At 32.4% G+C, this 57,671-nt stretch carries 56 protein-coding genes and 4 pseudogenes (2 of these 60 running past the window's edge); 12 read left to right on the forward strand and 48 right to left on the reverse strand.

Annotated elements, in window-relative coordinates:
• The 11 genes and pseudogenes from SB773_RS08745 to yqeK form a co-directional block, all read right to left on the reverse strand.
• Positions 1-411: the 5' end (the start) of a serine hydrolase domain-containing protein gene (locus SB773_RS08745; RefSeq protein ID WP_410589543.1), read on the reverse strand. Its footprint begins 1,050 nt before the window's first position; 411 of the gene's 1,461 nt are visible here — the first part of the coding sequence; its start codon is at positions 409-411; its stop codon lies beyond the left edge, outside the window.
• Position 412: 1 nt separating this feature from the next.
• Complete coding sequence (locus tag SB773_RS08750) at positions 413-928, reverse strand: DUF1129 domain-containing protein (RefSeq protein WP_410589545.1); 516 nt, start codon at positions 926-928, stop codon at positions 413-415.
• Positions 925-1,266 (reverse strand): PadR family transcriptional regulator, encoded by a 342-nt coding sequence (locus tag SB773_RS08755; RefSeq protein WP_410589547.1) that lies wholly within the window; start codon positions 1,264-1,266, stop codon positions 925-927. Before SB773_RS08755 ends, SB773_RS08750 begins: the two co-directional genes overlap by 4 nt.
• 444 nt (positions 1,267-1,710) lie before the next feature.
• A complete protein-coding gene (locus SB773_RS08760) occupies positions 1,711-4,881 on the reverse strand; it encodes an ATP-binding cassette domain-containing protein (protein ID WP_410589549.1) in 3,171 nt (1,056 codons plus the stop codon).
• 79 nt (positions 4,882-4,960) lie between these two features.
• Positions 4,961-5,440, reverse strand: a complete 480-nt coding sequence (locus SB773_RS08765; protein WP_410589551.1) for an SRPBCC family protein — start codon at positions 5,438-5,440, stop codon at positions 4,961-4,963.
• Positions 5,441-5,881: 441 nt separating this feature from the next.
• On the reverse strand, positions 5,882-6,445 hold the full coding sequence (locus tag SB773_RS08770; protein WP_410589553.1) for a class I SAM-dependent methyltransferase: 564 nt from the start codon (positions 6,443-6,445) through the stop codon (positions 5,882-5,884).
• A gap of 192 nt (positions 6,446-6,637) precedes the next feature.
• Entirely contained in the window at positions 6,638-7,486 is an 849-nt protein-coding gene (locus SB773_RS08775; RefSeq protein ID WP_215577110.1) for a GNAT family N-acetyltransferase, read from the reverse strand.
• A gap of 27 nt (positions 7,487-7,513) precedes the next feature.
• Positions 7,514-8,254: pseudogene (locus tag SB773_RS08780) on the reverse strand (class I SAM-dependent methyltransferase).
• Positions 8,255-8,302: 48 nt separating this feature from the next.
• Positions 8,303-9,013 carry a 5'-methylthioadenosine/S-adenosylhomocysteine nucleosidase gene (gene mtnN / locus SB773_RS08785; protein ID WP_215577108.1) on the reverse strand — a complete coding sequence of 237 codons (711 nt, stop codon included), beginning with the start codon at positions 9,011-9,013 and terminating at the stop codon, positions 8,303-8,305.
• A gap of 24 nt (positions 9,014-9,037) precedes the next feature.
• Positions 9,038-9,712, reverse strand: a complete 675-nt coding sequence (locus SB773_RS08790) for a DUF3885 domain-containing protein (RefSeq protein ID WP_410589556.1) — start codon at positions 9,710-9,712, stop codon at positions 9,038-9,040.
• A gap of 13 nt (positions 9,713-9,725) precedes the next feature.
• Positions 9,726-10,334, reverse strand: a complete 609-nt coding sequence (gene yqeK, locus SB773_RS08795) for a bis(5'-nucleosyl)-tetraphosphatase (symmetrical) YqeK (protein WP_113735013.1) — start codon at positions 10,332-10,334, stop codon at positions 9,726-9,728.
• A gap of 197 nt (positions 10,335-10,531) precedes the next feature.
• On the opposite strand from yqeK, the gene SB773_RS08800 reads away from it, so the two are divergent.
• From SB773_RS08800 to SB773_RS08810, 3 genes are all read left to right on the forward strand, one after another.
• Positions 10,532-11,227: a response regulator transcription factor gene (locus SB773_RS08800; RefSeq protein WP_410589558.1), complete on the forward strand. Its 696-nt coding sequence runs from the start codon at positions 10,532-10,534 to the stop codon at positions 11,225-11,227.
• Entirely contained in the window at positions 11,217-12,374 is a 1,158-nt protein-coding gene (locus SB773_RS08805) for a sensor histidine kinase (protein ID WP_002085430.1), read from the forward strand. The genes SB773_RS08800 and SB773_RS08805 overlap by 11 nt, the downstream gene beginning before the upstream one ends.
• A gap of 181 nt (positions 12,375-12,555) precedes the next feature.
• Entirely contained in the window at positions 12,556-13,572 is a 1,017-nt protein-coding gene (locus tag SB773_RS08810; protein WP_410589561.1) for a D-alanyl-D-alanine carboxypeptidase family protein, read from the forward strand.
• 58 nt (positions 13,573-13,630) lie between these two features.
• Here SB773_RS08810 and SB773_RS08815 read toward each other — a convergent pair.
• From SB773_RS08815 to SB773_RS08830, 4 genes and pseudogenes are all read right to left on the reverse strand, one after another.
• Positions 13,631-13,864, reverse strand: a pseudogene (locus SB773_RS08815) (DinB family protein); the annotation flags it as partial.
• Between the two features lie 20 nt (positions 13,865-13,884).
• Positions 13,885-14,445: a nucleoside/nucleotide kinase family protein gene (locus SB773_RS08820; protein WP_410589563.1), complete on the reverse strand. Its 561-nt coding sequence runs from the start codon at positions 14,443-14,445 to the stop codon at positions 13,885-13,887.
• A 46-nt stretch (positions 14,446-14,491) separates the two neighbouring features.
• Positions 14,492-15,007, reverse strand: coding sequence for a GNAT family N-acetyltransferase (locus SB773_RS08825; RefSeq protein ID WP_410589565.1), 516 nt, complete (start codon positions 15,005-15,007; stop codon positions 14,492-14,494).
• A gap of 124 nt (positions 15,008-15,131) precedes the next feature.
• Complete coding sequence (locus SB773_RS08830) at positions 15,132-15,488, reverse strand: hypothetical protein (RefSeq protein WP_002032241.1); 357 nt, start codon at positions 15,486-15,488, stop codon at positions 15,132-15,134.
• Positions 15,489-15,949: 461 nt separating this feature from the next.
• Here SB773_RS08830 and SB773_RS08835 point away from each other — a divergent pair, with 461 nt between their 5' ends.
• Positions 15,950-16,252, forward strand: coding sequence for a hypothetical protein (locus tag SB773_RS08835; RefSeq protein ID WP_172798757.1), 303 nt, complete (start codon positions 15,950-15,952; stop codon positions 16,250-16,252).
• Between the two features lie 107 nt (positions 16,253-16,359).
• Here the strand turns inward: SB773_RS08835 and SB773_RS08840 are convergent, their stop codons facing one another.
• Together SB773_RS08840 and SB773_RS08845 are read right to left on the reverse strand one after the other, a co-directional pair.
• Positions 16,360-16,740, reverse strand: coding sequence for a hypothetical protein (locus SB773_RS08840; protein WP_002127497.1), 381 nt, complete (start codon positions 16,738-16,740; stop codon positions 16,360-16,362).
• A 166-nt stretch (positions 16,741-16,906) separates the two neighbouring features.
• A complete protein-coding gene (locus SB773_RS08845) occupies positions 16,907-17,080 on the reverse strand; it encodes a hypothetical protein (RefSeq protein ID WP_176280951.1) in 174 nt (57 codons plus the stop codon).
• Between the two features lie 329 nt (positions 17,081-17,409).
• Between SB773_RS08845 and SB773_RS08850 the strand changes: the two genes are divergently transcribed.
• From SB773_RS08850 to SB773_RS08860, 3 genes are all read left to right on the forward strand, one after another.
• Complete coding sequence (locus SB773_RS08850) at positions 17,410-17,778, forward strand: FtsB family cell division protein (protein WP_410589569.1); 369 nt, start codon at positions 17,410-17,412, stop codon at positions 17,776-17,778.
• 197 nt (positions 17,779-17,975) lie between these two features.
• A complete protein-coding gene (locus SB773_RS08855; RefSeq protein WP_410589571.1) occupies positions 17,976-18,413 on the forward strand; it encodes an exosporium leader peptide-containing protein in 438 nt (145 codons plus the stop codon).
• 302 nt (positions 18,414-18,715) lie between these two features.
• Positions 18,716-18,913, forward strand: a complete 198-nt coding sequence (locus tag SB773_RS08860; RefSeq protein WP_088084176.1) for a hypothetical protein — start codon at positions 18,716-18,718, stop codon at positions 18,911-18,913.
• A 443-nt stretch (positions 18,914-19,356) separates the two neighbouring features.
• On the opposite strand, the gene SB773_RS08865 is transcribed toward SB773_RS08860, so the two are convergent.
• The 8 genes from SB773_RS08865 to SB773_RS08900 form a co-directional block, all read right to left on the reverse strand.
• Complete coding sequence (locus SB773_RS08865) at positions 19,357-21,297, reverse strand: AMP-binding protein (protein WP_131246215.1); 1,941 nt, start codon at positions 21,295-21,297, stop codon at positions 19,357-19,359.
• Between the two features lie 48 nt (positions 21,298-21,345).
• On the reverse strand, positions 21,346-22,887 hold the full coding sequence (locus tag SB773_RS08870) for an acyl-CoA carboxylase subunit beta (protein ID WP_107888194.1): 1,542 nt from the start codon (positions 22,885-22,887) through the stop codon (positions 21,346-21,348).
• 2 nt (positions 22,888-22,889) lie between these two features.
• Positions 22,890-23,678: an enoyl-CoA hydratase gene (locus SB773_RS08875; RefSeq protein WP_002017012.1), complete on the reverse strand. Its 789-nt coding sequence runs from the start codon at positions 23,676-23,678 to the stop codon at positions 22,890-22,892.
• A gap of 4 nt (positions 23,679-23,682) precedes the next feature.
• On the reverse strand, positions 23,683-24,594 hold the full coding sequence (gene mvaB, locus SB773_RS08880) for a hydroxymethylglutaryl-CoA lyase (protein ID WP_410589575.1): 912 nt from the start codon (positions 24,592-24,594) through the stop codon (positions 23,683-23,685).
• Between the two features lie 21 nt (positions 24,595-24,615).
• Complete coding sequence (locus SB773_RS08885) at positions 24,616-24,831, reverse strand: acetyl-CoA carboxylase biotin carboxyl carrier protein subunit (protein WP_113735019.1); 216 nt, start codon at positions 24,829-24,831, stop codon at positions 24,616-24,618.
• 26 nt (positions 24,832-24,857) lie between these two features.
• A complete protein-coding gene (locus SB773_RS08890) occupies positions 24,858-26,195 on the reverse strand; it encodes an acetyl-CoA carboxylase biotin carboxylase subunit (protein WP_044440840.1) in 1,338 nt (445 codons plus the stop codon).
• Between the two features lie 15 nt (positions 26,196-26,210).
• A complete protein-coding gene (locus SB773_RS08895; RefSeq protein WP_002032227.1) occupies positions 26,211-27,356 on the reverse strand; it encodes an acyl-CoA dehydrogenase in 1,146 nt (381 codons plus the stop codon).
• A 216-nt stretch (positions 27,357-27,572) separates the two neighbouring features.
• Positions 27,573-28,541 (reverse strand): YbgA family protein, encoded by a 969-nt coding sequence (locus tag SB773_RS08900; protein ID WP_410589578.1) that lies wholly within the window; start codon positions 28,539-28,541, stop codon positions 27,573-27,575.
• Positions 28,542-29,006: 465 nt separating this feature from the next.
• On the opposite strand from SB773_RS08900, the gene SB773_RS08905 reads away from it, so the two are divergent.
• Positions 29,007-29,522 carry a DUF3231 family protein gene (locus SB773_RS08905; protein WP_410589580.1) on the forward strand — a complete coding sequence of 172 codons (516 nt, stop codon included), beginning with the start codon at positions 29,007-29,009 and terminating at the stop codon, positions 29,520-29,522.
• Between the two features lie 172 nt (positions 29,523-29,694).
• Entirely contained in the window at positions 29,695-29,994 is a 300-nt protein-coding gene (locus tag SB773_RS08910) for a WGxxGxxG family protein (protein ID WP_060751691.1), read from the forward strand.
• Between the two features lie 223 nt (positions 29,995-30,217).
• On the opposite strand, the gene SB773_RS08915 is transcribed toward SB773_RS08910, so the two are convergent.
• The 7 genes from SB773_RS08915 to SB773_RS08945 all read right to left on the reverse strand — a co-directional run bounded on the left by SB773_RS08915 (position 30,218) and on the right by SB773_RS08945 (position 37,902).
• Positions 30,218-30,877, reverse strand: a complete 660-nt coding sequence (locus SB773_RS08915; RefSeq protein WP_131246211.1) for a TetR/AcrR family transcriptional regulator — start codon at positions 30,875-30,877, stop codon at positions 30,218-30,220.
• Positions 30,878-30,901: 24 nt separating this feature from the next.
• The gene (locus SB773_RS08920) at positions 30,902-31,921 is read right to left on the reverse strand and encodes an ABC transporter permease (protein ID WP_410589582.1); all 1,020 of its coding nucleotides are present in this window, start codon (positions 31,919-31,921) and stop codon (positions 30,902-30,904) included.
• Positions 31,918-32,643, reverse strand: a complete 726-nt coding sequence (locus tag SB773_RS08925; RefSeq protein WP_002032219.1) for an ABC transporter ATP-binding protein — start codon at positions 32,641-32,643, stop codon at positions 31,918-31,920. Before SB773_RS08925 ends, SB773_RS08920 begins: the two co-directional genes overlap by 4 nt.
• Before the next feature lie 184 nt (positions 32,644-32,827).
• Complete coding sequence (locus SB773_RS08930; RefSeq protein ID WP_410589585.1) at positions 32,828-33,079, reverse strand: hypothetical protein; 252 nt, start codon at positions 33,077-33,079, stop codon at positions 32,828-32,830.
• A 216-nt stretch (positions 33,080-33,295) separates the two neighbouring features.
• Positions 33,296-34,138: a metallophosphoesterase gene (locus SB773_RS08935; RefSeq protein WP_215577101.1), complete on the reverse strand. Its 843-nt coding sequence runs from the start codon at positions 34,136-34,138 to the stop codon at positions 33,296-33,298.
• 264 nt (positions 34,139-34,402) lie between these two features.
• Positions 34,403-35,329, reverse strand: a complete 927-nt coding sequence (bla, locus tag SB773_RS08940) for a class A beta-lactamase Bla1 (RefSeq protein WP_410589655.1) — start codon at positions 35,327-35,329, stop codon at positions 34,403-34,405.
• Positions 35,330-35,766: 437 nt separating this feature from the next.
• The gene (locus SB773_RS08945) at positions 35,767-37,902 is read right to left on the reverse strand and encodes a peptidoglycan D,D-transpeptidase FtsI family protein (RefSeq protein WP_410589588.1); all 2,136 of its coding nucleotides are present in this window, start codon (positions 37,900-37,902) and stop codon (positions 35,767-35,769) included.
• 410 nt (positions 37,903-38,312) lie between these two features.
• Between SB773_RS08945 and SB773_RS08950 the strand changes: the two genes are divergently transcribed.
• Entirely contained in the window at positions 38,313-40,073 is a 1,761-nt protein-coding gene (locus tag SB773_RS08950) for a peptidoglycan D,D-transpeptidase FtsI family protein (RefSeq protein ID WP_410589590.1), read from the forward strand.
• An 11-nt stretch (positions 40,074-40,084) separates the two neighbouring features.
• Here the strand turns inward: SB773_RS08950 and SB773_RS08955 are convergent, their stop codons facing one another.
• From SB773_RS08955 to SB773_RS09005, 11 genes and pseudogenes are all read right to left on the reverse strand, one after another.
• The gene (locus SB773_RS08955; protein WP_410589592.1) at positions 40,085-40,912 is read right to left on the reverse strand and encodes an SH3 domain-containing protein; all 828 of its coding nucleotides are present in this window, start codon (positions 40,910-40,912) and stop codon (positions 40,085-40,087) included.
• Positions 40,902-41,435, reverse strand: a complete 534-nt coding sequence (locus tag SB773_RS08960) for an RNA polymerase sigma factor (protein ID WP_002127457.1) — start codon at positions 41,433-41,435, stop codon at positions 40,902-40,904. Before SB773_RS08960 ends, SB773_RS08955 begins: the two co-directional genes overlap by 11 nt.
• A 747-nt stretch (positions 41,436-42,182) precedes the next feature.
• Entirely contained in the window at positions 42,183-44,156 is a 1,974-nt protein-coding gene (locus SB773_RS08965; RefSeq protein WP_410589594.1) for a penicillin-binding transpeptidase domain-containing protein, read from the reverse strand.
• Between the two features lie 451 nt (positions 44,157-44,607).
• Positions 44,608-45,201, reverse strand: coding sequence for an SGNH/GDSL hydrolase family protein (locus tag SB773_RS08970; RefSeq protein WP_002127450.1), 594 nt, complete (start codon positions 45,199-45,201; stop codon positions 44,608-44,610).
• Between the two features lie 169 nt (positions 45,202-45,370).
• Complete coding sequence (locus SB773_RS08975; RefSeq protein WP_410589597.1) at positions 45,371-46,402, reverse strand: VanZ family protein; 1,032 nt, start codon at positions 46,400-46,402, stop codon at positions 45,371-45,373.
• Between the two features lie 162 nt (positions 46,403-46,564).
• Positions 46,565-46,696 (reverse strand): annotated as a pseudogene (locus SB773_RS08980) (Fic family protein); the annotation flags it as partial.
• Positions 46,697-46,785: 89 nt separating this feature from the next.
• Positions 46,786-47,943: an acyltransferase family protein gene (locus SB773_RS08985; RefSeq protein ID WP_002032176.1), complete on the reverse strand. Its 1,158-nt coding sequence runs from the start codon at positions 47,941-47,943 to the stop codon at positions 46,786-46,788.
• 142 nt (positions 47,944-48,085) lie between these two features.
• Positions 48,086-48,601: a transglycosylase SLT domain-containing protein gene (locus tag SB773_RS08990; protein ID WP_410589599.1), complete on the reverse strand. Its 516-nt coding sequence runs from the start codon at positions 48,599-48,601 to the stop codon at positions 48,086-48,088.
• Positions 48,602-49,355: 754 nt separating this feature from the next.
• The gene (locus tag SB773_RS08995; RefSeq protein ID WP_060751863.1) at positions 49,356-50,669 is read right to left on the reverse strand and encodes a D-alanyl-D-alanine carboxypeptidase family protein; all 1,314 of its coding nucleotides are present in this window, start codon (positions 50,667-50,669) and stop codon (positions 49,356-49,358) included.
• A gap of 1,026 nt (positions 50,670-51,695) precedes the next feature.
• Positions 51,696-51,845 (reverse strand): hypothetical protein, encoded by a 150-nt coding sequence (locus SB773_RS09000; RefSeq protein WP_002069316.1) that lies wholly within the window; start codon positions 51,843-51,845, stop codon positions 51,696-51,698.
• A gap of 380 nt (positions 51,846-52,225) precedes the next feature.
• Positions 52,226-53,695, reverse strand: a complete 1,470-nt coding sequence (locus SB773_RS09005) for an aminoacyl-histidine dipeptidase (RefSeq protein WP_410589602.1) — start codon at positions 53,693-53,695, stop codon at positions 52,226-52,228.
• A gap of 271 nt (positions 53,696-53,966) precedes the next feature.
• On the opposite strand from SB773_RS09005, the pseudogene SB773_RS09010 reads away from it, so the two are divergent.
• A pseudogene (locus SB773_RS09010) lies at positions 53,967-54,331 on the forward strand (DUF1093 domain-containing protein).
• Between the two features lie 19 nt (positions 54,332-54,350).
• Here SB773_RS09010 and spoIISB read toward each other — a convergent pair.
• The 5 genes from spoIISB to SB773_RS09035 all read right to left on the reverse strand — a co-directional run bounded on the left by spoIISB (position 54,351) and on the right by SB773_RS09035 (position 57,286).
• The gene (spoIISB, locus tag SB773_RS09015) at positions 54,351-54,527 is read right to left on the reverse strand and encodes a stage II sporulation protein SB (RefSeq protein WP_002017052.1); all 177 of its coding nucleotides are present in this window, start codon (positions 54,525-54,527) and stop codon (positions 54,351-54,353) included.
• A 75-nt stretch (positions 54,528-54,602) separates the two neighbouring features.
• Complete coding sequence (locus tag SB773_RS09020; RefSeq protein ID WP_000588712.1) at positions 54,603-54,728, reverse strand: hypothetical protein; 126 nt, start codon at positions 54,726-54,728, stop codon at positions 54,603-54,605.
• A gap of 112 nt (positions 54,729-54,840) precedes the next feature.
• Positions 54,841-55,581 (reverse strand): type II toxin-antitoxin system SpoIISA family toxin, encoded by a 741-nt coding sequence (locus SB773_RS09025; RefSeq protein ID WP_410589604.1) that lies wholly within the window; start codon positions 55,579-55,581, stop codon positions 54,841-54,843.
• A gap of 337 nt (positions 55,582-55,918) precedes the next feature.
• Positions 55,919-56,656, reverse strand: coding sequence for a 2,3-diphosphoglycerate-dependent phosphoglycerate mutase (gpmA, locus tag SB773_RS09030; RefSeq protein WP_410589606.1), 738 nt, complete (start codon positions 56,654-56,656; stop codon positions 55,919-55,921).
• Between the two features lie 153 nt (positions 56,657-56,809).
• Positions 56,810-57,286, reverse strand: a complete 477-nt coding sequence (locus SB773_RS09035; protein ID WP_002017049.1) for a MarR family winged helix-turn-helix transcriptional regulator — start codon at positions 57,284-57,286, stop codon at positions 56,810-56,812.
• A 274-nt stretch (positions 57,287-57,560) separates the two neighbouring features.
• Between SB773_RS09035 and SB773_RS09040 the strand changes: the two genes are divergently transcribed.
• A protein-coding gene (locus tag SB773_RS09040) for a type 1 glutamine amidotransferase family protein (protein ID WP_410589608.1) crosses the window boundary here: on the forward strand, positions 57,561-57,671 show its 5' portion. The gene runs 522 nt beyond the window's last position; 111 of the gene's 633 nt are visible here — the first part of the coding sequence; the start codon lies at positions 57,561-57,563; its stop codon lies beyond the right edge, outside the window.

Genomic DNA, 57,671 nt, shown 5'->3' on the forward strand with positions numbered 1-57,671 from the left:
TAGATGTTGGATTGTTATATTTGAGGCCGATTGATTATCTTTTACTTTAAACCAAGGAAGATGTTGTTGAACTGAATCCTCTAAATTAATTTTTTTATCTTCTATTAACTTCACTATAGCTAGACCAGTTAAAGATTTACTTATTGATCCAATTGCAAATGGTGTTTTACTAGTTATCCTTTTTTCAAATTCTCCAGTAACCCCCCATAATTTTGTGTAAAATACATCTCTATTATGTACAATAGCTACTGAAGCTCCTGGAATTTTATGTTCCTTTAAAAATTTTTCAATATAAATATCTAAAGTAACTCTAATATTTTGCTGAGCGTAAACTTTTGAATGTGCAATACATAACATTAATACATTACAAACTATACAAATTAGAAACAATTTATATTTCGATATCTTCATCTTAATGTACTTCGGATAACTTTCTTTTTTTATAAATTACTAAAATTATAGATATTAATAAAGAAACCATTAAACTAATCATTATTAATATAGAGTTCCACCATTGATTTTCTGCTATTCGATATAATAGATTAAAATTAAAGTTATTTTCACTGTTGGTTGGATTAAGGGATTCAGTTAAAAATATTGAAAGTGTAGTTTGTGAAATGAGGTATGTAATAAATGCGACGAATATGCCAATTATGATTAATGTATTAGATTTTTTATTTATATTTTGAAGTTGTTTCATTTTCACCCGCAGATCAATTTCATTTATCTCCAAAAAGTCTTGAACAAATAATTGAGGCGTTCCTAGGTCATTTATACTTTCTTCACCATGTTCACGACATTCTTGGATATGCTCTAAAATTTGTTGTTTAATATTTTCCCTTTCTTCTAAACTTATATCGTATTGCTTTAATTCCTTAAGTACGCCAGTTAAAAATTTCTGTTCTTTACCTTTTAATTCACTCCTCATTTCAGAAGGTCTCCTTTCAAACCACTCTTTAATAATATTTTAATATCAGATTGCAACTCTAACCATTCATTAACTTTCTTCTCAAGACGTAATTTTCCATTTTCATTAATTTCGTAATAAATCCTAACTTTACCACTATCCGTCACCTCTTGATAAGTATTAACCCACTCTTGATTTTTCAGTTTAGTTAAAATGGGATAAATACTTCCTACTCCTTTCAATTTTAAATTATATACTTCGAGTTCTTTCATAATTTCATAACCATAACTTTTCTTTGTAGACAAAATAGACAATACACACATTTCTAAATTCCCTTTAATTAAACTTGTTCTATCCATAGGATAAATTTAACAGAAATATATACTTCATTCAAGTATATATTTCTGTTAAATTTAAAGAATCAGAAAAACCTCAGATTCTTTTCATCTAATTAGATATAGATATCCAGAGTTTTATTTATCATCCCGAAAAAATCATTTTTATACAATAATAATTATATAATAAATTATTATTATTAAAGCGTTAACACTCCATCTCACCGATGTAGTTCCTACTAAAACTTAGTAAAAACATATTTAATCATGTTTGCCCACCTGCTATATCTTTCAACTTATAATTTACAAATAAATTCTTTAAGTATAACAAGTGACTTTTTTAAAATCTTTTGTCAAACTAAATTAAAATTTTAAAACCAACAAACTCTTCTCCAAACAAAAACTCACTTGCAAATTATTGCAAATGAGTTTTTAATCACTTACTGACCACTATTTTTTATTCTTAATTTAATTATTTTTCTCAAGACATTCATAAACTGCCATCATATCTCGTTTATCCAACTCACGAATTCGATTAAATATTAGAATGTCTGCAACATCCTCAGTTCGTAAGCTTTCATCCACAACATCACTAACTTTTCCGGTTAACCATGTTTGCACATCTATTCCATCAACGATTTCTTTAAGCCCTTCATCGTTAATACCACTTGCATTACAAGTTATACATGGAATTGTTAATTTAAACACACCATCATGTAGATTATCTTCGGTTATAACTTTCTTTCCGTTACAGAATGGACACGGGTTGCTTTTTTTAATTTTATTAATTTGGGTAACTAATTTTTTGTAACCAAATGCTTCGTATACATATGTTAGTTTTTTATATTTACCATTTGTGAAATACTTATCTATAATGGTTTCTCTTGTTTCATAGACATTAGGAAAATCACAAATAGTTACTTGATTGTTGAAGCAAATGGATTCTATATTTCCTTTTATTTCATCCCAGAATGGTAAAACATTTTGTAACACCATTTCATAATTTGAAAAGCTTGCTTGTTCTAATTCAAACATTTTCAGTGCGACTTGTATATTTCTAGGTAATAAAGAAACATCTTCTGTCATAATCATATCGTCACCTACGATAGATTTCAATTTGACGAGTACAGGCAAATCTCCTACAATTTTAAATACTTCGTTAAGCGGCTGATTAATAATTTCACGAATATCTGTATCTCCAAAATTAAGTGATTTGTGGTGATTTAATAAAGTCCCCTTACAAATTGGACATGTCATCATTTCTTTAGAAGTCTTAATATCTTCTTTAATAGCTGCTTTTGAAATAACAATATACCCGCCAATAATCGTATTAAATCCTACCCATGTTCTACGTGTCTTTCCTTTCTTATCATAAAAGGACTTATCAAAATAGCCGTACCAAAATGTATGTTTCTCTTCCTCAGACATATCATTATAGCTTTTCGTCAAATCATGACCAAGCTCATTTTTAATTTCTTCAAATAGAAATTCTATTTTTTCATATTGATAAAATTTTAATACTTTCATGATTTCCGGATCGAATAGACCATCCCAAAATGGAACGTTTTTATCTTGAATTGTAATTTCTTTATCAAAAACTTCAATTTGAAGACGTCCAGAGCAAGATGGGCAATGATTATCCTGAGAATAGAAATCGAAACTTCTCGTATCTTTATTAGTCGGATGAGCAGCTACAATATGATTGATCAATCCACCAATTTCATATAAGAAACTATATTGACTATACAAATGTCTTTCGAGATCAATAGCAACAACTGGTGCCATTGTATCAGATTCATATTCACCATAAATTAATCGGGCCATTGATGATAAGCTTTTTAAAATACCGCCCTTATAAACGTTTTCAGCATTTTTAAAATAGTTAATATGATTTTCTTTTAAATAGTGAACGCCTTCTTTACGCTTAAGCGTTGAAGAAATGTGTATTTGCTCAGCATTATTCACACTGCTTTTTTGATGATAATAATCCTCATGACTTACTACATCAAGATGCTCTATAGATTCAACCTGTCTTTTTCCAAAATCGACAATATAATCAGAGCTTTCTAGCATGTAACTGTTATGCTCAATCATTATGATAGAGACTGATTCATCTTGCAATATCCCTCTAACACTATCTATAAATTGATTTAAAATATTTTGCGATAAACCTTTTGAAGGCTCATCAAAAATAAACAATGTATGTGGATTTCTTGTTTTTGCAAATAACTCAGAAACTAAATGAACACATTGAAACTCACCCGTTGATAATGTTTGTGTTTTTCGTTCCAATGTTAAATATCCCAGTCCTAATTTGATTAGTAGGCTCAAGCGTTTATACGCAATATCTTCATTTGGAATTTCATCAATAATATCCTCAATTGAGCGCTCAAAAATATCATCAATTTCCTCACTATACTTTGTCAGTTTCTTTTTAACATCTAGGAAAGTTGCTACAGTTGATCGACTTGTAATCGATTGGTTTCGATCTTGACCTACCATAACTAGTTTATCTTTTGGATATCGTTTCAAGAAATCTGTAGCTAAACACTCATTGACAAGTGTAGATTTCCCGCATCCAGACTCTCCTGTAACAGTTACAAGTCTATTTTTCGGAATCTGAAATTCAGTCATTTGGATATTTCGGCAATATAATTCATGGAGTGTATAATATTCTGTTGGCATTTCGTAATTTCGTTCCGATAGTATTGGTTTTGGTCTTGGTGATTCTTTCACGATTTGTCCACCATATTTTCCGCTACCAGGTCCGAAGAGCAATTGCTCATCTGTTGTATCCAGTACTGTATCTGAATGATCAATGAGCCAGATTTGATTTTTACACCCTAATTGCTTGATCTCTTCTAATATTTGTAACAATGTTTCATTATCAAGTCCAACTGAAATCTCATCAATAATAATTACAGTATTTTCACTAACTGCCATGAATTCAGCTAAGTAAAGTCGTGTTAATTCTCCACCTGACAACGTACCCATAATTCGATTTAATGTTAAATAACCAATGTTCATATTGATAATATTTTGCAATATATGTTGTTTTGCTTCACTAATATTTAATTCTTCTGCTAATGAAAGAATAGATTCAACACTTAAATCGTTAATATCCGAAATTGTATGTGATTTAGCAAATAACTCAATAGTACGTTGTTCAACTTCTTCACTATAACGTTTCCCCTTACATTTTTTACACTCAATATTTTTAGTAGTACCACGCCCTTTACAGCCAGCACACCAACCTAATTGATTATTAAATGAAAAGACTTCAGGAGAAAGATTAAATTCTTCCGCTAGTTTTTCACGAATCTCTTTAAAAACACCTGTATGAGTACCAATCGTCGAACGCGGATTGGAAGAAATTGATGATTTTCCTAAAAAAAGTACTAAAGGCATTTCCTCCATCTTAATGGCACTAAAATTAGTTTCCATAATATTAGGAAATAAATATTGATATTCAGCCTTTGGCAATAAGGAAACTAGACGCTTCTTTGATTCTTCACCAATTGTTTGACAAAGAGTTGTTTTTCCAGATCCAGATAAACCAGCAATACCAAGTGATTTATTAAATGGAATAACAGTATCAAGTTTATTTATGTTATTAGCAATTAATTGATTTACTTTCATATTAACCTCTATTCTTATTTTTCCACAAAATCATTTTTACAATATAATAATTACATAATGAATATTACCTATTATACAATTATCCTCTCACTTCTTGAATCTTATCCTTGTATTTTTCGAACCATTGTTGCCATTCGTTTTTAGAAAATTCCTTCTCTTCTCCTTCTAAAACTGAAGAAAAAAGGTCAAGACAAATATGCCAACCAGCTATATCTTTCGGTGTATGGTCAGTTAATTCATGAATGTATTCTTTAAGTAGTAAAAGAGAACCATTTTCCTCTTTATGTATTTCAAATCGGACACGATCTTTATCCCATGTGAATTCAAGTACTGAATTTAGTTGGCACTCTAAAATATCAATATTTAAAAATGAACCATCCATCATGTCGAACTTTATAATTCCACCTGTTTTAAGATTTTCAATCTGTAAATTAGACATCCATTTTTTAAGCTTGCTGTTTTCAGTTAAAACAGACCAAACTTCCTCTATTGTATAAGAAAATTGGCGTTCAAATTTCACAATATAGCCGTCAGTTTGTTTCTCTATTTCAGCCAACATATTTATTGCCTCCTACTTGCATATGGAATGTATGTTCTTATTTTATTTTACACGAATTTATGTATAAAAGAAATCTCTATGGCAATGAAATATTAATTTAATGTGTGAATGGTAATTTGAACATTGATTTATTATATATTCTCTCCATATGTTTATTACAATAGGCGTACCTCAACATTTCCACAAAAAAATTCAACATGAGAAAACGTTGATTTATTTATTTTATATAATATCTCCATTAAATATTTAAAAGCAATTTCCTTTAAGATAAATGGTGTTAATAAGAGCTAATATAGTATTCAAATCAAGTTATGTAATGTTCAAAATCACTTATTATGTATGTCTAATTCCTTGCTAAACGTAGGTTTACAAAACAAATAAAAAAAGCCGCATTTGCGACTCATGAACTGATAGAACTAACACCTATTTTAGGTGAATGACTTACCTTTTAATCGCGTCAACAATTAGCGATGGAAAACCAAGTTTATCGCCTCTATTTCTAGAATCATACCTTTTCGAACGGAAAATAACGCCGTCATTCGCATCCCATTCTGTGTAATAAAATTGACCATTTTCATCACAATATTCAAGTAAAACTACCTCAAATCCAGCAATTTCAAACATTTTCGTTAATGTTTTATAATTATGTACGATTTTATGGCTTGCAGCTGGGTGGTCTTTCGGGCCAGGGCCGCCTATTTGAACTATATTTTGGTAGGTTTCATCTCGGAAAAATGCATCAGGCACTCCGCACCGAATATGACCTGATGGCTTTAAAAATTTATAACAAATTTCAGCTGCTTTTACACCTTCTTCAAAAGTAAGATGTTCCCATACATGCTCTGCTAAAATAGCTGAAATAGAATTATATTCAAATCGCTCTTCCCAAGTAGTTTTATCTAGTAAGTTAAGTTCATCTTCTCTAGTTTGAACCCAACCTGGATTATTATTAAATACTCCAGCTCCGACTACTACTTTAATTTCGTCTTGCTTAATTGCCATCACTTTCACCTCATAAAGCTTTTAATGTATTAATATATTCTATGTTTACTATATTTTTTCCTTCTTCAACTAAAGTGCCAGTTAGTTCAATAAGATAGATAACAAAACTTCTGTTGTTTTTACTTATCCTTCCACATACAGCAAAAACGTTTATAGTACAAAATAAAAAGCGAAAAGAATAATTCCTTCCGCTTTTTATAGCAATAAATACATTTCATATTGTGCTAAAGAATTCTTTTCAAATCCAGATTTCTTTAAAAACCCTTCCAGTAAATTGTTGTTTGGAAACCCAATTGATAAACTTGATAACTTTAATTCTTCACTTGCTACCTGTAATAATTTCGTCCCAACACCAATATTTCTATAGTCTTTGTCTATGAAAATAAAACTAATTTTTCCTTGTTCATTTACACATACAGAACCTTTTATATCACTATCAACATATGCACCGTAAAATGTATGATTTGTTTTTTCGATATAATCAATATCATTTTGCCAATTTATATGGAAGTTTAACCATTTCTGAATTTCAACTTTAAATGTTGGAAATTCTAATTGTTTTACTTCAATATTTTTATTACCTTTATTCATAATTTTAGTTAAATCATTTAAATTATAATAAGAAAGATCATATACTTTTTCATAACCTAATTTGTTATAAAAATGAATCGCACGATCGTTTCCTACAATAACTTCAAGAAAAAGCTGCTTGCATTTATTTTGTGTCGCTTCTTCTTTATGTAACTCAAATAACTTTTGACTTACACCAATGCCTCGAAACTCTGGATGAACAGCTAATGTTCCGCAGCGCATTGTTTTTATACTTTCATATACCTTAATACCACCAAGTATTACTCCAACAGATTTGTCACCGTCTAAAGCAAGAAAGGAGTGTTCTAGCATATTCCCTTCTGGTCCAAAAAATCTTTTAATAAAATCTTCTTTTGAAACTTCCATTTTAATAATGTAATCTGAAAATCCATCCTTAAAAGCTTTATACACTAAATCTATACTTACTTCACTACATCTTTTGTATTGAATCATATAAGTATAATCCCCCGCTTTGACTTGTTATAAACTGCATTCAAATACATGAAATGAATTACCTTCACCATATCCATCTTTTATTTCATGAACAACAATTTGACTAAACCCATTAATAATAAGTATATTTTCAAATTCTTTTAAATCATATAGTCTTATAGGAAAATCCATAATCTCAGTTTCTTTTATTTTCTCATCATGAATGATTTAATATTTCAGTATAATATTTAGAAGTTTTTGCGCCTTATCATATGAAACTTTTCTATATTCAACAATTAATTCATTGTTAATTTCTTTTCTATTTGTCTCTATCCAATCTAGAATTTGTTCTATTTCACTTCCACCTTGTACAACTGTAAGAAGTAATTTTCCATTTTTCTTTAAGTTATTTTTCATATTTTGAAGACTATTGTCTACTAAATTATTTGGTAAAAGTGAAAATGAACCGATAGGAATCATAATAAGATCGTATTTTTTATCACTATGATATTCTTCTATTCTTCCTTGTGATACAACCGGTTTTAAGTTTAATTTTTCTGCTTTATCTTTACAAACTTTAAGCATATCTTTCGAAATATCGAACCCTTCTATATTCACACCATTTTGCATAAAGGGAATTAACATTCTACCATTTCCGCACATTGGTTCTAACACATGTATATTTTTATCTTTTGCAAAAGAAAGATAAAAATCCAATTCTTTTCCACTCGCAATTGATTTATCACTTTCATATATTTTTGTACAAAGTTCTCCATAATACGTATGCAATTATAATTCACCTCTTAATTTGAAATGAGTGGAATATTCCCCCTCTTGTTATCTATTGTTAACTACAGTAATCTCATAAACACGTAAAAAAGTAATTAAATGCTCACATGCTCGTTCACATGCTAACATTTTAAAAACCTTTTGTTCTTCTTTCGTTTTGTCATTCGCTTGATCTGAGGCAGCTTTTAAACATAGAAATGGTTTTTTATTTACATGACATACATAAGCAAATGCTGCCACTTCTTGATCAACGGCTAAAGCACCGTAAACAGTATGCAGTAAATACCTCATTTCTGAACTTCGAATACGCTGATCTCCAGATAGAAATGTACCAAAATGGATTGGGTCATACGAACGCAATTTCTTCATTCGCTTTACGAGTGATTTAGTTGTTTCAATAGGTGCTGTTCTACCAACATATAGATTAAAACTATCTTCTCCTGAACCAGCCGCAGTAACATCATGCTGCAAAGTATTAAGAGCTACAACGATGTGTCCATTTTTCACCTTATCTGATAAACTCCCGCAAATCCCTGTCATAAATAACTGGTCTGGCTGGAATTCACTTATTAATAGTTGTACACAACTAGCACAACTTACTTTACCGACACCAGTTACAACTGAAATAACTTCTAATTCATTAATAGAATGAAAATGAAATTCCCAAGCTGCTATTTTTTCTACACGCTCACTTGGATAATGTTGATGCAAATATGTAAGCTCTGGTTCCCATGCAGATACAATTGCGATCCTTTTCATTACACACTTCACTTCCTCCTATTTTCATGTAAATAAGTCATCTATACTCTCTCGTTCATATTCTTGTATCCACTCTTTATACTTCTCATATAAATCCCGTATCTTTTCTTTATTCTTCGCAATTACTTCACATCCTCTATCATCGTAAATAAACATGATAATATCCTTTGTTACATTTATAAAAAATACATCTGGATATGAAATTTTTTTTTTTCGTCCTAAGCGTGGACGTAGGTCAGGGAAATCCTCATGATTAACAGCTTCAATAAGCGGTTCATATTTAATATCTTCTGCAAAACATTGTAAAGAAAATTGATATGTACAATATAAGTCAGCTTCTTCATCTTCAAATAGAAAAGGGAATGTTTCTTGTCTTATATGAAACTTTAAATCCCTCTTTTTAATAAACCTATTGTATACATTTATTTTCTGCGCATTTTTTATATTTTCCTGTTTAAATCGATAAACATTTGTGACTAAAAAGACGGTATCTTCTTTTGAAAATATATCTTTAAATAGACTTTTATTATACCTATATAGTTGTGTGAAATATTCCATATTATACGTGTTACCATCTTCTTTGAATTGATATTTATCTTTCCCAAAATCAAAATGAAGATGATTTTCCCACTGAGAGTATATGTACGGTACTAGCGTAACTCCTGGAAATATTTGGTTCATATATTCTTTAAATTGCATTTTTATACCCTTTCTACTCTACAATTTCTTTTAAATACCAATATGCTTCTTCTAACCACGGGTGTATGACTTTTAATGTATCTTTTCTTTCCCACAAATATGAAATATATACAAAAGCAGCATGTTCTAAAGAATTTCCTAAAGCTTTTTTTACATTTATTAAATATGGAGGTGTCCCTATTTGATCCCATTCTAATTTATCAGCAATAAATAATACTAAATCCATCTTCGTTGCATATTTATGCAAAGTAGTGTGGCAACTGATTGCATTTAAAACTTCTTCATCCTCTATTTTGAATATCTCTTTTGCAATTACACTCGATAATTTTTGATGAATAATCATTGGAAACTCTCGTTCTTCTTGTAATATTTCTATGCCAAATTCTTCAGCAACTGCAATCCGCTCCTCATTCGGAAAGATTGCACTAATATCATGTAAACACCCTGCAATCGCTGCTTTTTCTTCATCTTCATAAAATATTTCCGCAATTTTTCTCGCCTCATTTGCCACGCGAATTGAATGTTTATATGTAAATTCTTTATTGTATTTTAATAGAAAAGCTTTAATATCATTTTCTATTTTTCCAGTTGGAGTAAATGAATATATATCATTATATAACATAGCAAGTCCCCCTTATAACTATCTTTCAGTATAATGTGGAGTTTAAATATCCTTCTTATTTTATATTCGTTATGAATGTTTTAATTCCTTTTTAATACGATACATGAAATTTTATGTAGAAACATTACTACAAAATACATAAATGTTTGATATTATAGTAATGTTGATTAATTGTAAGGAAAGGAACTAACTATAAAATGAATAAAAACATATTAATTATTGATGATGATAAAGATATTGTAGAATTACTGGCTGTTTATTTACGAAATGAAGGCTATAACATTTATAAAGCTTATGATGGTGATGAAGCATTACAAATGATATGTACATATGAAGTTGACCTTATGCTTTTAGATATTATGATGCCAAAACGAAACGGATTGGAAGTTTGTCAAGAAGTGCGTGAAAATAATACTGTACCTATCCTTATGCTTAGTGCAAAGGCTGAAGATATGGATAAAATTTTAGGACTTATGACCGGCGCAGATGATTATATGATTAAACCGTTTAATCCACTAGAATTAGTGGCTAGAGTGAAAGCTTTATTACGAAGATCCTCTTTCCAAAATGCTACTTCCCAAAAGAATGAAGATGGTATTATTCGTATTCGTTCTGTTGAAATACATAAAAATAATCATACTGTTAAAGTAAATGGAGAATATATTAAACTCACCTCTATCGAATTTGATATTTTATATTTACTAGCGAGTAATACTGGAAGAGTATTTAGCTCTGAAGAGATATTCGAACGAGTTTGGAATGAAGACGGTTATGGTTCTAATAAAACGGTAATGGTCCATATTAGTAATTTACGCGATAAACTTGAAACCGTAATGAATGGTGAAAAACTAATTCATACGGTTTGGGGAGTAGGATATAAAATTGAGAAATGAAGCATTTGATATATTAAAAGATATACCAAAGTGGAAGCTTATTTTTTGGCTTTTATTAGCTATCACTCTTACACCAATTACCGAATTAATTATATTTCGCCTCGTAACGAGTGTAATTGAGAGTTCACTTACTCTAAGCGAACTAGGAAAAGAATTCATTAGAATTTTTGGCCATGAAAAATATATTGGATTAAAAGAGTCTTTATGGATGATGATTGTATCTTATTTGTTTTTATTTTCTATTTTCTCATCCTATTTATACATTTTTTATCGTCATGAGAGAAAGGTTTACTATGAAACTTGTATAAAAAAAATGATTGAAGAAATTCGGTATATTGCAAGTGGAAACTTTAATCATAAAGTTTCCATCGTACACCATAATTATTTAGAAGAACTGGCAACTGGGGTCAATCAAATTATTGAGCAATTAAAAGTATCAATTGATGAAGAAAGACAGGCAGAACAAGCAAAAAGCGAACTTATTACAAATGTATCACATGACTTACGAACCCCTCTTACATCTATAGTTGGATACGTAAATTTAATCCATCATGATAATTATAGAGATGAAGTAGAATTACGATACTATATTCAAGTCATTTACGATAAAGTAACTCGTCTTAATGCATTAATGAATGACTTGTTTGAATATACACGCGTTCAAAATAAAGAGTTAAGTTTATATTCTGCTCCCATTGATATTGTAGAATTGCTTGGACAATTAACTGTCCAATTTCGGATACAGCTTCAAGAAGCTAATATTGAATGTCGCCCTTCTTTCCCATCTCAAAAGCTAATGGTACTAGCTGATGGGGATAAATTAGTACGTGTGTTTGAAAATCTAATCATAAACGCTATTACTTATGGAAATGATGGAGATCATATTGATATTACCGCTTACGAAAGCAATAACATGATTACAATTGATATAACAAATTACGGACAACCTATCCCTAGTACTGATTTACCTCATATTTTTGAACGTTTTTATCGTGTTGAAAAATCACGTTCAACAAACACTGGTGGATCTGGGCTCGGATTAGCAATTGCAAAAAGTATTGTTGAATTGCATAAAGGAACAATTGAAGTATATAGCGATGATAAAAAAACAACTTTCACTGTAAAATTACTCCCTTATAAAGCTTAATACCACATATTTATAGGTTCAATTTTTTATCATATAAGAAATTGAACCTTTTATATTCCATCAATATCCAAAATTTAATAATCCTTTATAATTCTTTAGAAATTCTTTACCTTTTCTTTCTTCCTAATTAAGCATTCCTTTTTACAATAATATTATTGATGTAATAGTAGGAGGATCGCTAATGCAATTCTTAAAAAAAATAACAGTTTTATTATTATCTTTTCTTATTACTGCACTTATCGTTTTATATTTTTATCTTTATGTAAATGGTCCAATTATTCAAGCTAAATCAGCTACTTTAATAGATACTAATTCTGGTGAGATTGTTTATAAAAAAAATGAAGAAACTCCTATACAATCAGCTACTTTATCTAAATTAATGACAGAGTATATCGCACTGGAACAACTGAATGAAGGAAAAATACAGTTAGATGAATTAGTAAAAATAAGTAACGAAGTTTTCCGAGCAGAAACGAGTCCTATACAAGTAACTTCGAAAGATAAAACGACGGTTCGTGATTTACTTCATGCATTGTTTTTGACAGGGAATAATCGTTCCGCACTTGCCCTTGCAGAACACATTGCTGGAAACGAAGATAACTTTACACTTTTAATGAATGACAAAGCAAAACAACTAAAGTTATCACAACCATCCCCGTTTCTAAATGCTACTGGAATTAATAACGATACGAATAAACAATCAACTACAACATCGATAGACGTCGCTAAACTAGCAACACAATTAGTAAAAGACTTTCCAGATGTATTGAATGTTACGAAACTAACCTCTTACCAATTTACCTTCAAAGATTCAAAAGTTTTCAATACAAATAAAATGATATATTCCCTTAATAAAAACATTAAACTCCAAGGTGTTGACGGCTTACAAACTAGTTTTTCAACTAATGGTAATTATAGTTTTGTCAGTACAGCCACACGAGAAGATACTAGACTTATTTCAGTAATATTAGACGCCGGTGATGAAAACAGTACTTTTATTGAAACAAAAAAGTTACTTCAGTACGGTTTTGATCCTTCCTCGTACTCTGCACTCCAAGCTTTTAAAGATGCTGTTACATCTTGGACAATATTGTTTCAGTTTAAAAATTTAATCATACAAACGATTATGATCTTTTTCATCATTACAATCTTAATGTTTTTATATATACGTCAAAAAAAAGCCGAGGATTTTAATTAAGAAATCTTCTTATATATAAAAACCGACTTGCGTTTACACTGCAAGTCGGTTTCTAAATCTACAATCCTCTTCCAACTAAATTCGCTGAAACGGGCTGAAGATTTAATTCTCTTGCCCATATTGATAGCTGACCTATATGATGAATTCCATGTACAATTACATGCCTTAAAACTTCACCGTATTTATATGATTTATCTGTCCATGAAGCTTTCAATATTTTTGATTCGAAGTCGCCAGACCATAACTGTAAAAAGTTATCTAATTCTCGTCTATATAAATCAGATAATGACTTGTACATATCGTTTTATACATTTAACCATTCACAATCACTTCTCTTCGATTAAGTTCCTCTATTATTTGATCAATTATTTCACTTACAGATAAAGATCCATCCAATACAATATCCGAATTCGGCTTAACAGTATGAATTGCCTCTAAATAAGCTTTTCTCGCATGTGTCATGTAATGTTTCAAATTATTATGTATTTCACTCATTGTATCTTCTTTAAAATCTCTCAAAATTCTTCTAGCCATCGCAATATCTAAAGGTGTATCGATAAATATAGTTACATCAATGAATTGTCCCACTTCTCTATTTAAGTATGCAAAAGGATAATCTACAATAATATAATCTAAACTACTATCTTGTATAGAACGCTGAATATCATTCATTAGCGGTGTAAGTACCCATTCATCGTAATTAGCTCCATCATCAATCCATTTACAAAGATCAACCGGACAGTTATCAAATTTATATCTATCAAAATATAGAGCCTTTGAGTTTTTCAACTCATGAGCTAAACTTTCTGTAATGGTAGTTTTACCGCCCCCTGAAACAGCTGCAATTGAAATTATTTTTGTTTTTTTATTCACGATTCCCACCAAACCCCTTTTGTTAACATAATATAATTATAAAACACTATTTTTTATTGTTCCATTCATATTCTAACATACTCATTTCCCATAAATTCCAATACGTTTCTCCTACTTTTTTTGACTCTCTTAATAAACCTTCTTTTACAAAACCTATTTTTTCGTAACAAGAAATAGCTGACTTATTAAAGTCATAAACACCAAGAGTTACTCTATGTAGTTTTAATTCTTCAAAAGCAATACGAACTACGGCTTTCATCATATGTTTCCCTATAGAACGCCCTCTCATTTTCGTATTACCAACTAGCACTTTTCCAATTCTAGCAGACTTATTTATATTATCTATTTGTCCAAGAGAAATATGACCAATAACTGCTTTAGTCTCTTCATCTATTATTTTGAATGCCAGTGTGTTTGCACTTTCTGTATATTTCTCTAATTGCTGTTCATTTAAAGGATATGTAAATGCATTTCCCGACCATTGTATTAAAAATTCTTCGGAATTAATCCAATTTATTAATTGTTTGAAATCAGATCTTTTAAATTGTTTCAGCTTGATCACTCTCATTCTCCTTTCACACAACCTTTTATACATCTTCAAATTTATTTCTATATGAAAAATATATTCCCTTTTAAACAAAATAAAAAGCCATTCATAAGAATGGCTTAGCATCAATAAAGCATAATTAATCTTTATTTGCTACGTCAACACCGTTAAAATCAAACTCATCAGTAACAGTTGTAGCAGGTGGTAAAATTGCTTCAATTTTACAAAGAGATATAATTGCTGCAACTGAACCAGGAATAGCAGCTAGCTTAACAACATCGCAAGTTACCGAAGAAACAGTACCTATATAAGTACGTCCTTCAGTGTTAATTCGCACTGTTTTATTAATTAATTTTTTAAGCTCATCTCTAATTCCTTGTACACAAGAGCTGTCACATTTCTCATTCTTTTCCTTTTTACACTCTTCAAAAATGTCCCAACAATCATCATGCTTACACGTACATTTCTTTCTACAATTATTAAATCGAGAACCCAAAACCTCACCCCCTAATCCTTTCTACTAGTAAAGTATGTCCAACAGCTTAAAAGTGTACGAGACAAATGCATAGAAACAAAAAAACAAACACTTGTACTAAACCTTCTTATTTATACTTTTAATAAGCCGGCTCCTTGAATAGGGACCACCTTTTCCTATTACTTCACATATACATAGGCTTTGTTCGCAGTGATATGGTGTATTTTTCCTTTACCATTGTGAAATATACATTCAGAAAAGCGTACTCCAAAATAAGATATTATTTAAAATCTTAACGTTTCCTTCAACAAGTGTTTGTTGATTAATATCATAACCAGTAGTTCTCTCAACTATCTCTTGAAAATTAGCATAGTTTGTATGAATTCTATATCTAGTAGAAAGCACTCTATCATATAAAGGTAAAATAATAGGTTAATAAACAAGCCATTCTTTTACTAAAACATAGAATAGTATGAATCCTATTGAAGGGAGGTATAAAAGAATGTCCTGGAAAAATGATTGCTGGAGTTCTAAGAAAAAGCATTGTTGTGATGACTGGTGGAAATCTAAAGAAAAGAATCATTGTGATGATGATTGGAGTTCTAAGGAAAAGCATTGTAATGATGATTGGTGGAAATCTAAAGAAAAGAATCATTGTGATGATGATTGGAGTTCTAAACGAAATAAGTGTCGTTGTAAATGTTTCTTTATTTGTTGTCATTGTAAAAGAAAAAATTGGTAATATTTTCAATATCGACTTGAAAGAGAGAACATGTCTTTTGTGACCGATAAATACTAGAATGTAATATACAAAAAGCTGACTAAGTATAGTCAGCTTTTTGTCAATGAACACGTAGAGATTTATTTTAATATAGTTCTTATTAGAAAAGGATTATTTTATATAGATTACTATAAGCATCCATAAAGCCAAGGCGCCAATGATAGCGAGCGCTATACGTGTAGATAGTACCCTTAATTCAAAGTCTGTTTTCTTGGAGGGTTCAGGATATGCAATTATGTAGATTCCCTTTAATAATGCAAGCCATGCAATAACCGTTAGGAACCCCTGCCAATTGAATACCCATACATTATGTAGGATTACACTACCTAACCCTAGGAAAATCGATAGAAAACCATACATAATACCAAATCCTCTGTCTTCAACCACTAATTTTTTCAATTCACGTAGTACCGATGGACGTACGAAAAGTATTCCCGATACGATAACCGTTATCCATCCCCAAAACAATCCTAAAAAAGTACTAGTTTCCATTATTAGTTCACTCCCCTCAATTATTTATATTTCAGATATTCCCCCCTTTAGAACAATTCCAAAATCTTTATATATAGGCTAAATTCTGCTCTTTTTTAATACAAACATGGCATATTCTATGCCCATCCTTAATCACCTCATTTCTCTACAAAATGAAATTTTTATATCATTCATCATCATCATCATCTATCCGAATCAACCGAAGTCGCTTTGTACTATTACCGCACACTTTTTCATAGCTTGGAGCTAACATGCACCAAAGCCAATATAATGATTTGTTCGCCTTTTCACTAACCTCTAAAATTGTCCCCTCTGTAATAAAATGATCACCTTGATACAATGTATACTCGCTTGTCCCATGGAATCATCATTATTCCCCTCCCTATTAAAATAGCATTTTTGTTTCAAATAATGCTCTCATTAATTTGGACGCATTTACCAGTATATTTACCAAAAAATTCATGATATCGTTAACTAGTCGAGTACGTCATTACTTGACGATTACCCTTAGGAGCCCCGCAGACAATCGGGGTTCCTTTTATTTAAATAAGGATTTTGTTTAAACTTTACAAAACTCACCTATATTAAACTATCTTCTAAAATTCCCATTGAACATTTATAATACTTTTAAACGGTTTAAATTCTACAATCAGTAATGGAGGCATTTTAATGGGAAACATCCCAAAAATATCATCACAACAATCAAATCCTAAGATACCCTCACAGCAAGTGAACGCTAACACCAAACTAGGTAATAATAAAAAAACAAGAAGCCGTATTATAACTACTTTAGCTTTTATATTACCTATAATTTTTGTCCTTCAATATTCTCTTAATAACCAGCAAGAAATGATTAAAGAGAAACAAATCACGGTTAATACGGAGCAACAAAAATTATCTACTTTAAAGAAGGATGGTCATACCCTTAAAAATGATGTTAAAGTTTTAACAGGTAGTGAAGAAGAAGTTTTAAAATTCGCAAGGAAGCTGTATGGATTTTCCAAACCGAATGAAACTATATTTCAAATAACTGAATAAAATTACACTATATTATCCAAAAGGCGATATGAAGATAATCGCCTTTTTATATTTAATTTCTAAAGTAATCATACTAATCTCTCTTTCTATCAAATAACTATTTTGTTTAATTTATTAAAATACAACCGCTTGTCCATTTCACTTTGCTCTATCATTACATTTACTATTAGTAATACGATTTTTAGAGGTAATATATAATGGACGAGTTTTTATCTTTTGCTGCACTTAATCCGGGTTCTATTGGACCTACACTTCCACCTGTTCAACCCTTTCAATTCCCTACTGGTTCTACCGGACCAACTGGATTTAATCTTCCTGCTGGGCCTGCATCTATTACCTTGACTTCTAACGAAACCACAGCATGTGTATCCACTCAAGGAAATAATACTTTATTTTTTTCGGGTCAAGTATTAGTAAACGGTAGTCCTACTCCAGGAGTAGTGGTCAGTTTTTCATTTAGTAACCCTTCTCTTGCTTTCATGGTTCCTCTTGCTGTCATTACCAATGCTTTAGGTAACTTTACCGCTGTATTTCTAGCCGCTAATGGGCCTGGAACAGTAACCGTTACTGCTTCACTTCTTGATTCTCCTGGAACAATGGCTAGCGTCACTATTACCATTGTGAATTGTCCGTAATGGTTTTATTTTTAAGGTACTAAGTAATTTTTGATAAGATGAGCACTGATTTACAGTGCTCTTTTTTATCATTGGGATGTTCCTTTCAAATGAAATTTCGTAACACCCTACTAAAATAACACTTTTATTAAGAACTAATGATCTTTATATTTCTTAAGCTTGTCATCACAAGTAATTTTTATAATTAGTTAAATTCTCAATATAGTTTGTGTATATAATTCCATTCAAAGATACATAATATCCACGTAACTATTTAAAAATACTTTGTTTTTATATCTAAGTTCAAAAAGGAGCTACATAACATGGATAAAAAAAATCTATTAAGTCAACAACTTGATTATGTGTCATCGGATGCGCTGAATACTCCTAGTAAAGCCCAAGAGCAAATGCAAGAAACATCTCAGGAGGCACATGATTCAAACAAAAAGGACAGTACTCAAGCTTTACATGGCGAAGATTTACCAATTTCAGATGTATATAGAACAACGAACAAACAGTAAATTTAAAAGGGAAAAAATCTTAAGAACGAGTGAACTTAATTCTTTTCCCTTTTCCTATTTAAATAACACTTTTATATGAAACCCGTACACATTTTTGACACATCCACTATCACAATCTCCTGAAAATTCGTGATAATATTAATTTGTCGGATACGCCGAATTTCGACATTGAACGACAATAATATCTCCCTTACCGAATCCCTGTCCCCCAGGGATTTCTCCTTTTATTCATTACTTTTTTCTTCACTAAATTTTCATTCTTAACAAAATTCATTCACTCCATTGAATAGACAGCCACAGTATCCTATTTTGATAAAAACTAAAAAAAAACAGACATACTTAACACTAATAGTAGATTTTTTAACTTCAAATTTACTTTTTCTCTCTTATCTTTTTGTAAACATTAAAAATGAGCTCTATTTACATAGAGCTCATTCGTAATTTTATAGTTTGCTAGACTGTAACCCCTGAATAAACGGAACTACTTCAGGATTTACAAGTGACGATAAATCTCCTAACTCTTTTCCTAAGTAAGCTGCTTTAATAACACGTCGCATTACTTTAGAATTTCGTGTTTTTGGTAAATCTTCTACAACGTGGATGTCTTTTGGACATAAAGCTTTACCAATATGAGAGTTTACTAAACTCATTAATTCTTTCTTTAATTCTCCTGAGAATGTTACACCATCTCGTAATACAACAAAACAATGACAAACTTCTCCTTTTACATCATCCGGTACACCAACTGCCGCTGCTTCTATTACCTCATTATGTTTCACAAGAATAGATTCATATTCAGCAGGCCCAATACGTTTCCCTGCAATATTTAGCGTATCGTCTGAACGTCCTGTGATGATGTATTGCTCACCGTCATAAATAACCCAGTCCCCATGGACCCATTTATTTTCAAAGCGTGACCAATATGTGTTTACATAACGTTCATCATCTTCCCAGAAACTTTTCGTCATACCTACCCAAGGTTTTTCTAAACATAATTCTCCGACTTCATCTCGAATTGGTTTACCTTGATCATCAAGTACAACCGCTGCCATTCCTGGTAAAGATGCGTTAAAACTAATCGGTGCGATCGGCTTAATTAGGACATTCCCGAAAATCCCACCTGAAATTTCAGTTCCACCTGAATAGTTACAAATTGGTACTTTACCTTTACCAACTGTATTAAATAACCACATCCATGGGTCTGGATTCCAAGGTTCTCCTGTTGATGCGAATACTTCTAAACTCTTTAACGAGTGTTTATTTACATATTCATCACCTTTTGCCATTAATGCACGGATTAACGTTGGTGAAATACCGAGATGAGTAATTTCATATTTATCGACTGTCTCCCATAAGCGGTCTGCTTCTGGAAAGTCTGGGACACCTTCATACATAACCATTGTTGCGCCATTAATTAAAGAGCCGAATAGTAAAAATGGTCCCATCATCCAGCCCATATCAGTTACCCATAATACTCGGTCGCCTTGTTTTATATTCATTCCAAATCCTGCATCAAATGCAGATTTTAGCGGGAAACCAGCATGTGTGTGTACTGTCCCCTTCGGCTTACCAGTCGTTCCAGATGTATATATAAGCATTAATGGATCATCACTGTTCATTTCTTCAGCATGTATAAATGGTTTTTCTTTTTCTAACGTACTCCATGAAAAATCATAATTATGCGGTGTAAAATCATTTCCTGCATGACGAACAATTACCACCTTTTCAACAGTTGGACAATGTTCACAAGCTTTATCTACTTCATCTTTTAATGAAACAATTTTCCCACGGCGTGAAAAGCCATCTGCGGTAATAACCATTTTTGAACCAGCTGCTTGTACACGTGTCATTACTGCATCAGCAGCAAAACCTGAGAATATTGGTGAAATAATCGCTCCAATTTTCATTACCGCTAACATAGCAACAACTGTTTCAGGAATCATTGGCATGTAAATTGTTACACGATCACCTTTTTCAATACCAGCATGTTTCAAACCGCTGGCAACACGGCTTACCCAGCTGTCAAGCTCTTCATATGTAAATGATTTCGAAGTTCCGTTTTCCCCTTCATACATAAGTGCTGCTTGTGTTTTCGTTTTATCGTCTGCAAGCCAGCGAGATAAAGCAGATTCTACAACGTTACAAGTTCCCTCAGTATACCACTGTGCAAACGGTGTACCATTTTCTAAATCTAACACTTCTGTATATGGTTTCATCCACTGATAGCCAACTGCTCTCTCAGCTTCTCCCCAAAACCAAGCTGTTTCTTCAATTGACTTATTATAAAAAGCTTCGTAATCTTCATAGCCTAATGATTTCATCCAACCAAATAAACGCGTTTTTTCTTTATATTCTTCTGTTGGAAACCAAACTGCTTGTTTCATGTTTTCCCCTCCTTGATTTTTTGAGCAAGAAAGCCCTAAATAGGGCTTTTAAACTGGATATACAGGATGTTTACGATCCGTGAATACTTGATATTTACTCATATACATTTCGAATCGTCCTTTTAACTCTTCACGTAAATTGTTTGGATGAACAATACCATCAATCACCATCTCAGATGCTAAACGGTAAATATCAATATCTTTCTTATACTCTTCTCGTTTTTCAGCAATAAAGCTTGCACGCTCTTCTTCTGGTAAAGCTGCAATCTTATTTGCATATACAGCATTGACCGCTGCTTCTGGACCCATTACTGCAATAGAAGCTGTTGGTAACGCTAAGCAGCAATCTGGTTCAAACGCTGGACCTGCCATTGCATATAAGCCAGCTCCATATGCTTTTCGAACGACGATAGAAATTTTCGGTACAGTTGCTTCACTCATTGCAGAGATCATTTTTGCACCGTGACGAATAATTCCGGCACGTTCTACTTTTGTACCAATCATAAATCCAGGTACATCTGCAAGGAATAATAATGGGATATGGTATGCATCGCATAAATTTATAAACTTCGCTGCTTTATCAGCTGAATCGTGGAATAAAACGCCGCCCTTCATACGCGGCTGATTTGCAATAATGCCAATTGGCTTACCATCAATACGCGCTAAACCTGTAATTAGTTCTTGAGCAAATAATTTTTTCACTTCAAAAAAAGAACCTTCATCAATAATTCTGTTAATGAGATCTTTCATATTGAAAGGAGCATTTTGATTTTCTGGAATGATTTCTTCTAACGTTTTATCGAACTGTTTCGGTTCTTGAGGTGTAATCAAAGGAGTCTTTTCTAAATAGTTACTTGGAAAATAAGAAATATATTGTCTCGCTTGCGTAATTGCATCTTCTTCTGTTTTACATAAAACATCTCCGCATCCTGATACTGAGCAATGCATACGTGCTCCGCCCATTTCTTCCAAAGTTACCTTCTCACCGATAACCATTTCAGCCATACGCGGAGACCCTAAATACATAGAAGCATTTCCTTCAACCATCATAACAACGTCACAAAATGCTGGAATATATGCACCACCAGCTGCTGAAGGTCCAAATAATAAACAAATTTGTGGCACTTTTCCAGATAATTTCACTTGGTTATAAAAAATTCTTCCCGCACCGCGGCGTCCAGGGAACATTTCAACTTGATCTGTAATACGTGCCCCAGCGGAGTCAACTAAATAAAATAACGGCACACGTAATTTCTCAGCCGTTTCTTGAATACGTAAAATCTTTTCAACTGTACGTGCTCCCCATGATCCAGCCTTAACAGTTGAATCATTTGCCATTACGCAAGCAGTACGACCATGTATTTTACCAGTTGCAGTTACAACGCCGTCAGCTGGTAACCCGGTTTGTTCACAATTTGCAAATAATGCATCTTCCACATATTCACCATTATCGAATAAAAGAGCTAAACGATCTCGAACAAAAAGTTTTCCTTTTGCTTTGTTTTGTTCATGATATTTCGTTGCCCCGCCTTGCTTAATTGTTTCAACTCGTTCTTCAAATGAATTAGATTGTTGTTTTTGATCTAACATATTTACTCCCCCTTATACATTGGTTTGCGTTTTTCCTTGAATGCCTGTAATCCTTCTAATCTATCTTTCGTATGGATTACGCCCTCATACGCCTGTTTTTCCATTTGTAATCCGGTATGTAAATCTACTTGAATACCATTTGAAATTGCTTCTTTTGCTAATCGAACAGCAATTGGACCATTTTTAGCAATTCGATCTGCAATTTCAATTGCTTTCTCTTCTAGTAAATCAGCTGGTACTACGAATTCTACTAAACCATATTCTTTCGCTTCTTGCGCCGAAATACGTCTTCCTGTATAAATTAATTCTTTCGCTCTACCGACTCCAATTAATCTCGGTAAACGCTGAGTACCACCTGCTCCAGGTATAATTGCAAGAGAAGTTTCAGTAAGACCTAGACTTGCAGTGTCAGAAGCAATTCTAAAATCACAAGCTAAGCTTAATTCAGTACCTCCACCAAGTGCGATTCCATTAATAGCAGCAATAACTGGTTGTGGTAATTGTTCCACCATCTCCATAGTAGAACGAATCATACCAACAGCATGGCGAACTTGTTCTTCACTCATGTTGGCACGCTCTTTTAGATCAGCACCAGCGCAAAATGCTTTTTCGCCATCCCCTGTTAAAATAACAACGCGCGTATTTGATTCTTCGTTTATTTGAGTTAATATAGTTTGTAATTCTTCTAATAATGCCAAAGATAATGAGTTTGCTTGTCTTTCACGATTTAACGAAATCTTTACAACGTGCGGTGTAACATAGTCAACTGAAATGTTTTGTAATTGTAGCATCTTCTCACCTACTTATCGTTTTATGTTGAAGCGCTCTATACACATGACTCGGTAATTGGATATTTAACTTACTTTGAATAAACTGACTAGCTCTCAATAACTTTTCTTCATCAATATTAGTTTGGACTCCCAGCTTATGGAGCATATGCACTAAGTCATCAGTAGCAACATTACCCGATGCTCCTGGTGCATAAGGACATCCTCCGAGTCCACCACAAGAACTATCAAACGTTGTAATACCATATTCTAAAGACTTAACTACATTCGCCAGAGCCATTCCATACGTATTATGAAAATGCATTGCAAACTGCGAAGCATCATACTTCTTTAATAGATGTTCTAATACTTGTTCTACTTGTAATGGATTCGCTACACCAATCGTGTCACCGAGAGAAACTTCATAAATGCCGTATGCAAATAGTTGATTACATATTTCGTCAACTGCTGTAGCACTTATATCGCCTTCATAAGGACATCCAAATACAGTAGAAACATAGCCCCTTACCTTTTTCCCTTCGAACATTGCCTGTTTTGTTATATCTTCAATTACAGCTAATGCTTCTTTAATAGATTTATTAATATTACTTTTATTGTGAGATTCACTTGCTGATAAAAAAACATTCACCTCATCTACATTTTGCAAAAAAGCTCGTTCCAAACCATTTTGATTTGGAACAAGCGCTGCATATGTAACATTTGGATCCCTTTTTAGCTCAGAAAATACATCACTTGCATCTGCTAATGCAGGAACCCATTTAGGGTGAACGAATGAGGAAACTTCAACGTACGACAATCCCGCTTCTGTAAGTAGTTGAATCCATTTTACTTTATCTTTTGTGCCAACAATCTTTTTTTCATTCTGTAAGCCATCACGTGGCCCGACTTCTTTAATGACAGCAAAATTAGGTAGTTTCAATTCGCTTCCCCCTATATCTCCCTATTCAATTTCTAGTAATACATCTCCTTCATTTACAAAATCGCCTTCTTGTACGTTAATTTTCATAACAGTTCCGGCTTCTTCTGAAACGATTGGAATTTCCATTTTCATAGATTCCAAAATGACGACATCCTGCTCTTCCTCTACTGTATCTCCTACTCCTACAACAATTTTCCAAATATTTCCTGCCATCGATGCATATACTTTCGTCATCATTTTTTCCCCCTTAATATTCATAACTCTTATTTTTTAACAAGTTGTTTCGTTACAAAACCTGTTGTATAAATACCACTTTTGAACACATCGTCTCCGAGTACTTGCAGTAACATTGGTGTGTTTGTTTTAATACCTTCTACTTTTAACTCTTCTAGAGCAATTTTTAATTTTGAAATCGCTTCTTCACGAGTTTCACCATGTGCGATTACTTTCGCAATCATTGGATCATAGAAAGGTGTAATCGTTACTTGATTCTCCAAAAAGTGATCAATACGTATATTCGTCGGTAACGTTAAATCTGTAATTTTCCCAGGTGATGGGAAGAATGTTTTCGGATCTTCTGCATAAATACGAGCCTCAATGGCATGACCACTACGTTTTACATCATCCTGTGTAAATGATAGCTTCTCACCATATGCGATAAGTAATTGTTGTTCAACTAAGTCTAACCCAGTAATTTCTTCTGTAACTGGATGTTCTACTTGTAATCTCGTATTCATTTCTAAGAAATAAAAGTTCTTTTGATCATCTACAAGAAACTCAACTGTACCTGCATTTGTATAACCAAGTGCTTTAGCAGCTTGTACAGCAACTTCTCCCATAGCCTTTCGTGTACCCTCATCTAAAAATGGTGAAGGTGCTTCTTCAATTACTTTTTGATTTCGGCGCTGCACTGAACATTCGCGTTCCCATAAATACACTGTATTACCATGTGTATCTGCTAAAAGCTGAATTTCAATATGATGTGCATCTGCTATATAGCGCTCTAAATACATTTCTCCGTTACCAAAGAAATTTTGCGCTCTTGTTTTATTACTTTCAAATGCTTTGGTGAGCGTTTGCTCAGTTTCCATCAACTGCATTCCAATGCCTCCGCCGCCCGCGGATGCCTTAAGCATTAATGGATAACCAATTTGTTTCGCAATTTCAATTGCTTCTTCAGCAGTTTCAATATTTGTAGTAATGCCTGGAACTACTGGCACATCTGCTTCTTGCATCGCTATACGTGACTCAATTTTACTTCCCATCTTAGTAATGATTTCTTCTGAAGGACCGATAAATACGATTCCTTCTTCTTTACAGCGAATCGGAAAAGATGGATTCTCTGATAATAATCCGTACCCCGGATGGATTGCTTCAGCATTTGTCTTCTTAGCTATTTCAATAATTTTTTCAAGGTTTAAATAGCTTTCTTGGACACGTGGACCGCCTACTAAGTAAGCTTCATTTGCCAATTTTACATGAAGGGCATTTTCATCAGCCTCAGAATAAATAGCAACGGTACGAATGCCAAGTTTTTGACAAGTTTTCATAATGCGAACTGCGATTTCCCCGCGATTAGCAATTAATATTTTTTGAAACATAGTGACCCCTCCTTTTTATCTACATCCTAAATGTCTTGCAATTACGAGACGTTGAATTTCAGAAGTTCCTTCACCAATTTCTAAAAGTTTTGCATCACGAATATATCGTTCAACTTCATATTCACGCATATAGCCATATCCACCATGAATTTGTACTGCATGATTTGCTATACGACTTGCAGCTTCAGATGCAAACAACTTTGCCATAGCCGCTTCTTTACCGAAAGGTTTATCGTTATCTTTTAACCAAGCTGCTTTATGTACTAAATTACGCGCTAATTCTACTTCAGTCGCCATATCAGCCAATTTAAATTGAATCGCTTGGAAATTAGAAATCGGTTTTCCAAATTGTTGACGTTCTTTCGCATATTGCAATGCACGCTCAAATGCAGATTGTGCAATACCTACTGCTAATGCTGCAATTGAAATACGTCCTCCATCAAGTGTATATAAGAATTGTTTAAATCCTTTATTTACATCACCAAGAATATTTTCTTTCGGTACACGTACACCATCAAGTACGATTTCACAAGTATTAGAAGCACGAACACCCATCTTATCGTAAGGGCTTGAAATCGTTAATCCTTCACTAGTAGTCGGTACGATAAATGCAGAAATACGTTTTTTACCATTGTCTTCAAAACCGTTGATAGCGGTTACAATAATTGTATTTGCATACTCTGCGTTTGTAATCCAGCACTTTTCACCACTAATAACATATTCATCGCCATCTAAAATTGCTTTCGTTTGTGTGCCCCCTGCATCAGATCCAGCATTTGGCTCCGTTAATCCGAAAGCACCTAACGTTTTACCTGACGCCATTGGAACTAAAAATTTCTGTTTTTGTTCTTCTGTACCGAAATAATAAATTGGAGAAGCACCTAATGAAATTGTTGCAGCATAGCTTAAACCTGTTCCACCACAAGCACGACCAATTTCTTCAACAGCTAACGCGTACGATAACGTATCGCCACCTGAACCTCCATACTCTTCCGGGAATGGGATACCTAATAATCCTAGTTCGCCCATTTTTTGAAATGTTTCATATGGAAATTCCGCAGTTTTGTCATAATATACAGCTTTCGGTGCGATTTCCTTTTCAGCAAAGTCACGTACCATTTCTTTAATCATTTGTTTTTCGCGAGTTAGAGTAAATTCCATTCCGCTACACACCCCTTATCGAATATTGAGTTTCGACAGCGTGCGAGTTTCTACTACAAACATTACTTCTTAAAAGACATGAATATTAGTTAGACAATTGCTATAATTCTGTCATAACTTAATTTTAAAACAGATTCTGTACTAATGCACAAAAAAATTCCTACATTGTTCTACAACATCATAGGAGGTTTTGTGTCGAATTATGTAATTTATTGTTTAATAATCTCTACCTTTTCCCGAATCAGAAATTTCTACTAACCCTTCAGGGTATGGCTCAAAATATGTTTGTCTTAATAAATACTTTTCATCAAATCGAATGGCCCATGATTTTAAAATTGTAAGCAAACTACTAAGTGGTATTTTCTTTTCTGCATATTTTTGTATCAGTTCTAGAAAATGATCTTTTTCTTGTTTTTTTAGCTTTGTTTTAAAATATCCGAAAATGTGCTCACATACATTTACATTCGATGTATAGCGAGGCGCGCGCATAAATAATTCATATAAATTCTTCTCATAGTTATCAAATACGACTTCCATTGTTTCATTTTTTTGATTTGCAATAATACGCCCTAATTCTTTTTGTTTCACCTGATTATATGCCATAAATAAATACTTATAATCTGATTGAAACGCTACGAGTTCTTTTATGTTTTTAGTATGTTTAATCATTTTGTAATGCGCGATTGTAAACAATCTTGTAAAGAAATGCTCTCTAATAATAAAATTCGACAATCTACCTTCTTCTTCAATTGGAAGATGCGAAAATTTTTTTATTACTGCTCCGCCAAATAATCCAGTTCCTTTTCCTTTTACTGGCCCTTTTTCAAAACGAGAATAGATTTTCACATCACGAGTTCCGCAACTTGGCGAACGATTCTTCAAAATAAAACCGTCAACTTCAGGTAATGTTTGTAAAAATGCATTTGAAAATTCATTCATTTTTTCAGTTACATCTTCTCGTATTGACGGTTGTACAAGCCTATTCGCACCATTTTTTTCTACAATACGTATCGTTTCACGAGGAGTCCCTAAACCAATTTCTACTTCAGGACATACAGGTATAAATGTAACAAATGGCTGCAAGTTTCGAATTGTTACATCTGGTATCATCTCTCCATTATAACGACAGGCATCAAATTCTAAACATTTACTTACAACAATTGTTGGTTTTGCAAATTGCCGCATTTCATTACCTCCATGGTATCAATCCATACAATCTAAATTGTACTGATATTAGTATCTTAAGCAAAGTCTGTTTATATTGATTATTTTTATAATAACTATAAATTTAATGCTATATCAACTGCAATTCAAATCTATTTCGTATATGTATTAACAAGTTCTTGTACAACCTTGTTAACACTTTTTTGTCTAAACACAATCCATCTTTACTAGCATATTTACAGAGTCTTTCCTCTCCTCTTTACATTTAAATTAAAATAAGTCTTAATACGAATTTTAATCCCAAGTTATTTGGAATATATTCTTTATATTTGTACATTATAGACTGAGAAAGTATTACTTGTAGTTAGGGTGTTCCAAATGCATTTTAGAAACCTAATTTCTTTATTACGGAACATTTTCAGAAGCATTTTTTCTTTGGTAAAAAATATTTTAAAAAATCCATTCAGTTTAAGGAGGCATATTAAAATGGGAGTATTAAGTGGTAATCCCCAAAATGAACCAATGCATTACGGAGAAGTCTTTGCAATTTGGAGTTATCTTGCAGGCGCACAAGGTGCAATTGCTGGTTACCAAGTTCTTGTCAATCATACTGGAGACGAGGACTTAAAAAAGTTTTTAGAAAATCTTATAGAAAATGATATCCAATCAGAAGTTGAAGAACTAAAAAACTTGTTGAAATCAAACGGGGTGGCATTACCACCAGCACCTCCAGAACGTCCAGTTGCATCTATTGAAACAATCCCTCCTGGTGCTCGTATTAATGACGCAGAAATTGCAGCTAAAGTTTCTATGGATCTTGCTGCTGGACTAGTAGCATGTAGCCAAGCGATGGGACAATCACTTCGAGAAGACGTAGGAATGATGTTTGGACAATTCCATATGAAAAAAGCACAAGTAGGTGCCACTTTACTACGATTAAATAAGAAAAAAGGTTGGATTATTCCTCCTCCTTTACATGTTCTTCAATCTGATCAAGCATAACATGGCATAAGCGGTTAACTTTTGTTAACCGCTTCGTTGTATTTACCTGTACTTTTAATAATGGAGATTAAAGATATTTCTCATAATTTTAACTTTATGATTTAGATACTGTGAACCGAATAATGTACAAAACTACTGGAGAAATTAATACATAAGAAAGGAGGGGAAAACTATGAAGAAGAAATTATCATCTATTTTAAGTGTATTAGCACTAACTATTATGTTTTTAGGTACAACTGCCCATGCTGAATACGATGGAAATAACATGAATCGGGTTAATAATACTGACACTTCAACTCGAGTTAATGACAATAACATGAATCGAGTTAATAATGATGTGAGAACTCGAAATGTAAATACAACAAATGATTTAAATGATAATCGCGATAAAAATAATAATTGGGCTTGGCTCGGTTTATTAGGACTAGCAGGATTATTAGGTCTTAGAAGAAGAGACAAAGAAACACGCTAATTCAGAGCATTTTTTTAGTAAACAAGTACTTATGTATTAAAAGTATATAATGAATATAAATCGCCTTTTTAAAGGCGATTTATTATTTGCTTACAAGTAATATGTATAATTAGTTATTAATATACGTTAATATATTTAATTCATATATCACCTTATCTTTACTTACGATTAATTTTCTTAAATTATATATTTACAAATACGAAAATCAAAAACACAAATGTTGTTATAGCGAAGTTCTTGGTGTTAATCCATATAATATAAATTGAATCGTATTTTCAATTTCCACTTCATCATCCCATTTCTCTTCAGGCAATAATAAAAACCTCGTTAAGAGAAATCCTAGTACAGCTGATAAAGTAAGACGTAATACGGAAGATGGTGGCATTTCAATAATTTCCCCTTCTTCTTGAAACTTTACAATTAACTTTTTAAAATGTGAAAGCAGTTCTGTTTCTACTAATTGTTGTATTTCACTTTTTAGTTCCGGCTGAAATGGTACTTCTTGAATTAGTATTTTTATCATTGGAAAGTGCTTTTTGGCAAATTCAAACCTATTATGAATTACTACTCTTAAAAGTCCTTCATACGATTTATAATCCTTTTTAAATATTTCTTTTGCAAAAGCTTGTATGAAAAATGGCGCAGCGAACTTTGTTAAAGTCGGCATTACGACTGCAAACAATAAATCTTTTTTCGTTTTATAGTAGCGGAAGATTGTTCCTTCCGCTACACCCGCACGCTTTGCAATTTCACTCGTTGAAGTTGAGGCGTACCCTTTTTCTCCAAACATATCAACAGCTGCCTCTAATATACGCATTTGACGTTCATTACGTTTATCAGTATTCGTTGCGGCAACTAATTCTTCCAGCCAATCCTTCTTCATTTATTGTGCTCCTTTTTATCATCATTATATTTTTCGATGTTTCTTTAATGCAAATACATTTCCTACTGCAAATAATAGTGAAAAAAGTAGTAATACAGTAAGATCTAATGCAATCTCTGTAAACCCTTGATTCCGAATCATTACTTGTCTCATAGCGTCAGCACCATATGTGAGTGGAAATAATTTACCTAACATTTGTAACCATGTATTCATGGATTCCATTGGAAACAACCCAGAAAAGAAGACTTGTGGCACGATAACAAGCGGTATAAATTGAATCATTTGAAATTCATTATTTGCGTATGCCGATAAAAATGTGCCTAATGTTAGTGCAGTTAAAGAAAGCATACATGTTATAAGTAGCGTTAGCCATATTGAGCCAGCTACATATAAATCTAAAATATAAACTGAAAAACTTACAATTATAATAGATTGTATAAATGCAAAGATTCCAAAACCAATAATATATCCTAAAACTATTTCCCATCTTCTCACTGGTGTGGACAATAATCTCTCTAATGTACCACTTAAACGTTCTCTTACAAAAGATACTCCGGACAATATAAATACAAAGAAAAATGTAAAGAAACCAATTAATACGGGACCAAGCCCATCGAACATCGTAATGTCTTTAGAGCCATGTAAATAATCCACTTCAGGCTTCATCATTGATACATTATTCTTCTCTGTACTCTTTTGCAATACTTGAAGTACCGCACGGTTTTTTGATGAATCACTGCCTTCTAATAGAAGATTCATTTTTCCATTTTCTAAATGAATTACTGCATCTACCTTTTGCTTTTCTAATTCCGAAATTGCTTTGTCTTTACTATATTCATAAATTGATGCTTCTTGATTTTTCATTGCTTTTACTATAGGAGCAGGTACATCGACTACAGCAATATGCGGTATATATTCTTTTTGTGTAAATATTAGCGATAATAACCAAAGTAATAACATTGGTGCCCCAAACATCATTGCTAACGAACGCTTATCTCGAAAAAATTGACGAATGATACGGATGACTACACCATTAACTCTCATGATTCAATCACTCCTTCTAACATAAAGACATCTTCAATTCGTCCAGAAGATGTTTGTTTTTTCAATTCCTCCGGTGTGCCAATCGCAACTAAATTCCCTTCTCTAATTAGCCCTAGACGTTCGCAAAACTCAGCTTCATCCATAATGTGTGTTGTTACAATAATAGTTGTTCCTTTCTTTTTAAGGTCATAAAACTTCTCCCAAATCGATTTTCGAAGTAGAGGATCTATCCCAACTGTTGGCTCATCTAAAATTAATATTTCTGGTTCATGAAGGAGTGCTATCGCCAATGATAAACGTTTTTTCATTCCACCTGAAAAATGCTGTACTTGCTTTTTCATATGCTCTGATAATTGCACAAGTTCAAAAACTTCTACGATTCTCTCTTTCTTACGCTTACCTTTTAACCCATACATCGTTGCAATAAAATCTGCATTTTCATATGCCGATAGTTCTTCGTATAATGCATCAGCCTGAGCCATATAACCAATTCTTTTCATTTCATTTAGATTAGGCATGTTTGTATTAAAAACAATTACATCCCCTGTAGTTGACTCATTAATACCTGCAATCATTTTAATGAGTGTTGTTTTCCCCGATCCGGAAGGTCCAACCAAGCCAAAAATTTCTGCTTTTTCTACTTGCAGCGAAAGGTTATGCAAAACTTCTTTTTTCCCAAAACTTTTTGATACATCTCGTAAAATAATTGAAGGTTGCTGCACTAAAAATCCCCCTTTTCTTTAAAATGAGTGAGTACTCACTTTTATTTTACTCTCGAATTATTATATGTCAAACTTTTCAAACATATATTTTTTCTGTTATTTACTAAATCAATGAAACAGAGTCGACATTAGAATATCTTTTCTTAAAGTCGACTCTGTTTCATTGTGAATTATTCGATTTTTGTTATGTTTTTAAATTTAAATACCTTCTAATTCTAGCAACATCTAATGAATATTCGATAACTATTTGCTGTATTGGTAATATAACCGTTTCCGGATATAAATGTGCATATTGTAACGTTTCTGCATACTTTTCCAACCGTTTTTCTAAATACTTTACAATTTGCTCAGGATGACTTACTAATAAAGACCTACTATAATAATGAATTTGCTCCTCAATCGCCGTATATTCTTCAATTTCAAATTCTTTATGCATTTGTACACCCCTTTATATTTTTAATATTGCTTAATAATAACTATTTTAACTCGACTAATTTTTAAGTTTTTTGATTATTTACACTATAACAAACTCAATAGGTCAAATTTTGTTACTTTATGTAACGTTGAAAAATTTTAACAAAATTGTAATGGAAACTTGTACTCAAGAAAAACTACCTTTAAATTATTCTCCTGAACAAAAAAGCCGTACAGATTAATTTAACTGCACGACTACAATCTCAGGTCTATTAAAAACTCTTTGCGGAATGATACTATTGCCTAATCCTCTACTAACTATCATAGACGTATTTTGTTGTTCATATAAACCCGCTGTATATTTGGGCAGTATTCCTTGATTAGGAGCAACTAATCCCCCGATAAAAGGTAACCGAACTTGTCCCCCATGTGCATGACCCGATAACACTAAATCTACTTGCTCATCAGCATATGCTTCTAAAAATTCAGGCCTATGAGATAGTAATATCTTAAAACCGTCTGAATTCATTCCATCTTTAGCTTTCCTAATCTCATTTTTAACAATATGTTCTTCATCACGATTTCCACTAGTAAATTCTGGATCATCAATACCTAGCAAGTTTATTTCTTGCCCCTCTTTTTGAATACTTACATGCTCATTTCTTAAAACTGTAACATGGTATTTCTTCAATTCTTTCTCTAAACTGTTATATTTCCCTGACCACTGTTCATGATTTCCTGTCACAAAATATACTGGATACTCCGTCACAAGTTCTCGTATTACTTGCAAACTAATTTCTGCATTATATGATTTACTGTCAATTAAATCACCGGTAATAACAATGATATCAGGGTTCAAGTTTTTTACTTTTTTAATTAAAACATTTTGGTTTTCACCAAATTTTTTATTATGTAAATCTGAAAGTTGGAGGATTTTAAATCCTTTAAAAGAGGAAGGAATTTTGCTAGATGCTATATTAACTTCATTTACACTTATTAAATTGTTCTGCAAATATGAAAATATAATAATACCAACTATTGTACTAACAATCAAAATGACTCTATTAATATTTTTTTTCATAGTTTCTCCTTTTTATTTTCATAAAACATTTATATATGTTAACTGAATTATATTATACTTTTTTGATATTGTTTATGTTAATAAAATAATTCAGTACATGAAATTTTCATTCCGGATACGTAATGTATTTTCATTATATTCTTACTTTTACCCTTTGAATTATAAGAATACAAAAAAACGATTCTTTTCACACGAAAAAGAATCGTTTTCTAATTTTATACTTTTAATAATATTATATAAAGAAATGAAAAAACTGAAAGATTATCACTTAAGAGCATTGATTACAACTTCAGCTGCATCTGCAATTAATTTATTATCATAGGTAGCTTCTTTCTCATCTTTACTAGATAAGATTGCAATGATAATAGGTGCCCTGTTCGGCGGCCAAACGATAGCAATATCATTTCGTGTCCCATAACTTCCAGCTCCTGATTTATCTCCAACTACCCAGTCAGTTGGTACACCTGAACGAATAAGTTTGTCTCCTGTAGCATTTCCTTTCATCCACTCTGTAAGAATTTTACGTTTATCAGCTGGAAGTGCATTTCCGACCGTAAAAGCCTTAAGATTGGTAGCAATGGCTTTCGCTGTACTAGTGTCACGAATGTCTCCTGGAGTAGCTTCGTTTAACTCTGGCTCAAAGCGATCAGCCATAGTAACCCGATCACCCATCTGTCTAAGTGCTTTTTCATATCCTTTAGGTCCGCCTATTTTATTAAATAAAATGTTCCCGGCGGTATTATCACTGGAACGAACAGCCGCCTCTGCAATTTCCCCAAGTTTCATGCCTGTATCTACATGTTTCTCTGTAATGGGTGAATATTCCACTAAGTCGTCTTTCGTATAAGTGATAACTTCATTTAATTTCTCAGTTGAGTTTTGCTGTAGCAATACTCCTGCCGCTAATGCCTTGTAGGTTGATGCAAAGGCAAATCTTTCGTTAGGTCGATAAGCAATTGTTCGATTTGTACCAGTATCAATAGCATACACACCTAATCGAGCATCAAATCTTTTCTCAAGTTGAGAGAATTCTTTATACGTCGCATGATTTTTATGTTTAACTGGTCCGGTCTTTTCTTTCGCTTCAACTTGCAATGCCCCTCCTGTAAAAGCTTCTAGGCTTGTAAGACTTAAACCTAATATACCAACACATAAACCTATTTTTAACATCCTCTTGTTTTTCAAAATCATCATTCCTTTCAAATTTTCAATACTGAAAACAAGTAGTAAATTCAATACACTGTATCCTATTTGAAAACCTGTTTTTATACGTACACATAATAGACCATCTAAAAAACAAGTTTGTTCCATAAAGTGAAACTTTAATCAGTGGGGGTTTTGTTCATCCCCCACTGATTATCAGCCCTCACCAATCGGGCTTTTACGGGCAGCCCGACTCCCGCCTAACTTCTTTGCTCCAGCTGAATTTTGAGGTGGGAGTTTTACTACCCGGCAAATAGCGGGATAAATTTAAAACCTTTTTAACTAGTAGCCAAGATATTAACAAAAGTAAGAGATAGCAACTATGATAGCCGCTATCTCTTATTTCAAATTTTCCTTTTTCTTTAACTTATAAAGGCTTTTATATAAACAGGGTTTCTTCCCCTGAGAAAAGTGCACAAATTTTACTAATTTTGATTCGAACTGTCTGTACTAGCAGCTTCACCATGTATACGTTGCTTTTTTAAATCAAAGTATACATCTAAAATTTCCTTTCCAATTATAGAATTAATTCCATTTTTATCATCATGAAGCCATGGGACTACTACAGAAAATGCTACTTCTGGATTATCATATGGAGCATATCCAACTAATGTTAAGTTGTAACATTCCATACGTTCTCCTTTTGCATTTCTACCAATTGGATCATCTCCACCATATACAGTTTGAGCTGTCCCTGTCTTTCCTGCTGGTTTATATGGCGCATTTTTGAAATACTTCACGCCAGTTCCATCACCTTCTTGGAATACCCATCTAAAGCCTTCTTTTATCCGATCAATATGCTCTTTCTTCATATCAACTCGATTTAATACGACAGGCTCTATAGAGCGTATAACTTTACCGACCTCTTCTTCTTTTATTGATTGCTCTCGTATTTCTTGTACAATTTGGGGTTGCATTCTATATCCACCATTTGCAATAGTTGAAATATATTGTGCCAATTGCAATGGTGTATACGTATCATACTGACCGATAGAAAAATCTAATAAAAACCCAGGTTGACTATCTACTTTTCTAGTTTGCCCAATTATTTCATTCGGTAAATCAATACCTGTTGGTACCCCTAAACCAAATTGTTTAAAATAATAACGCATTTTATCAAATGCTTCTTGTTTAATATCCAATGAACCATTCGGTACGTAATTAACTCCCGCAATTTTTAAAGCTGTCTGGAACATGTATACATTCGAAGATACTTGTAAAGCTCGTAAATCATTAATATTACCAAATCCGGATACATTCCATGATTTCTTGGCTTGTGTACCTTTAAATTTCATCGGTGCATCATAAAATTGATCTCCTGGCTGTATTGCCCCTGTCTCATATCCAGTTAATAACGTTGCGCCTTTTACAGCTGACCCTAGCTCATACGAAGTTGTCATGTTACCTAATGCCAAATCCTCAATCTCTATTTTCCCTTCTTTTTCTACAATCTTTTTGCCTGCCATAGATAAAATCTGTCCGTTATTTGGATTTGTCATGACGACAAACGCTCGGTCCAACAGTGGCTCTGAACTCTTAAAAGCTCTCAAATTTTTCTCTATACTTTCTTCCACTTTCTTTTGTAATTCCATATCAATCGTTAATGTTAAACTATTACCACTTTTTCCTTTAGAGATTATTTCTGTGTTTATAATGTTTCCTGATTTATCAGTAATGTTTTTCACTTCTTCTTTTGTGCCGTGTAATACATCTTCATATCGTTGTTCAATATAACTTTTTCCTACACGGTCATTACGGTTATATCCACGTACCAAATAAGAATCTAAGTTTTCTTTCGGTAATCCTTCTTCACTACTTGTAATATTACCTAACACGGAACGAAATAAATTACCATTTACATAATTACGTTCCCAATCAACTGTTGTATCTACTCCTGGAAACTCCGCAAGTTTTTCACTTATCCGCGCATATTCTTGATCTGTCACATCTTTTTTTATAATTTGTGGTGTCAGTTGATAACCTGAACTCATTTTACTTTTAATAGCTAACACCTTTAAATCTTGTGCTGTTAATTCTGCCAATTCTACTTCTGTAACGCGACTTCGTCTTAAGTCTTGAATTTTTTTGTCTAGTTCTTTTCCCTCTATTCCCTTTTCTTTAAACTTTCCTATGTCGTTTTTAGTAATCTTTGATTCCGCACGTTTCGTATTCAATTGCATCCAAAAATCTTTTTTATCGATATCGGTTAATTTATTTATATCTTGCTCAGGCATTTCAAGTACCTTCGCCAAGTCTTTTGCTGTTTTTAAAATATCTTCACTCGTAATCCCTTTCACCCTTGTATACGTAATTGTGCGAAGAGATTTATTATTAACGACCGTTTTCCCTTCTCGATCTAGAATCTGTCCACGTGGAACTGGTATACTAGTTGTTTCATTTTGACTGTTTTCCACTTGGTTCTTATAAGCCTCTCCCTCAACGATTTGTACTTTTCCTAGCTGCATAATAATAGCTGAGAATAGTACAAATATGCAAAGGAACATTATATTCAATCGAATAGATATATATGTCTTCTGTTTCTTTACTTTTTGTTCTTTCATAAATCCTCCATATAATTCTTCAGGAAATCCTCACTAATACTTAGTAAATAAATATACTAAAAGCGTTCCCTATATATTAGAAACCACTATTCAGTTATAATAGTGTTTTATCTTTTTTGTTAAATCCTTGTAAGCATCCATTCCTTTTGGTTTAGCCGTGTAATTGATAAATCTCCCTTCCTGTTTTTTTCTCTATTTTTTTGTCGCCTGCATTAGAAATGCTAAACTGTATAATGACTCATATTAAACTTACACATAGACTTACTATTAACATGTACTTTTTTTCATACTGATTGTTCCTTTCTTCATGCTGTAATACTTAATAGACAATCTAAATCATAAAGTTGTTCCACATTTACAAAAAAAATAATTAACTATAAGATGGAATAGGCTACATAAGGGAGGGTTATATGTTACATACGAAAAGATGGAGATTTTTTGCGGTTCTTTCTATTGTAAGTGTGATTTTACTAATTTTATTAAAAATCAACTTCATTTTAATTACTATCGCAACTTCTTCAGCTGAAAGAGGAAAAATTCTTGATCAAAATGGTGTAATACTAGCTACAAATAAGAAAGTTAAGTCTCTATATTGCACTTCTAATGATGAAAAGCTATCGAATCAAGATACATCAAACACATTAGCTTTTTTCAATCAATTTTCAAACGAGTTTCAACATGACATTTCTGCAGAGGACATAAAATCACAATTACAACAATCTTGTAAAAAGCAGACTATGAATGATATACCGTTATACTCTGACATAAATGAGAGTGAACTTACATTCATAAACAAAAACAAACCCAATAATGTAATAATTAAAGATGAATTGATCCGATATTATCCTAAACACGAAATTGGTTCACAGCTAATTGGGTATGTAGAAAATGACCTTAATTCTAAGTATGGACCTGTTGGAAAAAGTGGGATTGAGCTTCAATATGAAAATGATTTAAAAGGAAAACCCGGAAAAACTCTGATTTTTAAAATGAATAATAAAAAGTTCTTGTGGAACATTCAAAAAGTACAAAAAGGAAAAGATGTCCGGCTAGCTTTAAACTCTAAATTACAGCAAAAAACAGAGGAAGCATTAAGATCTCAAATTAAGAAAATACCTGATGCTAATGCTGGCTATGTTGTAGTAACCGATGTAAAAACTGGCGCAATTTTAACTATGGCCAACTCGGCAGTTTTTAATCCAAATACATTACATACACATGTATCATCTAAAAATGAAAACATTAAATCACTTTCGCAAAATAAAGCAATTCAAAAATTAAAGTATGGTGAATCTTATGTAAATATGGCCTCTACTATAAAGCCACTTACTATTTTAATTGGATTAAACGAAAAGCTTTTTCAACCTGAAGATACTTATTTAGATAAGGGTACTTTTCAGTATGATAATCAAAATAACATTACGAATGCACCTGGAACGCCAACAGGTGAGATTACACCAAGGCAGGCTATCATTAATTCATCTAACACATTTATGACAGCAAAAGTAGCTCTGCCCTTATTCAACCGAAATAATGGGAATATAGAAAAAGTGGCACATATATGGACAGATTATTTAATGCAATTTGGCCTACGTTCTAAAACTGGGATTGATTTACCTTTTGAAGAAGACGGACAATATGAATTCCATCCATCTAATAAGTTTGAAAATGGAATCTCCGCTTTATTAAATGCCTCTTGGGGAGGAAATGAAGTGCATACTCCTCTTCAACTCGCTCAATATGCAGCAACTTTGGCAAGTAAAGGTGATAGATATAAACCTCAAATCGTAAGTGCTATTATTGGTCAGGACGGTAAGGAAACAAAAAAGTTTAAACCAATTTTAGAAAGTTCAAATCGTTATCCTATGAAATTTTGGAGCGTCATGCAAGGTGGGATGAGTCAAAATATAGAGGAGATTAAAAACTTGCCCTTTCATGTCGCAGGTAAAACAGGTATAACAGGCTCTCCCAACGAGCAAGAAAGAATGATAAATCATTCTCTTTTCATTGCATATGCTCCTACCGAAGATCCACAAATCGCCGTTTCTGTCGTTATTCCTGGTAGTAATTCAGAAAAAAATATTGCTGCTCTCGTTACATCAGAAATTTTAGAGTCTTGGCATACACTTCAAAAAGAAAATAATAACAATGAGGAAGGTTCATTAAAGTGAACCTTCCTCTTTTACCATATAGAATCTATATTTATTATTTTCCATTCACCATTATCATTCTTTTCGAGCATAAATGAATACTTAATATCAGTTAAAACATACTCTTTTTGCACATATCCAGTATTACCGTTAATTGTCGATATTTTTATATATCCATCATTTTGCACTTTTTCTGGAATCCAAGCTTTTACCATTTCATTAGATATTTCATATAAAACTTGTGATTCTCGTTTTGGTTCAGCTAAAATTTTTGTTTTATTTCCAGTAACCGTTGCATATATAAAATGCGCTTGCTTTGATTGGTTACTTTCTGTAAATCCACTTGGTACTTTGTATACTTTTTTTGTATCATTTGCAAATTCTCCCCCGTTTGTAAGAGCGACTTGCAACTCATGAAAAATATCTTCATCAAACTTCAATTCATCCTTCTTATAACTCTTCCCTTTAAATATAACTTCATCATTTAATGCTCTATACAAATCATTTTCATTTTTTGAATTTGTACTTCGATATAAATCATTTATAAATTGTTTTAATGATGGATCTTGAGCAGACTCATCTTTTGTTTTCGGCTTAATTTGAGTACTACTTTGTACCGGTGATTTATTATCATCAAGCCAAGGTTGTTGAACAATAAAAAATAACATTGTACAAACCAAAACAACTACAATAGGCAATGCTTTTTTACGAAATGGTCTCTTGTATGTTACAGAATCTACTTCACTATTTTGGTATATCGATTGCTTTATTTTATAAATAAATGCTTCTTCATCTTTACGACGCTCCATTGGTCCATTTTTTAATTTGCTATACCAGTCAGGATTTTTTTTATTGTTCATCACTTCTACCCTCCCCTATTAATTTTGAAACTTTACTTCTTGCTCTGCTTAACCTAGATTTGACTGTTCCAATGGATACACCTAATGTTTCAGCCATTTCTTCATAAGATAATTCATATTTCGCGTCCAATATTAGTATTTCGCGGTGTTTTTTAGGTAGTTTTAATACAACATCCCACACATCATTCATTTCCTCTTGATTAAAAAATTCTTGTTCTGCCGATGGAGATTGCTTATCGTCACTAAAAAATCCCACTAAAGATATCCTTTTAAAATAAGAGGATTTCAAATAGTTTATTGCCGTATTTCTTGTAATTTTTAATATCCACGTTTTAATAGATGACTCCTTTCGAAACGAATTCCAATGTTTAAAAACCTTAATAAATACATCTTGTGTGATGTCATCTGATAAGTGTGGATCTTTCGTAATAATAAATGAATAATTCCATACATCTTGCCAATAGTCTTTTATAACATAGTCAAGCTCATCATGATTACATTTTTCAATAAACTTCTGTTCCATTTCCACACCTCAAACTTATTTGAATAAACATAAAGCTGCCCTCACTTTTAATATGGTTTCAATATATAGACATGATACAAGTTTCATTTGTTCCATTGTTTATCTTTTTTTTGATAGAAGAATTCTCCTGAAAAATGTAAAGGTGTGCAATACATTTCATTACATAATCACCTTTACATTCTTTTTTATGACAGGCTCAAAAAAACAAGTAATGCATACAATGTTAAAAATTTACTTGTGAAAATCTGATTATGATTTTTAAAATTTCACGCAACACTCGATTTGTATCACCTATTTTTTCTAAGAGCATACTTATTTGTGTGCTCTATTTATTTTTTTCTAAATAACTGTGTTATTAAAGTTTAAAATCTCGTTTGTCTATTTCAATTTGTTCTTCTCTTATATTTACTATTAGCAACACCAAAATTTCAGACATGAAAATAAACATGAACAAGTTTTTTATCACCAGCTGTATTAGTACCTATCCCAATCGGACTTGTACTTCCGACTGAATCCTCTAGTTTTAAATCAGTATTTAGGACAAACTACCAATCAGCCCGTACTTGCAAATAATGAATATGATGCGGTATCAACTTTCTAGAGTCACAACAAAATAGAAAAAGCATTCTCGATTAGGAAGAATGCTTTTTTTGAAACTTAATTGTTCTTTGTTTTACCCAATTTATACCTTGGAGTTAAGCAAACATATAATAAATTCAGTAACAGATTTCACCTTATAATTAAGTATTATTTCTGAAAAACATGTTTTACTTTTTCGCCTGGAACATTGCTACCCCCTCTTCCTTTTACATCCTCGATCATCATGGTAACAATCATGTCTGGCGCATTTGCATCAAAAGCTGCAAACCACCCAAGTTCTTTTCCGTCTGCTTCTTTCGACTCTTTCAGTTCTGCTGTACCCGTTTTACCAGCAAGGGTTACACCATCAACCTTAGCAATTCTCCCCGCGCCATCAGGGTCATTAATGACTTTTATTAATGCACTCTTTAATATCCCTTGATTCTTTTTAGAAACCACATTTTCTTTCCAATTCCCCGCTACTTTTGATTCTTTTAAAAGATGAGGCGATGGAATATTCCCTTCATTCACAATCGGTGCATATGTTAACGCTAAATGAAGTGGTGTCATTAATACTTGTCCTTGTCCGTACCCCGTGTCTGCTAGTTGAATATCATTTTTTATCCCATCTTTTGCAATGATTGAAATAGGGAATTCGTATTCAATTGGTAATTTTTCATGAAATCCGTATTTCTTAAATTCATTTACATACTGATCTTTTCCTATTTTCAAAGCTTGTTGAGCAAAATAAATATTATCAGAGTACTTCATTGCCTTATCAAAATCAACTGGACTAGCATCCTTCACACGTGTTACATAATAATTTCCCCAAGATGAATCTTTTGTCCACTTTAATCCTTGAATTTTAAATTCTTCCTTAGGATTTATTGTGTTTGTTTCCAAACCAATTGCACCTGTAATCGTTTTAAATACGGAACCTGGTACAAATGCTTGTGTGAAGCGATTCATCATTGGCAGTTTCGAGTCGTTATTCCATGCTTCCCGTTGAGCTTTTGATGCTCCTCTAACTATTGTATTTGGATTATAAGCAGGGCTACTTACAAGTGCGATTGTTTCACCCGTTTTAGGATTGACCGCTGCACTAGATCCTGCTTCATTTTTCATCTCATTAAAGATTTTTTCTTGAATTGCAGCATCAATAGTTAACGTAACATTTTCTCCTTTTTTTGCTTCTTGTTTTGCTACGTTTTTAATCTCTTTCCCGTTCTCATCTTCCATAAATACGCGTCCACCCTTTTCACCACGCAATTTATTCTCTAATACTTTCTCTAAACCTGTCTTACCCACTAAATCATCTGCTTGATAACCTTTTTTTTGAAGCGATTTTAACTCCTCTGCATTTACCTTTCCTATATATCCCGTTAAGTGTGCCGCTGCTTCTCCTAATGGATACGTACGAATATTTACTGGGCGAGATAAAACTCCTTCTAATTCAATATAATCATTCTGTCTGGTTCCCTCTTTTAAAATACCAATTGGTACAAAGGAATCTGGTTTTATCCATTTCGCTGCGAGCTTCTGATCGACCTCTTCTGTAGACATATCAAGTAATTGTGCTACTATTTCTTTCGTTTGCGCTGCCGTTTCACCTAGTTTCTCTGGAATAATTCCAACTTCAGTCGCTTTACCATTCGTTGCAAGCCCTTTTCCATTTCGATCATATATTTCTCCGCGTTTTCCTTGCTCTGTTTGCATACGTACTTTGTAATCTTTTTTCATACCTGGGAAAATGAAGTCTGGTGTCCAATCTATTTTCCAAGATTCCTTATCTTTATCTTTCACGAGTTTTGCTTCATGGATGAATGAAACTGTTCCTCCATCCGTATCCATATTAACTTCAAAAAGAAAAAGTTCTTTATCTTTAGTATTCTCTCCTTTCGTTTTAATTTTTAAATTCTTAACTCCAATACCCTCATAAATTTTTTGATATTTCTCTGTGAACTCCTTTTTAGAAATCGTTTTTTTTGCATGTTCTGATAAACAATCATACATATTTGTAAATTTTTCATCATTCCATAAATTGATATATTCTTCAAATGCTTGTTTTGGCGGCTCATCTTTATTGCATCCTACTAACATAACTCCAAAACAAAAGAAAAGCAGCATCCATATTTTTTTCAATTCAATCTTCTCCCTTAATTAAAAATGATTATTCCTTTCTAAATATGTTAAATAAAAAATGTTTTAACGCTTAATAGACAGTGTAAGTAATGAAATAGTTCCACATTTACAAAAAAATTAAATTTATGGTTAAGCTGCATTCAAAAAGGGAAGATTTTAAGATTCTTACAAACGACGAATATATTTAGCGAACGTTATCATTATTAGTGTTGTTTTAACAATTCATTTAAAATACCTTTTAGTTCACTTTCGCCAATTTCATCTTTTTTCTTTATAGATTATTGATACAAAAAAAGAATCCTTATAATAAGGATTCTGCAACAGAAAATAACAAAGATATAAACAATAAAAAGAATTACTTAAAGTATAATTTATAGGCACTCTATATCCTTCTTTTTCGCACCAAAAACCCCTGTACAGCATGCGACAGGAGTTTAGGTCATTCTACAGCTTATTTAAAAGAGTCGTGTACAGGCAAACTACTAAAAATCAATTCAGCAACTTTTACATATCCTTTTGAGTTTGGATGAATTAAATCCGTAGACCAAAGCGTATTGTCATTAACTAAATGATGATTCCAAAAGTCAACATGATGAAGCTTATACTCTCTACTCAGTGAAAGTATAACTTCATTTGCCTCTAATAATTGTTCTTTTAATACTTGTTTTTTTTCAGAAGGAAATGGAAGCCTAACAGTAAAATCTGGAAGGTTTGCTATAATAATATCAGCACCTGCTTTACTTAATGTATCTATCATAAATTCCATATCGTTCTTATATGCATGATGATTCCAACGTCCTTTTAAAACATCGTTTGCACCTGCAATTAGACTAACCAAATCTGGATTAAAAGTTAATGCCTGTTCCAATTGCTGTGAGCGAATTTCTTTAGTTACTAACCCACGTTTTGCAAAATTAGCATATTTTAAATCATCTACACACAGTTGAACAAAATGATCTACCCAGCTTTTTAATGCTATTCCCTCAACTTCATCCCCTATCCCCTCTGTAAAACTATCACCAATCGCTACAAATCGCTTCCACATATATAGTCCCCCTTTTTTGTTATTCATATCTACACTATACAATAGCCCACAGCGTAATTGTTCTTCTTAAATGTTTTTCAATTTCAATTAAATTCCATAGGAGATTTTTCAAATGAGCAAGACAACTCGATTAAACTATTTCACATGAACAAAAACATGAAAATCTACGTTATCTTCTCGCAGAAATAGGTTGAGACCAACTATCTTTCCCATTATCATTTAAGCGTACTTGAAAAACATATATAGGTTGAGAAAAGCCTTTTGTATCAGCGTAGTAATCTATATTATAATCTGTAATGACTAATGTATCACCTGCTTTGAAAGATATTATAGGATCAAAGTCTCCTTGTTTTAGTTTTTGAAATACTTCTTTGGGAGACAGAATTTCGACATCTCGAATATGTGATTTTTTTGTAACTGGCTCATTGTCATTAGGCATTTTTGTAATTTCCTCTTTGTAAACAGGCATTTTATTACCTTCGTCTTTTAACTCTATTGATGTTTTTATAGTGACATCAGTCATGTCTGTTTTTGTAATGGGATCTAAAGGCATATTCCCAAATTCCTTCATTTGATACGAAATCATTATTCCAAGTGCAACAAAACTTACTGTAATCGGAAGAAATAAATATTTGGTCATTTGTGTATCTGTTTCTTTTTTCTTCAACAATATAAGAACTATATTTAACATAGAATATCCTAGCATCATTCCTAAAGTATTATGAAGTAAATCGGCTAGTTCCATACTTCCACGTTGCATTGTAAATTCAAGGATTTCAATCAATAAACTTGCTATAATTGAGCTGATTAACATCCATTTTGTTTTTTGAAAAAAATTACTAAATAAAGGTAATAAAATTCCTAACGGAAAAAGCATACCTATATTCACAATGATATGGAAAAAAGAAGAAAATGAAAAGGTATTCCATGCTTTTTTATAAACACTAAGTACATCAAAGTCAATTGTTCTTGCGAAAGTTATATCATCTGGACGACCAAATGAAGTGGCTGATAATACAAGGGAATAATATCCTATTATCAATATAAACAATATAACTTGTTGTACGGTAAATTCCCCCCCTCCTTTACATACCTTTTTGTATACTACAAAGTAGCTAAAAACAAAAATGAGTAGTAACAAGAATGTGAGTTGTATTGTAGGAATTGCAAAGGTAACAAGTAGTTCGGAAATAAAATTCATTTTACACCTCTGTTTTTACGAATAAAATATTCAATAGTTTTATATAACATTTTAGATATAGATAGCGATGTGTTGTTACCCCTAATAATTATTAATACAGAATTAAACCTGTATACATTGAGCATTTCTTCCTCTTGAAACCAGCTTTATTTGACCAAGCAGCTACAAGGAAACTAGCGTTTTACTAATTGTACTTTCGGCTATGTCTGGAAAAACGTTACGAAGATTCTCTTTAGTAAGAGGATTTTTCGAGTTAAGTATAAAATTAAAAATTTGTTCAATTTTAGTATATTTATATAGAATCCGTAATTGACCGATTCCTAATATACTTAGGAATCGGTCATATTCGTATATTTACTAAAGAAATAAAATTCCTTCAAGCATTACACTTTTTTTCGAAAATTTGTTGTTCTTTGTTTTGCCCAGTTGATACATTTCTTTTCAATTAAATGATACGAAACTATAGAAAAAAGTATTGTCATTGAAATACACAAAGCAAGAAGGAAAAAGATAGGTATCTTTGTATACAAAAGTTTAAATAGTACCATCATGATTGGAAAATGACACAAATAGATACTGTATGAAATTTCTCCTAAGTATACAAATACACTCTTATTTAAAAATGCTTTCACTTTTAGGTTACTCATGGCCATTATTATAAATATACTAACACCGATTACGACACCCCAATCTTTTAATAAGAAAGTAGTATCATTACGGGAAAAACCATAAATTAAAATGGAATATAAATATAGAATAATCCCTAATGCAATAAGAAATCCTTTATTAAATTTTTTCATATTCCTATATAAGTAGATAAGCTTTTCCTGATGCTTAAAAAGTAACATTCCAACCATAAACATCGATGTGAAATGCAGTGTATCGGCATAACCATTATAAAATCCCTCTGCTTTCCCTATATGCAACATATTAAGGAAAACACTAATTAAAGAAAAGCTCAAAGCAAATAGTATCGTTTTCTTCCAACTCAGTTTATAAAAAAGAAGGAATAACAACGGAAACACAATAGATATACGCATTTCTTGAGCCAATGACCAGATAACTGGATTATAATTTTCCGTAAAAAAGTTATTAAGAAGCACAAAATGGTTTATAATATCTATTTTTGTTATAGACCCTTGCCACCTATCATAGAACCAATCCCGTAGTCCAGCCACTTCATACGGCGAGAACAAAATAAATAAAGCAAAGGTAATGATTATCCAAAAATAATAAGGAATATAGATTCGTACAAATCGCTTAATTAAATATCCCCAATAATTTGTTTTTGAATGATAAAGTGCCATAGATAACACAAAACCACTGAGTACATAAAAAACGATTACAGCTTCCCCGCCAGCCCATAAAAACCTAAGCGGAGAAAATTTAATAGAATTAGGCAACGATGGTAGCATTAAACAAAAATGTCCAAATACCACTGTCAGTGCCGCTAACCCTCGTATGGAATCTAATTCTTTTATTCTCTTACTCATAAAATGTTCTCCTTGTAAATTGTAGATTTTGCTGTTAATAAAGGCCACTATACTATTGTAGTGGGAGAATTATACATATTGTTTCTTTAAATTCCTAATATAAGCAGTACAAAGTTAATCTATGTATCTGTTTTAGGAAACTTTCGTATTTAGGCATAAGTTATATAATAATAGAAAGAAAAAAGAAATTTCATTCTATAAAATCATATTGTCGTTTAGAAAACATTTTAAAACTGTTTTCTAAACCCTCGTTATAGTCTGTCTGCTTATTTGTCCATTGAACACCCTTATTCCCAGGCCCCCCTGAGGTATTAGCAACATATTTTAATAGCTCTGGTCCTTTTAAATTTTGCTGTAAACCACGGTTATATGCATTTATCATATTAGATATTGCAATTCGAGTATTGGTTTCTGCATTTTTCAAATCTTCGTTCGTTAAATCTTTAGGTGCTAGTCCACCTCGATGAAGCTGAAACAGTCCAAATGATGTGCCCTGATCTCCAATTGCGTTTCGATCAAACTTACTTTCATGGAATGCAATAGATAAAGGAATCCATGGCGGTATACCATGCTCTATTGATATTTGTTGAATCGTGTCTCTTACTTTAACTCGGTTAGTATGATGGTCATATGCGTATTTTGTAAGATATAGCCCTCCTGTTAAAACTAAAATAAATACTCCACTTTTTATTAATGTCCCTCTCATCGACGTCACCTCACTTGTCAGTATCAAAGATTGTCACTAGTAATCCTATCTTTTGGGGATATTAACTCGTAATCATGTATCATTTTGTTATTGTTTGTTTCATTAATTACCGATTTTCAGGTGAAATTATTAGGGGGTTCCCTCCATATAACATTCGCTTTTATCACTTTCGGTACAATTTACTTTTGTATGGGAGAGCGTTTTCTCTGTATGGTACCGTACTTTTTTCTCGAATACCTTGCTTTTTTATTCGATTGAAATTAAAGAATAACTATATACATAGGGATACACGCTATAAAGAGATACTTAAATTTCTTTAAAAAATTCATTTTCTGGCCTCCATTTCTTTATATAAATAATTTAAAACAAAATATTTAATAGAAAGAAAAGATTTTATTAAATTTTTATAAAAGTTAATAACAGAAATAAGTACCAGGTATCGATTTTAATTGTCACTTGATGGAATAATGAATGTTTTTTCATCATGTAACTTTATTAAACTAACCTTGCACCAGAACCCTTTGAATCGAACAATTCATAATAAACGCCATCCTTTCTGTATATTTCTACAAAAAGAATAGCGTTTTTTGATTATATGGATACAAATTTATCTTAGCTTGATTGCAATATCGAAAGTTCCGAAGAACCAGATTTGAGAATTAATACACTCTTCAATTCCAAGCCATCCACATAAGAATCTATAATACTTTGAAACCTTTTATTTCAGGCTAATATTTAATTTTATCCTACAAAGTTAGCCTTTTACTATATCAACCGCGCTATTCCACATGCCGCTAAAGAAAGATCCTATTTCGCGCATTAAACGTGTAAACCAATTTGCTTGTTCTACTTCAGATTTTGTTACAAGGTCTACTTGTAATGATTTACCTGATAAGAACCCAGGATCTGTAATATCTTTAGGCGATATAATCATTTGACTAATTGTTACACCTTTTTTAATAGGCGCTTCTTGTTCTTTATTCGATACTTTAAATTCTTTTTTATAAACGTCTTTGTTGTCCTTTGGCATTGGAAGTGAAACAGCTTGCTTCGTTTGAACAACTACATCTTTGTCCTTTGCATTTGCTACTCGCACTGTTTCATGACCTTTTACTACTGAATCTTTTCCATAGACCTTCTTCACTTCAAAATTCGCAAATCCATAATCATATAATTTCTTTGTTTCATCAAAACGTGCTGTATGAGAGTTTGCTTTTATAACTACAGAGATTAGACGCATACCGTTTCTTTCTACTGTACCAGTAAAACAATCTCCGGCTTCTGGAGTAGTTCCTGTTTTTAACCCATCTACACCTTCGTATTGCTTAATTAAGCCTTTTAACATCCAGTTAAAGTTCGTCATATCAATCGGATACTTGCCACCCTTTTGGAATGTTTTTTTAGGGATTTTTGCTGTATCTAATATTTTCGGAAAATCTTGAATAAGACGTTGTGCTAAAATCGCACAATCTCTTGCGGACATTTTATTTTTCTCGTCTGGAGTTGTCCCTTCTGGGTGATGTCCTTTTAAATCATGGTTTGTTAAACCTGTAGAGTTTACAAATTTATAATTTTTCATTCCAAACTCTTTTGATTTATCGTTCATCATTTTCACGAAATTGACTTCTTTTCCAGCAATCTCTTCAGCTAAAGCAATTGTTGCACCGTTTGCAGAGTAAATTACCATTGCCTCATATAACTCTTTGACCGTATAAGAGCCACCATTTTCTAATGGAACGTTTGATAATGAGCGATCTTGCGAAATCTTATATGCATATTCAGAAATTTTAACTTTTTGATCCCATTTAAGTTTTCCTTTATCCACCGCTTCATGAACTAAGTATTCACTCATCATTTTTGTCATACTAGCAATTGCTAATAATTCATCTGCATTTTTTTGATATAAAATTTTTCCGGAATTTGCTTCTACTAAAATTGCTGATCCTGCTTCTACGTCTAAAACAGGGACTGTTTCCGCTGATGCTCTTCCAGATGTAACAACCATGCTACAAAATAGTGTAAGCACTGTTCCTATTGCAATAAATCTCTTGTAAAACATACCTTTCACTTCTGTTACCTCCAATATCTTTGTGCTCAAAAAAACGTTATTTTAACATAATCCTCCAAAAAATAGACAGTGTTATCAAATTCTATATACATATAAGACATTAGGATCGCTTTCATATAGACCATCTCATCACACCCTTTTAGGCGCACTGACACTTAGTATTCCCACACACATCCCTATTTTTAATACCCTTGTATTTTTCAAAATGATCCGTACTTTCATATTTTTTAGGATTACACTTAATAGACAATCTAAGTAATACATTTGTTCCACATTTACAAAAAAATAAAACCAGTGCGCCCCGATTAAATATCGAAACACACTGGTAGCTTAGCCGTTTTCTTATTATCTACTTGACAGGGTCTGTCGGTCTCTTTTCAAAAATTACTATATTTGCACCATTTGCTAGACTCATACCAAATATAATTACACAAGTCAAATTAACCAAGTTATAATAAATCCGAGAATGCGGACAAGAAAACCATTTTATATTTTTTTAAAACTCTTTATTTTTTTATTTAAATTACGGTACATGAAATTCACATGACACTTGTGTAGTAATACTTTCTCCTTATCAAGAGGATATAATATTACAGCAGCACTTTTACATAGGTGTAGCTTTTGAATAAAGTTTGATTAACTTAACTTAATAAACCTTGATAAAAGAGCGAATAGAAAAAGCGTGTTTTGAAAAAAAGATTGATCAAAACACGCTTTTTCTATATTCAATTGAATCATCCTTTTATAAAAAAGTTTGATGATTTTTGTGAACCTTACTCAATTAAAGCGCCCGACTGTGGTAGATACATTATCCTCAATTACTTCTTGGGGTAGCGTCAGGAAAATGCGGATTTACAACGCTAAGGAAATGTCACTTATTAAAAAAGCCGATTTCCATCTCAAGGAATCGACTTTTTAGTTCATTAAGTAAGAGGTTTGAAAAAATAGCCTGTATATATTTGAACGATGAATAACTTACCTATTTTCTTGTGTTTGTTTGCATTACATAAAGAAAAACATAACGTATTATTTATCTGTTTGTTTTTGCTTCTTTTTCAAATACTCCGCACGCAATTTTTCAAGTTGCTGCTTTTTATCAAATTTGGCAGGCGTCTGTTTTTCATGAAACTTTGCCACAGCTGCCTGACCTTTGTAATCCAATTGATATTTCCCCACTTTATTCACCTACTTTTCTTGTCTTTAAAGAGAATCTATTCAACAAATATAATATACCTTATTTTACTGAAGTAAACCTTATTAGTCAAAGGAACTTAAAGTAAAAAGCTTGATAATAAGGGGAAAACCAATCTAAAAAGTCGCTTTCCTTAGGTAAGGGAAAGCGACTTTTTGTGTAGTCTTATTCAATTAAATGGCCCGATTGTTGAAGAAAGAGATACTCTGCAAAATAGATCTTTTTATCAAACTTTATTTTAAATCAACAATAGGTAAATTTCTTGGCCATTATTTTGCTTCACATAAAATTCTATACAAAAAAGCAACCTATAAATTTTAAATTAAGGTGATAATTTATAGGCTGCTTTTTATTCCGTCTTTTATTACTTAGCTAATTCTTTCGTTCTCTGCATTACATCAACGAAAAATCCCCAGTTATTCACAACAGAAGAAATACTAATATGTTCATCTGGAGTGTGAACATTAAAGATATCTGGACCGAATGAAATAGCATCTAACTCAGGCATTTTTTGAACAAATACACTGCACTCAATTCCTGCATGTACTGCGAAGATTTCAGCATCTTTGCTGTATTTTTCTTGGTGCACTTTTTCGAATAAATTACGGATAGGCGAATTAGGATTATATGGCCACTCTGGATATTCAGACTCTTTTTCAAATGTTGCCCCTACTAATTCCGCAATATACTTAATTTCATCTACAATATGTTGTTTTAAACTACTTACAGAACTTCTCACTTCGCTTCGTAATTTAATCTCATCTTGCAGTGTTTGAATAACTCCTAAATTAGTTGAGCTTTCTACAAGACCTTTAATATCCATGCTCATACTTTGTATACCATTTGGAATTAAGAATAATGAAGAAATAAGCTGTTTTTGTGTTTCTTTAGAAAAGACTTTTTCCGCCTTTTCTTCTACTTTTGTAAGTGAAACATGAACATCCGGATCAACAGCACGTAGCTCTTCTTGTAACATACGTGTCCATGATTTTAGTTTTTCTTCTACTTGCTGTACATCTTCTGCACGTAATAAAATTGTAGCTACACTTTCACGCGGAATTGCATTTGTTTTTAAGCCGCCATGAACTTCACTCATATTAAACTGAATGTGAAGTGATAAATCACGTAAAACTCGTCCTAATACTTTATTCGCATTACCGCGTTGTTTATCAATTTCCAAACCAGAATGTCCACCTTTAAGTCCCCCAACATATAGTCGGTATGTGTCCATATCTACTGACGCTTCATCCCAAATCACTGAAATCGTTTCAACTGCTTTCGTACCACCTGCGCTACTCACTAGTAATTTATGATCTTCTTCAGAATCAATATTAATAAATATTTTTCCGTCAAAATGATTTGAATCAACAGCGAATGCACCGCCCATTGTCGTTTCTTCTTCAGTTGTAATAACAACTTCTAAAGCTGGATGCGGGATGTCTGTTGAATCCAATAATGCTAATGCATATGTAACGGCAATACCATTATCAGCACCTAAAGTAGTTTCGTTTGCATATAACATATCTCCAATAATTCTTAATTCAATTGGATCTTTCTCAAAATCATGAACTGTCGCTTGGTTTTTTTCACACACCATATCAGAGTGCCCCTGAATGATAATAGCTGGAACATTCTCATAACCAGAAGTAGCTTCTTTTTTTATAATGACATTTAACGCTTCGTCTTGAATAACTTCTAAATTACGTTCCTTTGCGAAACTCACTAAGTAATCACTAATTTCTTTTTCATTACCTGATCCTCTAGGAATCTTTGAAATTTCTGCAAAATGATAAAATACAGGGTGCTTTGTTAATTGTTCTAAAGTAGTATACATTTTTAAGCTCCTCTCCAATTGACAAAATAATATGTACGTCCTTTATTATTATACCATGATTCATTATTTTACTTTTATTTTAAGATTTCAAAAATTCATTATAACCTATTCATTCCATCCTCATATTTTTTAATTTAGTGTAAATAAGCTATACTCTTACAAGATTGTAAGAGTGCTGTAATCAAAATCGATTTTTCTATTTAAAAAATAACCGTATACTTTAAATACATAATTTAAAGGAGATAATGAAAATGAAAAATTTTCACCTGTTATTACACTAAGTTTATTATTTTGCAACTTAACTATCCGAAAGAGCTTCTCTAAATAGAATCGGTAAGGATGTATATTACATACAGATAAAAGGTGAAGGGTTTATTGAAAAGATAGAAGGTAGAAACTAACGGAACTACACATTGCCGGCATATGATGAAGATGGAGTAAGAAAACAAATTACATTTAGAAGTAAAAAACAATCAAACGATCAAAAATTAAATGAAAAGGAATTTTTTGTGCATTTATGTAGACCAAGAAAATAAAGATAAAAATGAAATATCATCGATTGAAGTAAAATCCTATGAAGAAATTCAAAAAGCGGATTTACCTTTAAAAGTAAAAGAAAAGTTTAATGCAAAATAAAAAATAAAGGAAAATGCTCTTATGCATTTTCCTTTATTTTTTTCACTCGAGCATATTTCGAACTATTACTATCCATAAGTTTTTCTAAACGATTTATATTTTCTGTTAATGCACCTTTCACAAGAGAGAAATCTGTATTTGATTCTTCTTTTTTAGTTTTAAAAAACGAAGATTTTTGAGCATTTACTTCTGCCATCTCTTCTCCCCCTTTTCAAAAAGATACAACCTTTTATTTATATTATATAGCAAATGCAGACAGAGTGTACACGTATCATTTTCTTTTTAATTCTTCTTCTAACTCTTCTACTTGCTGCAAAGTATCTCCTTTTATTAAAGAGAAATCTGTTGTATCTTCATTATCTTCTTTAAAAAAATCATTGTCATAATCTTTTATCACTACAATCACCTCTACGTGCTAGTGTAGGAATGATTGTCCAATTTTATACAAGCTTGTCTGAATTTGTTCTCCCTTTATGTATAGGTGAAAAGGACAGAAAAAGATTCTGTCCTTATTTACTAAAATAACTATGATGAATTGTTAAATTATATACATTTTCAAAATCTCGATCTTGAAGGTTATTTTTCTTCCCATCAATAACAATGAAAACATCACTAACTATTTTTGCTGGTATAATTCCGACATTTTCTACTTGCACCGCTTTCTGCTCATTCAATTGCTCGATGTGTTCTAATGGAACAATAATACTAAATTGAGAGCGGATACCACGAAAGTTTGTATTTAATTCCTTCACCGCTTCAAATACAACAATTTTCGCACCAATCTTTTCCCCATATGAATCTAAAAATGTGTTTAAGCTTTTTGTATATTCCTCTTCCGTATGCCATTCCATTGTCCCAAAGGCTGTTGGATTCACATTTTGAATAATTGTCGTATATATTTCTCCTCTTGCTTTTGAAGCAATTAATGACCTTTTAATTGATTGGACCGTCTTTCCAATATCGCTGAATTTTGCGCCCCATATTTCTGAAATATTTGGTGTCAAAATGAATGCAATATCAACGAAAATTACCATCGCAGCAAACATTAAAAGATTTTTCCAGAGGGTTAAATCTATTCCTTTTATCGTGAAATAAACTGTGACTGATGTTATGAACAAACCGTACCACGTTTTTCGAATTCGTTGTTTCTTCTCCTCGTACAACTCTTCATTTCTCCAATAAAAGAAAACAAGAACAATAAAGACGATTGCTAAAATAAATAAGCCAATTTGAATGTTAGAGATCGTCAATCACATCACCCTCCATTCCAAAACTACTCACGATACCATTACATGTACAAACAGCTCTCTTTATGACAAAAGACGTGGACAACCTTCTAAAGCTAGCAACATCGCATATACATTAGAAGCAGGCCACGTCTTTTATCCCGCATTAACGGGCAGTAACCCCCCCACCTCAAAATTCAGCGAAAGCAAAGACGTTAGGTGAGGGATCAACTGCCCATAAAAGCCCGATTGGTGAAGGCTAATAATCAGTGCGGGATGAACACCCTCCACTGATTAAAGTTTCACTTTATCATGAATCTACATTGTATATGTAGACAAGCATGCGTTTCAAATTTTCATCTTAAAAAGAAATATGTTTCGGAATTTCCCCTTTAGGTACTTCTCCATCCATACTTAAGTAATAATGACGAATCGGACGTAATTTTTCATCTAACTCATAAACAAGCGGAATGCTAGTTGGAATATTTAATGAAACCACACCATCACTTGAAAGGTTGTCTAAGTATTTCACTAGCGAACGAATTGTATTACCGTGCGATGAAATAATTACTTTCTCACCACTTTTTAATGACGGTGCAATTTCTGAATGCCAATAATCAACTACTCTTTTCTCCGTATCCTCTAAACATTCAGTCAATGGGAATTCATCTTTTTTTAACGTTTTATATCTTGGATTGTTCGCCTCATATCGAGGATCATCTTTAGTAAGTGCAGGCGGTCTCACATCTATACTTCTTCTCCAAATATGAACTTGTTCATCTCCATATTTTTTTGCAGTTTCGTCTTTATTCAATCCTTGTAGTGCACCATAATGGCGTTCATTCAACTTCCATGAGTTATGTATAGGGACCCAAGTGAGATCCATTTCATGCAGTACAATCCATAATGTACGAATTGCTCGTTTTAGTACCGAGGTATACGCAACATCAAATGTATATCCATTCTTTTTTAATATTGTTCCTGCTTCTCTCGCTTCACTTAATCCATTCTTTGATAAATCCACATCTGTCCATCCTGTAAATCGATTTTCAAGATTCCACAAACTTTGTCCGTGACGAATGAGTACAAGTTTTATCATTATAATTCCCCTCTCGGAAATATGAATTTTAAAATTTCAATACGTACACATATAAAGTTTTTGGCAATGTGAATTTTTTATCCATAGTTGCCAAATATACAGATAAAAATTTATGATTTTTCAAACTACAAAACAAGATACTGTTTCTATCTTTTATTCTACTGGTATTTCACGCTTAGACGTCCATGCATCAAATCCTGAACGGCTATTTGCCATTTCATTCATAACTTGATGCCAATTTTCTTCACATGATTCGCCAAACTGTGAGAAAATAGCTCCCATTTGTTCTCTTTGAACATCGCTCAGTTTTTTCTCTAAGTCTGTTCCTTCTTCTGTTAAAGACAGCTGTTTCACACGACGATCATGTGCAGCTTCATTACTCTCAATAAGTCCTTTATCTAACAGTTGGCGCAACGGTCCGTGAAGAGCTTGTTTACTTATTTCTAAAAGTGATAGCAGTTCATTTACACTAAGCCCTGGAAAACGAGCGATAAAAAACAGAATTCTATGATGTACACGCTGTATACTATACTCTTTTATTATTTCATCTGGTTTTTCTGTAAAAGTTTTATATGCAAAGTAAAATAATGCTAATGCCTCATTCATTTGCTCTTCTTTATGTTGTGTCATCTACTTTCCCCCTGTATGTAAATTATACCACAACTCAATTATGAATAATTAAGTTGGTATATTGAGCCTAATTTCTTCATTCTAAAACCAACAAATTTCAACTATTATATTTTTTGAAGGTTGTTTAATTCGTAAACCATACCTTCAAATAAAGTATCCAAATTATTTTTTAAAGAATTCTTAAGGAAATAGGTTAAATTCAAATGATAAATATTGTAAAATTTATTTATTAATATTTTTTTGAAAAACTCAATTGTGATTGGAGTGTTATTGTATGCAAACAAAAAAAGTTTATCTTTATGTATTTAATACGATGTCAGACTGGGAATATGGACATTTAATTGCAGAACTAAACTCAGGAAGATATTTCAAAAAAGAGTTAGCC

Origin of the sequence: Bacillus sp. SIMBA_074 (assembly GCF_046534555.1) — a bacterium.
GTDB lineage: Bacteria > Bacillota > Bacilli > Bacillales > Bacillaceae_G > Bacillus_A > Bacillus_A mycoides.

What these genes read in the sequence shown, in the direction of transcription:
- SB773_RS08750 (WP_410589545.1), bottom strand. Translation starts at nt 928, where the DNA reads ATGAGGAGTGAATTAAAAGGTAAAGAACAGAAATTTTTAACTGGCGTA.
- SB773_RS08755 (WP_410589547.1), bottom strand. Translation starts at nt 1,266, where the DNA reads ATGGATAGAACAAGTTTAATTAAAGGGAATTTAGAAATGTGTGTATTG.
- SB773_RS08760 (WP_410589549.1), bottom strand. Translation starts at nt 4,881, where the DNA reads ATGAAAGTAAATCAATTAATTGCTAATAACATAAATAAACTTGATACT.
- SB773_RS08765 (WP_410589551.1), bottom strand. Translation starts at nt 5,440, where the DNA reads ATGTTGGCTGAAATAGAGAAACAAACTGACGGCTATATTGTGAAATTT.
- SB773_RS08775 (WP_215577110.1), bottom strand. Translation starts at nt 7,486, where the DNA reads ATGATTCAATACAAAAGATGTAGTGAAGTAAGTATAGATTTAGTGTAT.
- mtnN (WP_215577108.1), bottom strand. Translation starts at nt 9,013, where the DNA reads ATGAAAAGGATCGCAATTGTATCTGCATGGGAACCAGAGCTTACATAT.
- SB773_RS08790 (WP_410589556.1), bottom strand. Translation starts at nt 9,712, where the DNA reads ATGCAATTTAAAGAATATATGAACCAAATATTTCCAGGAGTTACGCTA.
- yqeK (WP_113735013.1), bottom strand. Translation starts at nt 10,334, where the DNA reads ATGTTATATAATGATATATATTCATTTACTCCAACTGGAAAAATAGAA.
- SB773_RS08800 (WP_410589558.1), top strand. Translation starts at nt 10,532, where the DNA reads ATGAATAAAAACATATTAATTATTGATGATGATAAAGATATTGTAGAA.
- SB773_RS08810 (WP_410589561.1), top strand. Translation starts at nt 12,556, where the DNA reads ATGCAATTCTTAAAAAAAATAACAGTTTTATTATTATCTTTTCTTATT.
- SB773_RS08840 (WP_002127497.1), bottom strand. Translation starts at nt 16,740, where the DNA reads ATGGAAACTAGTACTTTTTTAGGATTGTTTTGGGGATGGATAACGGTT.
- SB773_RS08850 (WP_410589569.1), top strand. Translation starts at nt 17,410, where the DNA reads ATGGGAAACATCCCAAAAATATCATCACAACAATCAAATCCTAAGATA.
- SB773_RS08855 (WP_410589571.1), top strand. Translation starts at nt 17,976, where the DNA reads ATGGACGAGTTTTTATCTTTTGCTGCACTTAATCCGGGTTCTATTGGA.
- SB773_RS08860 (WP_088084176.1), top strand. Translation starts at nt 18,716, where the DNA reads ATGGATAAAAAAAATCTATTAAGTCAACAACTTGATTATGTGTCATCG.
- SB773_RS08865 (WP_131246215.1), bottom strand. Translation starts at nt 21,297, where the DNA reads ATGAAACAAGCAGTTTGGTTTCCAACAGAAGAATATAAAGAAAAAACG.
- SB773_RS08870 (WP_107888194.1), bottom strand. Translation starts at nt 22,887, where the DNA reads ATGTTAGATCAAAAACAACAATCTAATTCATTTGAAGAACGAGTTGAA.
- SB773_RS08875 (WP_002017012.1), bottom strand. Translation starts at nt 23,678, where the DNA reads ATGCTACAATTACAAAACATTTCAGTTGACTATGTTACACCGCACGTT.
- SB773_RS08885 (WP_113735019.1), bottom strand. Translation starts at nt 24,831, where the DNA reads ATGATGACGAAAGTATATGCATCGATGGCAGGAAATATTTGGAAAATT.
- SB773_RS08890 (WP_044440840.1), bottom strand. Translation starts at nt 26,195, where the DNA reads ATGTTTCAAAAAATATTAATTGCTAATCGCGGGGAAATCGCAGTTCGC.
- SB773_RS08895 (WP_002032227.1), bottom strand. Translation starts at nt 27,356, where the DNA reads ATGGAATTTACTCTAACTCGCGAAAAACAAATGATTAAAGAAATGGTA.
- SB773_RS08900 (WP_410589578.1), bottom strand. Translation starts at nt 28,541, where the DNA reads ATGCGGCAATTTGCAAAACCAACAATTGTTGTAAGTAAATGTTTAGAA.
- SB773_RS08905 (WP_410589580.1), top strand. Translation starts at nt 29,007, where the DNA reads ATGGGAGTATTAAGTGGTAATCCCCAAAATGAACCAATGCATTACGGA.
- SB773_RS08910 (WP_060751691.1), top strand. Translation starts at nt 29,695, where the DNA reads ATGAAGAAGAAATTATCATCTATTTTAAGTGTATTAGCACTAACTATT.
- SB773_RS08915 (WP_131246211.1), bottom strand. Translation starts at nt 30,877, where the DNA reads ATGAAGAAGGATTGGCTGGAAGAATTAGTTGCCGCAACGAATACTGAT.
- SB773_RS08920 (WP_410589582.1), bottom strand. Translation starts at nt 31,921, where the DNA reads ATGAGAGTTAATGGTGTAGTCATCCGTATCATTCGTCAATTTTTTCGA.
- SB773_RS08930 (WP_410589585.1), bottom strand. Translation starts at nt 33,079, where the DNA reads ATGCATAAAGAATTTGAAATTGAAGAATATACGGCGATTGAGGAGCAA.
- SB773_RS08935 (WP_215577101.1), bottom strand. Translation starts at nt 34,138, where the DNA reads ATGAAAAAAAATATTAATAGAGTCATTTTGATTGTTAGTACAATAGTT.
- bla (WP_410589655.1), bottom strand. Translation starts at nt 35,329, where the DNA reads ATGATTTTGAAAAACAAGAGGATGTTAAAAATAGGTTTATGTGTTGGT.
- SB773_RS08945 (WP_410589588.1), bottom strand. Translation starts at nt 37,902, where the DNA reads ATGAAAGAACAAAAAGTAAAGAAACAGAAGACATATATATCTATTCGA.
- SB773_RS08950 (WP_410589590.1), top strand. Translation starts at nt 38,313, where the DNA reads ATGTTACATACGAAAAGATGGAGATTTTTTGCGGTTCTTTCTATTGTA.
- SB773_RS08955 (WP_410589592.1), bottom strand. Translation starts at nt 40,912, where the DNA reads ATGAACAATAAAAAAAATCCTGACTGGTATAGCAAATTAAAAAATGGA.
- SB773_RS08960 (WP_002127457.1), bottom strand. Translation starts at nt 41,435, where the DNA reads ATGGAACAGAAGTTTATTGAAAAATGTAATCATGATGAGCTTGACTAT.
- SB773_RS08970 (WP_002127450.1), bottom strand. Translation starts at nt 45,201, where the DNA reads ATGTGGAAGCGATTTGTAGCGATTGGTGATAGTTTTACAGAGGGGATA.
- SB773_RS08975 (WP_410589597.1), bottom strand. Translation starts at nt 46,402, where the DNA reads ATGAATTTTATTTCCGAACTACTTGTTACCTTTGCAATTCCTACAATA.
- SB773_RS08990 (WP_410589599.1), bottom strand. Translation starts at nt 48,601, where the DNA reads ATGAGAGGGACATTAATAAAAAGTGGAGTATTTATTTTAGTTTTAACA.
- SB773_RS09005 (WP_410589602.1), bottom strand. Translation starts at nt 53,695, where the DNA reads ATGTATACTACTTTAGAACAATTAACAAAGCACCCTGTATTTTATCAT.
- spoIISB (WP_002017052.1), bottom strand. Translation starts at nt 54,527, where the DNA reads ATGGCAGAAGTAAATGCTCAAAAATCTTCGTTTTTTAAAACTAAAAAA.
- gpmA (WP_410589606.1), bottom strand. Translation starts at nt 56,656, where the DNA reads ATGATAAAACTTGTACTCATTCGTCACGGACAAAGTTTGTGGAATCTT.
- SB773_RS09035 (WP_002017049.1), bottom strand. Translation starts at nt 57,286, where the DNA reads ATGACACAACATAAAGAAGAGCAAATGAATGAGGCATTAGCATTATTT.